Source organism: Haloferax sp. ATB1, from assembly GCF_000730175.1.
Genome location: NZ_JPES01000083.1, coordinates 1 through 57,671 on the forward strand (window position 1 = coordinate 1; position 57,671 = coordinate 57,671).

49 protein-coding genes and 8 pseudogenes (1 of these 57 running past the window's edge) are annotated in these 57,671 nt (G+C 56.3%); 34 read left to right on the forward strand and 23 right to left on the reverse strand.

Annotation, left to right across the window (positions count from 1 at the left end; all coding sequences use genetic code 11):
- Positions 1-324 (forward strand): annotated as a pseudogene (locus ATB1_RS20855) (integrase core domain-containing protein); the annotation flags it as partial.
- A gap of 64 nt (positions 325-388) precedes the next feature.
- On the opposite strand, the gene ATB1_RS21670 reads toward ATB1_RS20855, so the two are convergent.
- A complete protein-coding gene (locus ATB1_RS21670) occupies positions 389-1,657 on the reverse strand; it encodes a hypothetical protein (protein ID WP_128081474.1) in 1,269 nt (422 codons plus the stop codon).
- Between the two features lie 964 nt (positions 1,658-2,621).
- Positions 2,622-3,983 (reverse strand): sulfatase, encoded by a 1,362-nt coding sequence (locus tag ATB1_RS20860; RefSeq protein ID WP_241768239.1) that lies wholly within the window; start codon positions 3,981-3,983, stop codon positions 2,622-2,624.
- A 263-nt stretch (positions 3,984-4,246) separates the two neighbouring features.
- Here ATB1_RS20860 and ATB1_RS20865 point away from each other — a divergent pair, with 263 nt between their 5' ends.
- Positions 4,247-5,305: a glycosyltransferase family 1 protein gene (locus tag ATB1_RS20865; protein ID WP_082256415.1), complete on the forward strand. Its 1,059-nt coding sequence runs from the start codon at positions 4,247-4,249 to the stop codon at positions 5,303-5,305.
- 4 nt (positions 5,306-5,309) lie between these two features.
- Here ATB1_RS20865 and ATB1_RS13720 read toward each other — a convergent pair whose 3' ends face one another.
- On the reverse strand, positions 5,310-6,191 hold the full coding sequence (locus ATB1_RS13720) for a glycosyltransferase family 2 protein (protein ID WP_042664556.1): 882 nt from the start codon (positions 6,189-6,191) through the stop codon (positions 5,310-5,312).
- 216 nt (positions 6,192-6,407) lie between these two features.
- Positions 6,408-6,644, reverse strand: a complete 237-nt coding sequence (locus tag ATB1_RS20870; protein WP_082256416.1) for a MarR family transcriptional regulator — start codon at positions 6,642-6,644, stop codon at positions 6,408-6,410.
- 278 nt (positions 6,645-6,922) lie between these two features.
- On the opposite strand from ATB1_RS20870, the gene ATB1_RS13725 reads away from it, so the two are divergent.
- Positions 6,923-7,888 carry an endonuclease I-EndH gene (locus tag ATB1_RS13725; RefSeq protein ID WP_042664559.1) on the forward strand — a complete coding sequence of 322 codons (966 nt, stop codon included), beginning with the start codon at positions 6,923-6,925 and terminating at the stop codon, positions 7,886-7,888.
- A 555-nt stretch (positions 7,889-8,443) separates the two neighbouring features.
- A pseudogene (locus ATB1_RS13730) lies at positions 8,444-9,636 on the forward strand (orc1/cdc6 family replication initiation protein).
- A gap of 1,470 nt (positions 9,637-11,106) precedes the next feature.
- Here the strand turns inward: ATB1_RS13730 and ATB1_RS13735 are convergent.
- Entirely contained in the window at positions 11,107-11,301 is a 195-nt protein-coding gene (locus ATB1_RS13735) for a hypothetical protein (protein WP_042664563.1), read from the reverse strand.
- Between the two features lie 475 nt (positions 11,302-11,776).
- On the opposite strand from ATB1_RS13735, the gene ATB1_RS20885 reads away from it, so the two are divergent.
- On the forward strand, positions 11,777-12,010 hold the full coding sequence (locus tag ATB1_RS20885) for an HTH domain-containing protein (protein ID WP_082256417.1): 234 nt from the start codon (positions 11,777-11,779) through the stop codon (positions 12,008-12,010).
- On the opposite strand, the gene ATB1_RS20890 is transcribed toward ATB1_RS20885, so the two are convergent.
- Positions 12,011-12,262, reverse strand: a complete 252-nt coding sequence (locus ATB1_RS20890; RefSeq protein ID WP_082256418.1) for a winged-helix domain-containing protein — start codon at positions 12,260-12,262, stop codon at positions 12,011-12,013.
- A 296-nt stretch (positions 12,263-12,558) separates the two neighbouring features.
- Between ATB1_RS20890 and ATB1_RS13740 the strand changes: the two genes are divergently transcribed.
- Both ATB1_RS13740 and ATB1_RS21680 read left to right on the forward strand, forming a co-directional pair.
- Entirely contained in the window at positions 12,559-13,200 is a 642-nt protein-coding gene (locus ATB1_RS13740; protein WP_042664565.1) for a hypothetical protein, read from the forward strand.
- Between the two features lie 349 nt (positions 13,201-13,549).
- Positions 13,550-13,738 carry a hypothetical protein gene (locus tag ATB1_RS21680; RefSeq protein ID WP_128081475.1) on the forward strand — a complete coding sequence of 63 codons (189 nt, stop codon included), beginning with the start codon at positions 13,550-13,552 and terminating at the stop codon, positions 13,736-13,738.
- A 214-nt stretch (positions 13,739-13,952) separates the two neighbouring features.
- Here ATB1_RS21680 and ATB1_RS13745 read toward each other — a convergent pair whose 3' ends face one another.
- Positions 13,953-15,350, reverse strand: a complete 1,398-nt coding sequence (locus tag ATB1_RS13745; RefSeq protein WP_042664568.1) for an FAD-binding oxidoreductase — start codon at positions 15,348-15,350, stop codon at positions 13,953-13,955.
- Between the two features lie 134 nt (positions 15,351-15,484).
- Positions 15,485-15,700: pseudogene (locus ATB1_RS20895) on the reverse strand (zinc ribbon domain-containing protein); the annotation flags it as partial.
- Between ATB1_RS20895 and ATB1_RS22060 the strand changes: the two are divergent.
- From ATB1_RS22060 to ATB1_RS20900, 3 genes are all read left to right on the forward strand, one after another.
- Entirely contained in the window at positions 15,635-15,787 is a 153-nt protein-coding gene (locus ATB1_RS22060) for a hypothetical protein (protein ID WP_157837748.1), read from the forward strand. The pseudogene ATB1_RS20895 and the gene ATB1_RS22060 sit on opposite strands and share 66 nt — an antisense overlap.
- A 54-nt stretch (positions 15,788-15,841) precedes the next feature.
- Positions 15,842-16,303, forward strand: a complete 462-nt coding sequence (locus tag ATB1_RS13750; protein ID WP_241768240.1) for a hypothetical protein — start codon at positions 15,842-15,844, stop codon at positions 16,301-16,303.
- 125 nt (positions 16,304-16,428) lie between these two features.
- Complete coding sequence (locus ATB1_RS20900; RefSeq protein ID WP_241768241.1) at positions 16,429-16,686, forward strand: antitoxin VapB family protein; 258 nt, start codon at positions 16,429-16,431, stop codon at positions 16,684-16,686.
- Between the two features lie 223 nt (positions 16,687-16,909).
- Here ATB1_RS20900 and ATB1_RS13760 read toward each other — a convergent pair whose 3' ends face one another.
- Positions 16,910-17,827, reverse strand: a complete 918-nt coding sequence (locus tag ATB1_RS13760) for an NAD-dependent epimerase/dehydratase family protein (RefSeq protein ID WP_042664571.1) — start codon at positions 17,825-17,827, stop codon at positions 16,910-16,912.
- A gap of 146 nt (positions 17,828-17,973) precedes the next feature.
- On the opposite strand from ATB1_RS13760, the gene ATB1_RS13765 reads away from it, so the two are divergent.
- The 3 genes from ATB1_RS13765 (at position 17,974) to ATB1_RS13775 (ending at position 19,167) form a co-directional block, all read left to right on the forward strand.
- A complete protein-coding gene (locus ATB1_RS13765; protein WP_042664573.1) occupies positions 17,974-18,510 on the forward strand; it encodes a hypothetical protein in 537 nt (178 codons plus the stop codon).
- A 64-nt stretch (positions 18,511-18,574) separates the two neighbouring features.
- Complete coding sequence (locus ATB1_RS13770; protein ID WP_008096053.1) at positions 18,575-18,775, forward strand: antitoxin VapB family protein; 201 nt, start codon at positions 18,575-18,577, stop codon at positions 18,773-18,775.
- Complete coding sequence (locus ATB1_RS13775) at positions 18,772-19,167, forward strand: type II toxin-antitoxin system VapC family toxin (RefSeq protein ID WP_008096052.1); 396 nt, start codon at positions 18,772-18,774, stop codon at positions 19,165-19,167. The genes ATB1_RS13770 and ATB1_RS13775 overlap by 4 nt, the downstream gene beginning before the upstream one ends.
- Positions 19,168-19,389: 222 nt before the next feature.
- Here the strand turns inward: ATB1_RS13775 and ATB1_RS13780 are convergent, their stop codons facing one another.
- Positions 19,390-19,668, reverse strand: coding sequence for a hypothetical protein (locus ATB1_RS13780; RefSeq protein ID WP_042664580.1), 279 nt, complete (start codon positions 19,666-19,668; stop codon positions 19,390-19,392).
- Positions 19,669-19,818: 150 nt separating this feature from the next.
- On the opposite strand from ATB1_RS13780, the gene ATB1_RS13785 reads away from it, so the two are divergent.
- The 4 genes and pseudogenes from ATB1_RS13785 (at position 19,819) to ATB1_RS23415 (ending at position 22,510) form a co-directional block, all read left to right on the forward strand.
- Positions 19,819-20,361, forward strand: coding sequence for a hypothetical protein (locus ATB1_RS13785; RefSeq protein WP_241768242.1), 543 nt, complete (start codon positions 19,819-19,821; stop codon positions 20,359-20,361).
- Between the two features lie 2 nt (positions 20,362-20,363).
- Positions 20,364-20,852, forward strand: coding sequence for a hypothetical protein (locus tag ATB1_RS13790; protein ID WP_042664583.1), 489 nt, complete (start codon positions 20,364-20,366; stop codon positions 20,850-20,852).
- 229 nt (positions 20,853-21,081) lie between these two features.
- A complete protein-coding gene (locus ATB1_RS13795) occupies positions 21,082-21,276 on the forward strand; it encodes a hypothetical protein (RefSeq protein WP_241768243.1) in 195 nt (64 codons plus the stop codon).
- Between the two features lie 78 nt (positions 21,277-21,354).
- Positions 21,355-22,510: pseudogene (locus ATB1_RS23415) on the forward strand (Fic family protein).
- Between the two features lie 53 nt (positions 22,511-22,563).
- Here ATB1_RS23415 and ATB1_RS13805 read toward each other — a convergent pair.
- A complete protein-coding gene (locus ATB1_RS13805) occupies positions 22,564-23,922 on the reverse strand; it encodes a Cdc6/Cdc18 family protein (protein WP_042664586.1) in 1,359 nt (452 codons plus the stop codon).
- A gap of 141 nt (positions 23,923-24,063) precedes the next feature.
- Here ATB1_RS13805 and ATB1_RS13810 point away from each other — a divergent pair, with 141 nt between their 5' ends.
- The 3 genes and pseudogenes from ATB1_RS13810 (at position 24,064) to ATB1_RS13820 (ending at position 27,727) form a co-directional block, all read left to right on the forward strand.
- Positions 24,064-25,302 carry an RNA-guided endonuclease TnpB family protein gene (locus tag ATB1_RS13810; RefSeq protein WP_042664589.1) on the forward strand — a complete coding sequence of 413 codons (1,239 nt, stop codon included), beginning with the start codon at positions 24,064-24,066 and terminating at the stop codon, positions 25,300-25,302.
- 666 nt (positions 25,303-25,968) lie between these two features.
- A pseudogene (locus tag ATB1_RS13815) lies at positions 25,969-27,371 on the forward strand (ATP-binding protein).
- 98 nt (positions 27,372-27,469) lie between these two features.
- Positions 27,470-27,727, forward strand: coding sequence for a hypothetical protein (locus ATB1_RS13820; RefSeq protein ID WP_042664591.1), 258 nt, complete (start codon positions 27,470-27,472; stop codon positions 27,725-27,727).
- Between the two features lie 68 nt (positions 27,728-27,795).
- On the opposite strand, the gene ATB1_RS13825 is transcribed toward ATB1_RS13820, so the two are convergent.
- Complete coding sequence (locus ATB1_RS13825; protein WP_042664593.1) at positions 27,796-28,047, reverse strand: AbrB/MazE/SpoVT family DNA-binding domain-containing protein; 252 nt, start codon at positions 28,045-28,047, stop codon at positions 27,796-27,798.
- Between the two features lie 311 nt (positions 28,048-28,358).
- Between ATB1_RS13825 and ATB1_RS20905 the strand changes: the two genes are divergently transcribed.
- Positions 28,359-29,549, forward strand: coding sequence for a GAF domain-containing sensor histidine kinase (locus ATB1_RS20905; protein ID WP_157837749.1), 1,191 nt, complete (start codon positions 28,359-28,361; stop codon positions 29,547-29,549).
- Between the two features lie 6 nt (positions 29,550-29,555).
- On the opposite strand, the gene ATB1_RS13840 is transcribed toward ATB1_RS20905, so the two are convergent.
- Positions 29,556-30,689: a PAS domain-containing sensor histidine kinase gene (locus ATB1_RS13840; RefSeq protein ID WP_052367998.1), complete on the reverse strand. Its 1,134-nt coding sequence runs from the start codon at positions 30,687-30,689 to the stop codon at positions 29,556-29,558.
- 351 nt (positions 30,690-31,040) lie between these two features.
- On the opposite strand from ATB1_RS13840, the gene ATB1_RS23425 reads away from it, so the two are divergent.
- The 3 genes from ATB1_RS23425 to ATB1_RS13860 all read left to right on the forward strand — a co-directional run bounded on the left by ATB1_RS23425 (position 31,041) and on the right by ATB1_RS13860 (position 36,733).
- A complete protein-coding gene (locus tag ATB1_RS23425) occupies positions 31,041-34,367 on the forward strand; it encodes a dockerin type I domain-containing protein (protein ID WP_241768246.1) in 3,327 nt (1,108 codons plus the stop codon).
- Between the two features lie 156 nt (positions 34,368-34,523).
- Positions 34,524-36,029 carry a PAS domain-containing sensor histidine kinase gene (locus ATB1_RS13855; protein ID WP_241768247.1) on the forward strand — a complete coding sequence of 502 codons (1,506 nt, stop codon included), beginning with the start codon at positions 34,524-34,526 and terminating at the stop codon, positions 36,027-36,029.
- 188 nt (positions 36,030-36,217) lie between these two features.
- Positions 36,218-36,733, forward strand: a complete 516-nt coding sequence (locus ATB1_RS13860) for a DUF21 domain-containing protein (protein WP_052368002.1) — start codon at positions 36,218-36,220, stop codon at positions 36,731-36,733.
- 23 nt (positions 36,734-36,756) lie between these two features.
- On the opposite strand, the gene ATB1_RS19930 is transcribed toward ATB1_RS13860, so the two are convergent.
- From ATB1_RS19930 to ATB1_RS23920, 4 genes and pseudogenes are all read right to left on the reverse strand, one after another.
- Complete coding sequence (locus ATB1_RS19930; RefSeq protein WP_082256420.1) at positions 36,757-43,686, reverse strand: PQQ-binding-like beta-propeller repeat protein; 6,930 nt, start codon at positions 43,684-43,686, stop codon at positions 36,757-36,759.
- Between the two features lie 379 nt (positions 43,687-44,065).
- Positions 44,066-44,369: pseudogene (locus ATB1_RS13870) on the reverse strand (PIN domain-containing protein); the annotation flags it as partial.
- A 12-nt stretch (positions 44,370-44,381) separates the two neighbouring features.
- Positions 44,382-45,605, reverse strand: a complete 1,224-nt coding sequence (locus ATB1_RS13875) for an RNA-guided endonuclease TnpB family protein (RefSeq protein ID WP_042664602.1) — start codon at positions 45,603-45,605, stop codon at positions 44,382-44,384.
- Positions 45,606-45,728: a hypothetical protein gene (locus ATB1_RS23920; RefSeq protein ID WP_256477161.1), complete on the reverse strand. Its 123-nt coding sequence runs from the start codon at positions 45,726-45,728 to the stop codon at positions 45,606-45,608.
- Positions 45,729-46,124: 396 nt separating this feature from the next.
- Here ATB1_RS23920 and ATB1_RS13880 point away from each other — a divergent pair, with 396 nt between their 5' ends.
- The 4 genes and pseudogenes from ATB1_RS13880 (at position 46,125) to ATB1_RS13890 (ending at position 47,816) form a co-directional block, all read left to right on the forward strand.
- Positions 46,125-46,643: a PQQ-binding-like beta-propeller repeat protein gene (locus ATB1_RS13880; protein ID WP_042664605.1), complete on the forward strand. Its 519-nt coding sequence runs from the start codon at positions 46,125-46,127 to the stop codon at positions 46,641-46,643.
- A gap of 76 nt (positions 46,644-46,719) precedes the next feature.
- Positions 46,720-47,070 (forward strand): annotated as a pseudogene (locus ATB1_RS24160) (PQQ-binding-like beta-propeller repeat protein); the annotation flags it as partial.
- Between the two features lie 33 nt (positions 47,071-47,103).
- Positions 47,104-47,376 (forward strand): PQQ-binding-like beta-propeller repeat protein, encoded by a 273-nt coding sequence (locus ATB1_RS24165; protein WP_343122545.1) that lies wholly within the window; start codon positions 47,104-47,106, stop codon positions 47,374-47,376.
- Complete coding sequence (locus ATB1_RS13890) at positions 47,373-47,816, forward strand: hypothetical protein (RefSeq protein ID WP_042664611.1); 444 nt, start codon at positions 47,373-47,375, stop codon at positions 47,814-47,816. The genes ATB1_RS24165 and ATB1_RS13890 overlap by 4 nt, the downstream gene beginning before the upstream one ends.
- Positions 47,817-47,857: 41 nt before the next feature.
- Here the strand turns inward: ATB1_RS13890 and ATB1_RS13895 are convergent.
- Together ATB1_RS13895 and ATB1_RS22475 are read right to left on the reverse strand one after the other, a co-directional pair.
- Positions 47,858-48,559 (reverse strand): annotated as a pseudogene (locus ATB1_RS13895) (ATP-binding protein); the annotation flags it as partial.
- Positions 48,560-48,619: 60 nt separating this feature from the next.
- Positions 48,620-48,757 (reverse strand): hypothetical protein, encoded by a 138-nt coding sequence (locus ATB1_RS22475; RefSeq protein WP_008096044.1) that lies wholly within the window; start codon positions 48,755-48,757, stop codon positions 48,620-48,622.
- A gap of 54 nt (positions 48,758-48,811) precedes the next feature.
- Between ATB1_RS22475 and ATB1_RS13900 the strand changes: the two genes are divergently transcribed.
- Positions 48,812-50,047 carry an RNA-guided endonuclease TnpB family protein gene (locus ATB1_RS13900; RefSeq protein ID WP_042664614.1) on the forward strand — a complete coding sequence of 412 codons (1,236 nt, stop codon included), beginning with the start codon at positions 48,812-48,814 and terminating at the stop codon, positions 50,045-50,047.
- 239 nt (positions 50,048-50,286) lie between these two features.
- Complete coding sequence (locus ATB1_RS22480) at positions 50,287-50,463, forward strand: hypothetical protein (RefSeq protein WP_198526108.1); 177 nt, start codon at positions 50,287-50,289, stop codon at positions 50,461-50,463.
- A 134-nt stretch (positions 50,464-50,597) separates the two neighbouring features.
- On the opposite strand, the gene ATB1_RS20920 is transcribed toward ATB1_RS22480, so the two are convergent.
- Entirely contained in the window at positions 50,598-51,863 is a 1,266-nt protein-coding gene (locus ATB1_RS20920) for a Fic family protein (RefSeq protein WP_198526109.1), read from the reverse strand.
- Positions 51,864-52,253: 390 nt separating this feature from the next.
- Here ATB1_RS20920 and ATB1_RS13910 point away from each other — a divergent pair, with 390 nt between their 5' ends.
- The gene (locus ATB1_RS13910) at positions 52,254-52,556 is read left to right on the forward strand and encodes a ribbon-helix-helix domain-containing protein (RefSeq protein ID WP_042664617.1); all 303 of its coding nucleotides are present in this window, start codon (positions 52,254-52,256) and stop codon (positions 52,554-52,556) included.
- A gap of 117 nt (positions 52,557-52,673) precedes the next feature.
- Here ATB1_RS13910 and ATB1_RS13915 read toward each other — a convergent pair whose 3' ends face one another.
- Positions 52,674-53,333, reverse strand: coding sequence for a helix-turn-helix domain-containing protein (locus ATB1_RS13915; RefSeq protein ID WP_042664620.1), 660 nt, complete (start codon positions 53,331-53,333; stop codon positions 52,674-52,676).
- A gap of 484 nt (positions 53,334-53,817) precedes the next feature.
- A complete protein-coding gene (locus ATB1_RS13920; protein WP_042664622.1) occupies positions 53,818-54,006 on the reverse strand; it encodes a hypothetical protein in 189 nt (62 codons plus the stop codon).
- Positions 54,007-54,212: 206 nt separating this feature from the next.
- Here ATB1_RS13920 and ATB1_RS13925 point away from each other — a divergent pair, with 206 nt between their 5' ends.
- The 3 genes from ATB1_RS13925 (at position 54,213) to ATB1_RS13935 (ending at position 56,787) form a co-directional block, all read left to right on the forward strand.
- A complete protein-coding gene (locus tag ATB1_RS13925) occupies positions 54,213-54,449 on the forward strand; it encodes a hypothetical protein (RefSeq protein WP_042664623.1) in 237 nt (78 codons plus the stop codon).
- Positions 54,446-54,799 (forward strand): type II toxin-antitoxin system PemK/MazF family toxin, encoded by a 354-nt coding sequence (locus tag ATB1_RS13930; protein WP_042664624.1) that lies wholly within the window; start codon positions 54,446-54,448, stop codon positions 54,797-54,799. The genes ATB1_RS13925 and ATB1_RS13930 overlap by 4 nt, the downstream gene beginning before the upstream one ends.
- A gap of 602 nt (positions 54,800-55,401) precedes the next feature.
- Entirely contained in the window at positions 55,402-56,787 is a 1,386-nt protein-coding gene (locus ATB1_RS13935) for an ATP-binding protein (RefSeq protein ID WP_082256424.1), read from the forward strand.
- Between the two features lie 194 nt (positions 56,788-56,981).
- Here the strand turns inward: ATB1_RS13935 and ATB1_RS13940 are convergent, their stop codons facing one another.
- A protein-coding gene (locus ATB1_RS13940) for a choice-of-anchor I family protein (RefSeq protein WP_241768248.1) crosses the window boundary here: on the reverse strand, positions 56,982-57,671 show its end. The gene runs 1,113 nt beyond the window's last position; the window shows 690 of its 1,803 coding nt (coding positions 1,114-1,803); the start codon falls outside the window, past its right edge; its stop codon occupies positions 56,982-56,984.

Below are 57,671 nucleotides of genomic sequence, written 5' to 3' on the forward strand. Positions count from 1 at the left end.
ATGGTACCGACCCGGCTGCTGCATTTCTCCATCGACTTTCCGAGAAACACGATCTCTCAGATACTGTGTTTCTCGTTGATGGCTACGGCTATCAGACTGCCTCTCTCGATTAGGATTGAGCGGTCGGCTGGACTACGTTGAGCGAAACCTCATCGAAAAGTGGTTCACACCCTCAAAATGCGAGTCGACCGCTTCCATAATTCGTGGGTGGGCAGTTACGGAAGCGTCCGCGAGTGGTTCATACAATTTGTGCAATACTATAATTTTCAGAGACCGCATCAAGCGCTCGATGGACGAACGCCAGTCCAGGAGGTTACTAACTAGACAGTGCCAGTCATAACAAAATCTCAAGTGAATTATATCACACCCGGCAATTTTCATCTACCAACTAGACGGGCCCTATAGAGTTGAGATCACTAGTGATTTTAGCGGCCAGATATTCTCGTGGTGTGTTGAATTTTGATGATTCATCTAGGGAAGGCACGTAACAGAAGCGTTGAAGGTAGTCAACTTGTGTCGTCTCAGAAAGTTTCGAAGCTTGTTGTTCAAGATCGACGAAATCACTATCGATAGACAACACATGATCGTGAGTGAATGGGGAAAAGGTGTTTTGTTCCCATGGTAAATCAATGACCCCCGGCACCTTACCCCTGAGAACTGCACGTAACAGAGCAGTTGAATCAACAGTCAATACGATATCGTGATTTTCAATATCACTCTCTAGTCCAGCGCCACGGGATAGTTGAAAATCATTAAAGAATCTTGAAATTTTTTCTTCAGAGTCTTTTGGATGGGGTCTAACCCTAAGATTCAGGTTATTTTTTCTTTGGAATGTCCGAAGGATGTCCGCCAGTTGTTTCTGTTGTTGTTCTGTCCATGACCCTGCCTCATATTGCCACTGAGAGAGGAATAACGCGGATTCGGCATTTGTCTCAACAGGTTTGATGGAGCCTGGATTGAATTCCGAGTATCCTACCGTAGTGACTGTTCCAGCCCCATTACATGGATATTGTTCTCTAAGTTTCCGAATCCGTTCTGTGAAGAAATCACCCATTGTTAATACTTCGTCGGCGTACGGACTACAAAAGAGAAAGGCCCCGTAATTGAAACCGAATCTACGTTTGAACTTTTCAATGGCCCATGATTGGGGTTCAATTGATGGTCTAAAGAGCCCCTGCCGGTTTACAGGTTGTCCATTTCGAAATTCCAGATCCGGGCGATTGATGCCATGTTGAATAACGATACTCTTGAAATCTGCGGTTTCTGAAAACTTCATTACATGCTTGATAAACGGGAGTCGATCATGGCCACTAACGAAAACATCCATAGATGTATCTTTAATATACGAGTGAATGTCATAGATTAGTTGCGGTGAGATGTTGTCTTCAATGATACGTTGAACAGCGACTTTCTTTTTCGATCTCGGCGTTTCATGAAATTTGGTAGCTACTTTTGACCGAATATACTCATCTGCGAAGCGATGGGGTTTCAGTTCGTCCGCTGGTAGAGCTGAGCTCTTACTCGGATCAGCGCTTTGAAGAAGTTCATCAAAAAGAAGATACTCAACTTCGTAGTCTTCCGAGAGTTCTTCTGCGATAGGAACTAAATTTCGATATGTTGTCGTATCGTATATTGAGAACACTATTTTTCTAACCATGTTTTAATGAATTTGCACCGTTTTCAAGTAAGATATTTATTATATTTATGCCTTTTCATGAAGATTCTATGCAATCTTGGAAAACTGTTAATTAATTATGAATTTCGGATATTAATTACTATCGGATCTTTCGTAGTTACTGGGCAGCGGTAAAGAAGTGACGTGCCACTCCATGAGAAGCATAATTCCTCTCAATACATTCGTCTTGTGGCGTTGAGCCTCGAACTTGTGCAATCGATTTGCTGGTGTGACTGCAACTACTGTCCAGTCTGCCGATCCAAATCGATAATTCGGTACGACAACTATCAATTGCTTAAACGGTATCTGTGTAATAGTTGTGACTGAACATTTAATGACCAAATCGCCATCATCTTCACTCACCTCACATCTTATCGGTTTCAACACGAGTCTGAGGCAACTGGACGTAGAAATTGGGAAATCGTACAGGCGATCACCAGCACGCCCAGTACTTTTCGAGAGCGTTAGACGTACCTCTCCTCCATCTCAAATGTCCAATCGAAATAGGCGAGTGTATCTGTGAGAGATACAGTTTTCCGAGGGTAGCGTTTCTCGGTGATATCGTGAAAAGACGTAGCTGCTGGATAGGTGCCGTTACGATTGAATAGAACGACATCAAGAATCAGCACTTTGTCGAGTATATCACCACATATAACTACGATTGATTACCGTTGATCTTGGAGCCGTTTCATTGACTGTGGCCCGCCTCGGCTAAGTAATCACTTCTGTATTAGGAACATAAACAACCACTTCTACTTTGCGAGAATAACGACCGCCAGCATGAAATCGGGCGGTGAACACCCAGCGGACATCGTGATCCTCTGCCAGGACCAATATCCAAGCGTAGTGGTCTTAACTCTCGCCGGACAGGTCGGGTGCTGGTATGATTCACCTACTTTTCGACCTATTCATTCATTAATCATATATTATAATTTAGCTGTTATATCTATAAATATCCAAGATCTTCCAATCTGTCTTGAACATCTCCTCCCACTTCGTCTTCAAGTCGGCGTGTATTCACATCAAGATTAGAAAGACGATTCAACACGACTTGCTGTATGTCTTCTGAGCCTGGCGCGTCTTTTTGACAATTTTCGACAAATTCGCCATTTTTAATGCTGGATAATCGGTCCTCGTTTCTTATTTTATCTACCTCAAACAACAAATCTTTTGATCGAGCAGCAACGATGACCTCGCCATCCATTTCATGTTCAGCAATAATAAAGTCTCTTTTAGTATCAGTAATTCCCTGTCCTTCATACTTGTGCGGAGGCTCTACTCCGAGTACGTTATGAAATAGGGGTGGCAAGTCCAACAAACTAACTAATTCACCAGAGTGCTCTGAAAGACCTTCCGGTCCGTTTGTTATGATTAGGGGAATATGTAGAAGTTCGTCATACATACGTCGTGGTTTACCGTATGCACCATGTTCACCAAATAGTTCACCGTGGTCAGATGTGTATACGATTAAGGTATCTTCATATCTGTTCATTTCACTCAACTTGTCAAGGAGTCGATTAATCTGATCATCTGTATAAAGGACAGCAGCATCATAGAGCCGACGAAGTGAATCAATCTCATCTTTTGACAAAGTCTCGGGCTGGGTAAGTAACTGAGAGTACCATTCAGAAACATCTGTCTGCGAGATATCTGCAACATCGAATTGAGCACGATATTGTTCTGGAGGATAACACGGATGATGAACGTCCATATAATGGACCCACCCAAAGAATGAATCATCTACGTTGTCAAGCCAGTTGATCGCATCTGTTGTGATAGTTTCTGCATTAACGTATGGTCGTGGCTTACCTTTCACCAACTCATAGGTCTTCTTTATGATATCGGTGAGATGGAACACCTCATCGATCTTCTTCATCTGAGGGTTAGACAATTCAATACCCCGTGGGAAGATCTTGGTTGCAATTCCCATTAGTGGGTTTTGGTAGTCCTCAAATATGTCAAATCCAACATTATAGTTGAAGTGACGTGAAAGGAACGGATTACTCTGGAAGCCACCAGTAGTGAGCCCAGCATCTCGAAGATTAGATGCAACTCTCGGCCGCTCATCAGTTAGTGGACCTAACCCCCCATATGATAACGGTAGTGTTCCTGTAAGCATCGCAGGGAACGAAGGCGTTGTCCCTGGGCCTGTAGCATACGCATGCTCAAAGGAAACACCATCCTCAGATAACCTCTCAATCGCTGAGAGTTGTGGACTACTGGTTAAAGTTAAATCATATCGTAGTGAGTCTACCGTGATTAAAAGAATATTCTCAACGTTTTCCAGCCGTTTGCTCCGCGCTCTCACTCATATGCTCGCCTCCAAGTTAGCTCACCTGTCATTTCATCTTTCCTTCTGAGATGGAGTTGCTCTCCCAAATAAACACCGACTGTCTCAAGAGAACACAAATTCCCTTAGTTCATATGCCGCGATTGCTTCACCTCTCTATTCACTTTCTGAAATTGTACTGAGCAAGTAGGATAGTAATAGAGAACCGATACTATAACTAACATTGGCTAACTGATGGAGAAATACGTGCTTCGAGGACCCTGGGAGAAAATGATAGAAAGATGAATATCGGAATTAACGCAAGAGTATTTAGTCTTGAGACTCCAGCAGGAGCCGCTCAAGTTGGAATACAACACGCAAAGAACCTAATAGATCGGTCAGCTTCATCTACATTATATGGACACGAGGAGGGCTATCGGTGGTTCAATAATACACCCTCGTATAGAGATGCTCTCTTCCCGTGGAACTCGCAAGCTTTTGGTGTCATCTGGGAACGTAGTGTTCTTCCTTTCCTTGCAGCGAATGATGATTTAGACATTCTATTTTGTCCAAATGCAAATGCTCCGCCCATCACTTGGGGAGATTACAAAACAGTAGTGCTTGTTCACCACGTCGGTTCCGAACATGGGCACAGTAGTCTTCAACGGTTCTATCGAAAAGCGACGATTCCGTTTGGTGTTCGAAATGCCGACGTTGTAGTAACCGTTTCAGAATTTTCGAAGAACAGAATCGTTGAGAATCTCCCGGTCAAGCAAGATGATGTTCATGTAGTCTACAATGGTATCGACGACCTCTTTTTTGAGAAAAATGCTGGAAAGCCGATCGAAGTTCCTGACGAATATATTCTGTTTGTAGGCTCCGCGGATGAGCGCAAAAACCTCTCACGCCTCATACAGGCATATAACAAACTAGATACAGACTGTGAGCTTGTTGTAGTTGGTCCAAGTGATACCGCTGCTTTCGGCAACGAGAAGGTTAACCGAGATGATATTATGAACTTAGGATATGTCTCACGGGAGGAATTGATATATGTTTATGAAAATGCAACTCTATTCGCGTATCCTTCTCTCTATGAAGGATTTGGTCTTCCGCCGCTTGAGGCAGCTGCTCGTGGAACACCGGTCGTCACATCAAACGTAACGGCAATACCTGAAGTGATGGGAGAGGCAGCTGAGTTCGTTGATCCATACGACATTGATTCGATCAAACAGGGGCTAGAAATTGTTCATAACTCTAATCGGCTTGAAGAACTCTCTCAGAAGGGACGAACTCGATCAGAGCAGTTTACTTGGGACAAGGCAACAAATAGGTTACTTGGTGTGTTTGAAGAGCTATTTTAGTGACTTAGTCGTTGACGCTTGTTGGCAGATATTCGTAGTTCTTCCCTAATGTGAACGAGATAAAGTACACGAAGTCATACAAAAGTGCGTACGGGATCCAGTAGGCTGCACCGGAGTTGATCAAGTAAGCGTATTCGTTCCAGACATACCGTACTCCAGAGAATACGAAGTCATCAGAATCAGTCGCGGCGATCTCGGAAAATGCTTTCCCGTCTTTGTATCGTCGGGTGAATAGTGACCGAAGCGTATAGTCGTGTGAGTGATAGACTTTTGACTCTGGGCAGTAGTGAATTTCGTAACCTGCAGATGCGACTCGGTATGCAAAGTCCTTATCTTCAGACATAGGGACAGAATCGAGGAACTGGAATTGATTCCAAACGTGGCGAGAAACTGCTGAGTTTGCATCAGATAAAAATATATTGTCCATATAAAACTCTCCCTTTTTGCTCGCATCGGATTTTGTAAGGGTGATTGATGTATCTGGGTAGAAATATTTGTAAAAGAATTTGTCTGAAGGTTTAGCATCAGGGTACGCTATTTGATTGCCGTAACACACATCGGCATTACCATCATTTATTGGGCTGGTGAGTTGGCTTAACCACTCATCATCAATTGGAACTGCATCTTGAACGGTAAAGACGATTATATCCCCTTCAGCTTGGTCCGCTGCTTGGTTGCGAGTTTGCCCGTGGTGGAACTCATCAGGCGGGATCTCAATGATAGTATCGGCATACTGTTCTGCGAGTTCAACTGTACCGTCGGTAGAGCCAGAGTCAATTACGATGAGTTCGATATCATCGACATCTTGACTTTGAATTGATATTAATGTATCCTCAAACTCCTGGCCTGCATTTTTAGTGGGAATGATAACGGAAATTCTGGCCATGTATAAATCCTGTACTGAAATATAAATGAAGGTACTGGAATGACTTCACTTGGCATGAATAGAACAATAATGGTTACCAGACGCTTGGCACCAAAGATGATTGATTTGGACTATCTAGGTGAGGTATCCGAAACTGCCGGTATTTTGGTCATTTAGCTAATCTGTGTCTTGTAATGGCCTCTGGTGAATTTAGAGATCAAATATGTCAAACACTTATCAATCTCGTGGATCTTCCACCAACTCATACAACCCACCTCGATTCAACTGCGTAATCCAGCCAGCATTCGTCAGATTTCGAAGCGCGTACTCGACCTGGCCTTTCTCCAGATCCGAATGCTCACGCAGATACAGCGGATTAACACGACCCCACGGTGAACCAGAACGCCGCCCTTGCTTGAATAACTCGAGGACGACTTCCTCCCGTTCGTTCGGTTCGTAGCGTTCGTTGACCATGTATGGCGCGCAGTTCTGACTCCGTATGCATAATACTCAGCAATTTACCAAGCATGTAACCGAACTGTTTGCCAAGCATTTTGCTAAGCAAAACTCCTAAATAGCCACCGTCCGTAGCAGCTATCGAGAAGCACGGGTCGCCTCAACGGAGAGGACGGTGCTGGAGACACCGCCCCGTGCTTCGCCCAAGACGAAGCATGAGCAACTCAGATCGAGATAGACAAGAGTCTGTTGAACAGTATCACGACTACCAAACGTCCCCGATGGGGGTCTGACGGATGCAGCGATACGAATGGCTCGACGAGCGAGTCGATGAGATTATCGAACGCTACGAGTCAGGGCAGTCGCTCCGTGAGATTGCGGACGTGTTCGATGTGTCCACGAGACCAATTCAGAGTCGGCTGCACGACTCCGATGTCGCAATGCGAAATGGTGGTCCGGCGTACACGCAGTTAGCGAACCGAAGGGATGAGATGGTTGAAGCGTACGAACGTCGGAGTTCCCTCCAGTCGCTTGCGGACCAGTACGACACGTCCCCGGTCGCGATTCGGTTCCATCTTGAAGAGGCAGGTGCCGACCCTATCTCGCTCCCGAAGACGACTGACCACGGACTGAGTCCATCTCAGGTGTCGGTTATCCAGGGAGAATTACTCGGTGACGGGTGCTTACACTCTCGATACGATGGGTCGTGTTTCTTCCAACTCTCAACGACGACGGAAGGACACGCACGTCGGCTGATTGAGAAGCTTCCCGATGGGTTCTTCCCGGAATCACAGCCGAACTCGTTCACCCGGCTGAATCAGTTTACCGACGAAGACTACACTTCGTGGATAGTCACGTCACGACCACAACCACGACTCCAACGAATGTATGAGGAGTGGTACGAAATCAGAGACGAGAAGAACAACCGAAAAATCGTCCCGGAGGACTTCCACCTCGACAAGACAGCACTCCTGCATTGGTACTGGGGTGACGGGAACTGTTCAATCCGTGACAGCGGCGCACCGCGCGTTTCCTTTGCGACCCACGGCTTTCCTGAGTCGTGCGTCGAACATCTCCAGTCAGAAGTCAACCGCCTTGGGTACGACAACTACGCAGTCAGACAGAAGGGCATTGAGGACGGCTCCGGGTTGTATATTCGGCTTCGTGACTATGATGCACGGACGTTCCTCGACGACTTACGGCGTTCAAATACGCTCATGGCGTACGACTACAAATTCCCGGTTCCTGTGAAGAACGAATGACTGAGTAGTCCATAGTACACCTCGACCTCTTTCTTCACCACCCCTGACTCAGTCGCAGAGTCGTTAGCCCAAGCACTCGCAGGCGAGACACCGCCGACCGAACCAACGAAACGCGCCGAGAAGTATGATTGGGACAGCGTCGCCGACCAGGCCGAAGCGGCCTACGAGCGTGCCATCGACGGTCGCTGGTAACTGTTCGACTGCGTCGTTGGTTTGCGCCTGCTGATGCTCTTTTTAGCCAGTATCGATATCTCAGTACGCAGATATCACACGACCCCATCGAGTGTGAGAGTACATTTCGTATGCTTTCTCTAGAATAAGACACCCCGATGGTAGACCGGAAGGGAGTCCACACACCATCGCTCGGTTCCAGTCACAGCACACGGAGATGTCTCCGCACTTAGTGAGAGAGTACATTTCGTATGCTCTGTCTCGCGAAAACGCCTCAAAACGCCAGAATCGTCAGATTGAACCAATCTGTGTTCGAGCAAGAAAGCATACGAAACAGACGAAGTGCGGTTTTATATAGTAAACACTCATCGATTCGGTAAGGACATGGCAGGACCGTTCAGCGACATGACGGAGACAATCTTCGCTGACAAGAGTGTACTCAGCGAAGAGTACCAGCCGAAGAGATTCTCGAGCGTGACCAAGAAATCGAAGAATACCGATATGCACTCCAAGACGTCCTCTTTGGCCGGGATCCGAAAAACGTCATGCTGTACGGAAAGGCAGGACTTGGGAAGACAGCAGTCACGACCTACATGCTGGATGCATTGGCAACAGAGGTCGAGACGCGAGAGCAAGCTGATGACCTGCACGTCCACGAGGTAAACTGTAATGGCAAGACGCTATTCATGGTCGTTCGTCGCTTAGTGAACGAACTGCTCCCTGCACACGCCAGCGACTTTCCCAAACGCGGATTGGGAACAGGAGATGCCTTTGACGAACTCTACACACAACTCGATCGAATTGGTGGGACGCACATCTTCGCGTTCGACGAAATCGACCACCTCTCAGGTGCGAACTCCCTCCTGTACGAACTCCCACGCGCGCGGTCGAACGGACACATCGACGAGGCTCGAATTGGGATTATCGGCATCAGCAACAACTACACGTTCAGAGATGACCTCTCACCGAAGGTCAAAGACACGCTGATGGAGACAGAAATCTCGTTTTCCCCGTACGATGCGACCGAACTGAAGACGATTCTCCTTGACAGGGCAGAGCGTGCGTTCATCGAGGATGGCTACGACATGTCGGCGATAACGATGACAGCCGCGATTGCGGCCCGAGACATGGGCAATGCACGTCAAGCGATCGACCTACTTCGTGTCGGCGCGGAGGTGGCTGAAAAACGAGGCGAGTACTGCGTGACTGACGAGCATGTGGAGGAGGCTCGACGGCTTGTCCAACGTGGTCGATTGAGCAACCGAATCCGCGACCAAACCGAACAGGCACAACTCGTCTTGGAGACGATTGCTCGACTCGAAGAACAGGGGCACTGCCCCGTGCGCTCGAAGGAAATTCAATCCCACTACAAAACAGTCGCACGGTCCTGGGGCGTTGAACCGTTGACGACGCTCAAGAGTATTCAGGACCATCTCTCGGATCTCCACATGCTCGGCTTCGCCAAGCGATACGATCGAAACGAGGGATTGAGTGGTGGACAGTACTACGAGTACGAACTCGACCTCGATTCAGACCTCGTCTTGGAGACTCGCGAGCAAATCGAACACGACGAGTGACCTGAGAACGGGGGTCGAAGCATACGAAACGTACTCTCGTTTGTATCGGAATGGAGTCACCGGCCCTCGCCTTCGTCATCCCCAAGTTGTGTCTGCGTGCTCAGTGGTGAGATTGAGGGGCGACGCTGTATGGCGAAAAGCATACGAAATGTACTGTCTCACAACGACCGCAAACTGAACACGACTTCACCAGTACAGTTCGTCTGCTACTACTGTACGCGAAAAACACACGACGTATCCACGAAAAGCATACGAAATGTACTCTCTCATTCAGAAGATGATGTCCGAAGTCAACTGAGATAGAGTACGTTTCGTATGCTTTCTTTCTTGGTTGAAACCGCAAGACAGTACAGACGATAGCATACGAAATACACTCTCTTACTCGGGTTCCAATTCGACGACAGACAAAATCCAGACGTAGCCGTCATCACGAGAAGCGCAGAGTCCATTTCGTATGCTCGAATTTGCATCCAAAAACGGCAGGAACCGACGTGAAAAGCATACGAAATGTACTCTCTCACTCAGAACGCGATGGCCGAAGTGGGACCGGATAGAGTGCATTTCGCATGCTTTCGTTCGCCGTTGAAAGCGCAAGACAGCAGAGAGGAGAGCATACGAACTGTACTCTCTGACTCGGCCGTCAGCTCAACGTGAGTATTGTTCGTCGAGAGGGTGCAACGCAGTCCGTAGCTGTGTCTACCGAAGAAACTGACGCCAACGAGTGTACAGATACATCCCGCCGAAGATGAGGCCGATGAGCATCACGAGCCCGGTCACATGCGTTTCACGCACACCGACGGGAAAGGGAGGTGTTTGGAGGGGCACGCCGGACCACAGTCGAGGGACTGAGAACACTACTAGCGGTGTCGAACGTCCATTTAGTTAGAGATTGTGTCCGTCGCATCGGTGTGGCCACGTCGTCGAACGGGTTACGCCGAGCAGTAACGAGGCAGCGTGGACGGCAGTCGGGGCCGAGTGGTATAACATACATATGTTCGGTACACCTGCACGCAGTTTCCGACACGCAATGGGACACCACGAGCCAGACACAGCCTAGGGGTCTTGTTCAAAGTCTCACCGCCTACAGCGTCGCTTGTGGAACACTGGTAGCCAGAATAGCGTGTTTGTGGATCTTCGGTTCGGTCCAAAAAATGAGTGATAGCTATCTAAAAATCGTAACAATCAGTTTGATACTATTTTTGTCTGTTGACTGAATATACTATTCAGGGTTTGGGACGCACTCCACGGAGAACCCTTCCGGTTGTTTGTGGTCCCAATTAACGCGTCACAGACGGCTGCAATGCCGATTCGTGCATTCGCAGAAGTCGACTGATCGGCTGTTTATCGAGGCTCGTCTGAGGAACGCGATCTCAACAGAGCTAATTTAAATACCATATTCACAGAATACTCAAAACAGTGGTATCTCAGCGTTACAATATAGTTTTGCGCTGAGAGTATTTGAGACTCGATTTACCGACGCCGACAGTCGTGAATCTCAATCCGCTCTGGGAGGCCCACCGCACCACACGCAGAACACGCCACGAGCGTCGTCGGCAACTCCTGACAAGACTCTAACGCGGCGTGCAGATGCGCCTGCACCTCCGGCTCAGTCGTTCGCGTCAGCGCCTGGGCGAGGTGCATCTCCAACTCTTCGTGGGCACTCATGCGTGGGGACCCTCCTTGCGCTCGGTATCCACTCGGAGCCCGATGGGTGCAAGTTGGCCCATCGAAGCCCACCCACGCTTCTGGGAGACGAACGCCTTCCACTCGCGAAGCGGCCGGCCATCAAGTGGCTGGTAGCGATCGAGGACACGGCCAGCAAAGACGACGACGGCGTCGGCAGGACGGAAGTAGTGATGTGTGAACCTTCGGCGTCAATCCCAAGCGTAAACGAGCGTGTGAGGGCGTTGGTAAGTTGTTCGGCTAGCGATACGGTACACTCTTGTGTCGCGGTGTGCGTAGTTGACATTGGTCTTCTAGGATCATTCGGAAGACCGGTCCCGCGTGTTCCAGCACGCGGGCATTCTCATACCTCATTGGGACCTGTCTTCCTTACCAATTGCTACGTGACAATAGGTCATAAACCTTCCCACTTGCCACCTAGCAATAGGGTTATCAGCTGTGAATAAAACAGACCGACATGGACCGTGAACGGGATGACCACGGGCGATACTCGACACAAATCACCCCAGAAAGGGTGCTCACGATTCTGTCTGAGGCAGACACGCCAGTATTGACCGCGAAACAAGTTGCAGAAGCACTCGAATGCTCTAGTGAGGCAGCCCGGCAGAAGCTACAGGCCCTGCACGAAGCTGGCGACGTAGGAAAGATGAACGTTGGTGCCCGTGCAGTTGTGTGGTGGAAAGCGGAGTAGCTAGTCCTCGAGATCTTCTAACGCTACTTCACCCTGCAAGTACCGTTGGCCAATCTCAGAGATCTCGTAATAGCCACCACTACCGACTTCGCTCACTAACCCATGTTTCTCGAGTTCACTCAATCGAAGGCGTACTGTCGAATACCCTATCTCGTGTCCATGCCGATTGAGATTTCGGTAGAGCGGCTTGGGTGGGAGTTCCAGATTATGCTCCGCAAGAAACTCAAGTAGTAGCCCATCTTTCAGTGACATCCATTCTGGGCGTGGTCGCATTTTCTCTAGCAGATTGTTCTGCTACAATAGTACGGCCGATGAGTGTTCAGCTTAGCGTATTTGAGATACAATAGGAGCAGAAATATGCTAAGCATTATGGTACCCTAGCGTCTATTCGCGGATAACAATCGCTCTCGGGCTCTTGTCCTTGTAGAAAGGACCCGTGCTGAAGACACGGACCCCAAGCGGTTGGTTGGACCAAACCGCATGTCTCCGAACACACCACCCACGCAAAAAGGTCTCGTCGCACAGCCGCCCCGCACGGAGGGCCACAAATGACCAAGCCCTCCATCGAAGACCTCGCCGCCCGAATCGACGAACTCGAAGACCGCGTTGACGAACTCGAAGCCGACACCGAACAACTCGAAGCGACCGTCGATGCCCAAGCACAGACAATCGCGTCCCAACGCGACCAACTCTCCCACTACGAAACCCGAACCCAAGCCCTCGAAGCCGAACTCGACGCCGCAACGGACCACCGCAAGCATCTCCAACAGCGACTCTACGCTGTGGAATCCGAAGACACCCCCAACGACGAACCCAACACACAGCTCTCGCCACTCCAACAACTCATCCGACTTCCCTCGAAGGCGCTGTCGAACCTCACCGCCAATCAAGAGCGCGCTCGCTTCATCGCCAAGGACATCAAAGAGTACGCCACGAACGTCCCTGCGGGCTTCGCACTCGACTCGAGTACCATTCGCACCGTCCTCCACGCAAAGGAAGGCCGAACGCCACACACCCAAACCGTCAGTCGCGTCATGGACTTCCTCGATGACCTCGGCAAAGCAGGCGTGAAGATCGTGAAACGCCGCGGAACCAAACGCGTCATCTTCTCCGACCACGTTGTCTCGGAACTCGCAGAGACACCAACGGCCTCGAGCAGCATCACAGACGTTGTGATGGGGTGGCGATAGTGACGGTGTGATAGACGACGAATAGTCGTACACTTCCCCGAAAGCCGTCGACAACCAGCGCGGTTGAAGACACCAAATTGAGCAGCAGCACTGGAGAGAGCCTCTCGTATACAAGAGTAGTGAGAAAGAAAGAAACGACTTAGAGGCTCCAACTCAACCGAGACAGATCACAACGGGTGTGATCTGTTTCGGGTGGCTCGGCTCTGTGAAATCCTTCGAATCTGACAGAGACCGCGCACCACAGCCAACGTGCGGTGTGAATACACGTCCTTAGATGATTGATGACAGCAATTCATGTGAGTGAAAAACTCCGGGATTAACCTCTCTTTAGAACATCAGATACACACCTATGAGTGAGAAATCGAGAGATGTGCCCCGTGATGACCCGCCCTCTGTTGACGAAGACACAGCCAAACTCCGGCTTCGGTTAAACCACCTCTCCCTGCTGGAATTAGAAGACAGAGGATTGGTCAAATGGGACAGGGATAAAGACGTTGTAAGAAAAGCTCCGAACTTCGATGAAAATCAACGGCGATGAGGGTGACACGAGCCAATCACTTCGCCTCACTGACCGAGACCTGATCGATTGGTAAATCCACTCTCGGTATCAGTCACAGACTATCTAACGGAATATCGTCAAATCGGCTTGGAGGGGCAAGATGAGTGGAGCGCCTTCCAACGACTGGTGCCACCGATGCCGTGGCTCCGGATACAAGCATGCCGAATCAGGGCCGTTCCGAGACCTGCCATGGTCACGCAGTCGGCTCGACGTTGTGGTTCAGTTGGAATCGGTTCTCGGGGTCCCAGGCGTTCTTCACTTCGACGAGGCGGTCGTAGTTCCCGCGGTAGGCCGCCCGCTTGTCACCGATCTCCTCGGGGACGAAGTTGGCGTAGACGCCGCCGGTCGCGTGGGGCGTCATCGCCTCGTGGAGGTCGCGCGTCCACGCGATGCACTCCTCGTCCCGTTTGGGGTCCACCCACTGAGTGTGGATGCTCATCATGTACTCGGTGTCGCGGTGGGGGTACGCCGTCGCATCGACGGGTCGCTCGTTGATGGCGCCGCCGAGATTCGGAATGGCGATCTCGGTCTCTTGGGTGGGGATGGTTTCTCCGTACTCCACAAACGTGTCTATCATCCCGTTGGTCATCGCCTCGAAGTTCTGGGCCTTCCAGTAGTGGCGGTTCCCGGCGGGGGCCAGCCCGTCGAACGCCTGCTGCCAGCCGGTGTAGGGATGGGGCCCGACCGCATCGGCGATGGGGTCGCCGATGTCGCGTACGGGCTGGAGCACCCGTTTTCCCTCGTCCATGTCCCCGGCATAGCACGTCGCCACGATGAGGACCGTCCGGCCGTGCCACTCCTTGGGGATGAACGGCAGCGGTGGCGCATGTCGGATGACACACCAGACCGTCGCGTCGTTGGGCGCACCGTCGTTGAACTCCCGGATCCCTTCGAGGACCGTTTTGGCGTCGTCGAACGGGTGGACGATCGGCCCGGACAGTACTGTTGGGCCGACCTCGTGCAACTGGAACTCGAAGGAGGTGACGACGCCGAAGTTGCCGCCGCCGCCCCGAAGCCCCCAAAAGAGGTCCTCGTTCTCGTCCTCGCTGGCGTGGACCAATTCGCCCGCTGCGGTGACGACGTCGGCCGACAGGAGGTTATCGACGGTGAGTCCGTACTTCCGGGAGAGCCAGCCCCAGCCGCCGCCCAGCGTCAGCCCGGCGATACCGGTCGTCGAGTTGTACCCGGCGGGCGTGGCGAGGCCGAATACCTGGGTCTCGTGGTCCAGTTCGTTGAGCACGACACCGGGTTCCACGCGAGCGGTCTTCGAGGCCGGGTCGACCCTGACCGCGTCCATCGCCGAGAGGTCGACCATCAGGGCGTCGTCCGCGACGGCCCTCCCGGCGATGTTGTGTCCACCACCTTTCACCGAGATGGGGTAATCGTTCTCTCTGGCGAAGTCAACGGCGCCGATGACGTCTGCCGTGCCAGCACACTGGACGATCAACGTCGGGTGCTTGTCGATCATCCCGTTCCAGACAGTCCGGGCCTCGTCGTAGCCCTCGTCGTCCGGCCGGAGGAGGGAGCCGCGAAGCGTCCCCGCGAACTTGTCGATCGCCTCGTCGGTCGGTGGCTGCGTTTCTAAGGACATATTGAATCCCGAGTACACAGGCTACGCCCCGGCGTCACGTGAACTAATAGCATTTTCACGGGCTGGCACTGTGAGGAGTATCAGGGTCAACTGCCTCAGGGTCAGGCCCCGAGGCTTGTCAGTGGACTCCCGCTCTAACTGCGAAGGGAAGTCGGTCGGAATCGACCATTCGCATTCAACAGTCCTGACTTCAGAGCCAGTTGACTCGTGGCACGTCCAGCACCAGACGTGAGCCAATGCTGGACTAAACGTCACCCGATGTTTCGAGCGGCGTTATAATCGCTATGCAACTCCTTTCCGCACTTCAGACACTCGAACTCGTCACCGTCACGGTTATCGTCGTGCGTGAATCGCGGAACGCTATCGGAGATTTGGTGGATGCAGCCGCATCTAACGTTGTCGAGCAGCTCGAAGCACCCGTGGTGAACTCACGTTGAGGAACACCCCCTGCCGTAATAGCCAACTATGCGCCGCGAGTGGATTCGCTCACGATGTCGGTCGAATCGTACGGTCCCACTCGTCCCGACCCGCTGACTCGATTTATGGCCGCCTGCCAGGGCGCTGGGATTGCCTCCATCGCATCTCCAACGGTCGGGAGCGCGTCGATCCTCGTCGTGAGTGCCGTCACCCACTGGACACCGAGTGAGCTACTGGGTGGGAATGCGCAAGCCCTGTTGTTGCTGTTCGTGTGTGCAATTGCGGTCGGCTTCATCGCAGGGTCGTACTGGCCGGTGGTCGATGGTCTCCCACAGAAACGCGAACACGAACTGTACTGGGTTCGAAAACGCTTCACCATGTGTCTCTTTGGCGGCCTCGGGTGTTACGGCGTGTTCTCGCTCATGTTCGTCGTGACGGTCACAGACCTACTCCAGAATATGGTCGGCCTTGGCGCGGCGATTCTCGTGTGTACCTATCTGTATGCGTACTCCGCGGACCGACGCGGGGTGAGGTGAGCAGTCGAAGCACGGGTCAAGACACCACATCTGGACTCCCTTCTGCCCGTCTGAATCGTTCATTATGACCAAATACAGTGGCGACTCCCTCAAACTACTTTCACCCGCATACACAACGTATGCACATGAGCACATCAATCCGCGTCTCTGACGAGACAAAAGAGAAACTAGCGAGGCTGAAGCGTGAAGATGAGAGTTGGGATGAGTTCCTCAACCGATTGGCGAACCAGGGTTCGGGAATGACGGCTGGTGCGTGGAAAGGAACTGGCAAAGCCGAACAGGCGCGCGAGGCAATCAAGCGTTCCCGAGAGCTTCCAGCAGTAACCGTTCTCGACCGAAGAGGTCGCGTTCGAGGCTGCACGGATGCAGAACCTCCTTCTTGAATCTAGCAATGTAACATGGACGAGATTAACCAATTCGTACACGATGCCCGAACTGACAACTGAAGGCCGTCCTCGATACGAACGTTCTGGAAGACTCGGCACGCAGACCGCCAGCGATTGCGCGTGAACGAGTGCTTCGAATTCGAAGGCGCGCCGAACGGAGTGCTCTGACCACCTCGAAAATCAAACGCAAAACCCCCCAGCCGAACCACGAACCCCTTCGTCAGTCGAGATACGGCTCACAAACCCGCTCGACACCTTCTTCGAACGACACCTGGGGTTCCCACCCGGTCGCCTCGTGGATCTTCGAGTAGTCGGCTTTCGTGTCGTGGACGTACACCTCGAACGGATTCTCGACGTACTCAGGCTCCACATCTGTCCCGAGCACCTCGTTGATCATCTCGACCATCTCGTTGAACGAGTAACTCTCGGCAGTCCCGAGGTTGTAGATGCCCTGGAGTCGCTCCTCAGCCGCGAGTTCGATCCCCCGAACGATATCATCGACGTGCGTGAAGTCACGCGTTTGGGACCCATCACCGAACAGCTCCGGCGACTCACCATTCGCAATCTTGTCGGTGAACTGCGCGACCGTATTCGCGAACTCGCCTTTGTGTTCTTCTGCACCGCCGAAGCCCTGGTACACCGAGAAGAGACGCATGCCAGCCAACTGCATGTCGTAGTGGTGGTGGAAGTACTCGGCGTAGCGCTCACGGCCGAGCTTCGACGCTTCGTAGCCCGTCCGAGACTCGACGGGCATGTCTTCCGGCGAGGGTTCGGTTCGTGAGCCATAGATCGAGGAGGTCGTCGCGTACACGACCGTGTCACAGCCGTCTTTCCGGGCCTGTTCGACCGTGTTGACGAAGCCTTCGATGTTGACACGGGCACCCTTCGTCGGGTTTTCCTCGTGCATCTTGTACGACGACAGCGCCGCCAGGTGGAACACCACGTCGACGCCCTCGGTCGGGAGGTCGTCGTCGAGGACCGTCATGTCGTGGAACTCCACGGCATCATCCAGATTCTCGGGCGTGCCAAGGTAGAGGTCGTCGATTGCGATGACGTCGTTGTCTTCTGCGAGAGAGTTGGCGAGATTCGAGCCGATGAATCCGGCACCGCCAGTAACGAGGACTCGTTTGCCGTCCATACGTGGTGGCTCTCACCGAGTGTCAAGAACCTATCGCGTGCGTGTTCGTCCACCAGACGAGAGACGACCTCGGTTCACCTGCGGGAACCAACCGAATCTAGTTATTTCAAGAACATATTTTCAGTCCCGCCGACTAACTCGATTCCATGCAACAGTACACCCGCCGGAACGCCCTCCGTGCGTGCGGCATTGCCGCCCTCAGTTCGTTCGCTGGGTGTTCGGCCCTCCCACCGGACGATTCAGACACTGAGAAGCCAACCTACGAGCGGCTCGACGTAACGCCGGTGTACGTCGCCGAAGAAGTCGACCTCGCGATGCCTGCAACAATCGAGACGGTGAACGCACCGCACAACGCCGATCTGCTCGTCCTCCCCGCTGACACAACCACCGACGCCGAGCAGGCGGTCGAGTGGCTGACCGACGACCGAGTGCTTGCACTCCTCGGAGAGACTGCTGAAACAACGTGGCTGTCGTGGGTTCGAAGCGACGCGTTCAGAGACGCGTTCGACACGCAGGGATACTCCGAGAGCGAACCAAGCCCAACACTCGTCGTCGGTGCAAAAGTCGGCCTCAATACGACGACCTCTCGGTACTCGTGGGGCGATGAACCATCTCATCGCGACGTACTCCAGGCGCTCGACGAGTCGCTCGTTGCGATTGAAAAGCGGACGCCGACAGGATAACTGTCGCAATCCAACAGTGGTGGCTTCCTCAAAGTACTTCTGCCTGCATACACAACGTATGCATATGAGCACATCAATCCGCGTCTCAGATGAGACGAAGGCGAAACTGGCGCGGCTGAAGCGTGAAGACGAGAGTTGGGATGAGTTCCTCGATCGACTGGCGAATGAGGGATCGGGAATGAACGCCGGTGCGTGGAAAGGAACTGACAAAGCCGAGAAGGCGCGCGAAGCAATCAAGCGTTCCCGAGAGAGCTTTCAGCAGTGACCTTTCTCGATTCGTCGGTTATCATCGACTACCTCGATGGTGTTGCGGAAGTCGTTGAGTTCGTCGATGAACAACCGACGTTGGTCACATCCAGCATCTGTATCTATGAAGTTCTCGCTGGTGAAGTGTTTTCAGCGGGTGAGACGGACCTCATCGGGGCGCGTGAGAACTTCGGGCGAATCACCGCTCTTGACTTCTCCGAAGAGGTCGCGTTTGAAGCTGCCCGGATGCAGAACCGCCTTCTCGAATCTGGCACCCCCATGTCGCCACGTGACCTCATGATTGCGGCTACGGCTCGGTCTGAAGGAAAGGAACTGGTCGTCTCAGATGCTGACTTCGATACAGAAGGTCTCCGTGAGATCCACTCTGTCCGGCGATTTGGGCCGTATTAGTCTCTCTGGACAGTGCTTGCGCGCTGTATTTCGCCCGCAACTCTCCCGTTGTCAGGTTCGAGGTTCGTCGTAGAAATTCACAGAGAGCCTGAAAAACCCGGTGTAGGTGACTGTGTATTCGATGTAGCGTTTGTCATGGACCGCCGCTGTTCTGTGGGCTAACACGTCGGCTAACGTCAAAGTCACCTGTTCGCCGGCTGTCGATGTGACTCGAATCCCGTATCACGCGTTCTCGTCCATCCACGGTCCTTCAATCACCGTGGAGGAGTCGCCGTCGTCAGCGCCGAGTGCACTGAGCAAAACCTGCGTTTCGTATATCGGGTCAGTTCCATCCAGTACCTCTACTGTGAACTCGATTGCTTCGTCGACGGCGTTGTCTGTGAAGATCCCGTCGAGTTGGTATGTGACGAAGGGTTCTTCGACCTTCTCGAGAGTGCCACACCCGGAAAGAGCTGGGATTCCGACTGCGGAAGCAGCCCCAAGGAAGGCGCGGCGGTTCATACTGTCCGATCATGTCTACTGGTTGTGAATTTTTCTATCGTCTGGACCAAGCCGCGACCTGTATGCAGCACGATGCGCACAAAACAACGGATATCGCTCAGATATACAAGCACCCACAAAGTAATATTGGCGGACCACCTAGCACCGGTCATGACCGACGAGACGCCGACGCCCCCGGACGTGAACCTCACCGAGGAGTGGGAACGCGCCGTTACACAGCGGACTGTGAAAGACCGTGTGTACGAAGCGGCCACGACGCTCACCACACCAACGACTGTCGCGGATATCGCGGCTCGCGCTGATTGCACGAAAGAGGGTGCTCGCCCCCACTTGGAGTGGTTCGTCGATCTCGGCGTCCTCGAGAAGGTCGCTGACAACCCTGCATTGTTCGTTCGGAACGAGGCGTACTTCGAGTTTCGTCGGGTCACCGAACTGATTCGCGAGTTCGAGACGTCCGCGGCGGTCGCTGAGGCGATTGACGAGTACCGAGCCCGCGAGCGCGAACTCGCAGCGCATTTCGACGAACCGTCACCGGACGCGGTCGCGTACGCTGGGGTTGCTGCTCGCGACGACGACGCGGCAGAGCGCCTGCGTGAGTGGCGAACGGTCACCCGTCGGCTCCGAGAACTTCGAGAGGCAAAACTCCGACTCGACTCCGATGGTGGTCACAGCGCTGCATCGCCGTTCCCCTAGCGATGGGTCGGCGTGATGACCTCAACGAAGAACGAATGCGGCTGCTTGGCTCTCGTCTCGCAGCGCTTTCGATGGTTGAGTCGGTCCACTATTTCCCCCTCGAAAAACCAGACCGTGTTGTTGCATCGTTCGAGGAGACGTACTATCCAGACGTGGTTGACGCTGCGGCGCTTGAACTTCGACTGCGGTTGAATGGCGAGTTCAATCTACTCTACCGCGAACGATGGGCGGGTGACCGCTGGGTCTGTCGATGGGACCGTCATCCGAATACACACAACACGGACGACCACTTCCACGTCCCACCACGTCCCAGCGAAACGACCGCACTTGACGCGGAATACCCTGCCGACATGAACGACGTACTCCGACTCGTCTTCGAGACGATCGAAGCGCGAGTTAACGAGGTATGGGCGGAGACGACAGCACCGGTATACCCCACCGAATATGGATTTGAACGACAGTACGAGCTGCCGTACCTCACAAACCCGTAAGCAACAATTTCGACGTACCAACGTACTCCAGAACGACAACTCAGATTTGACTGAAGAGACGTGGTCAGTCCACTATTCAAATTACCTTACCGGCGATGTGATACGTGTGGTGTGACCATACAGCGAACTCCTTCTTCACCGTGGGTTTGAGTCTGCCACTAGGGTAGTCTGTTATGCCACGGATGGCTGGTCACAACAGATATGTCCGTGGAACGATTGGCTTGGGGAAGTGCTCTCGAATAAAGACCGAGTCGAGTTGCACCAACAGTACCTCGACGGAGAACTGGACGAAGGCGTTGCAAAGGTTCTCATTGGCGATCTACTCGAGGATATTGAGCGTGAGCGCGAGGCAGTCGAGAAGGCAGAGTCGCTCGGTACCGATGGCGTCTTCCAGAACAAGGACACTCGCTCAAAATTTGACTAAGTAGTCCAGATCGAGCCACTATCCAAATTACCTTAAAACCAATATGATTAAGCCGACACAAATACTGTCTTAGTCAAAATGAGGACTCGAAATCTGCCACCAGACGCACCCGGTCGCTATCTTGAGTCCCATCCGAACCCCTACTACATTCCGGACAAGTTACCGCTGTCGTCGAAAATCGAGATGGACGACGAGCTTGCATCGTCGGTTGCGGATGCGATGTTCCAACTCGGACGGATCGATGGTATCAGTCCCACCGTCGACTTCTCCCCGGTTCTGTACACCTCGCTGCTCCGACTCGAGGCAGTCGAAACAGCCGAAATCGAAGGCGCAGATGTCGATGTCGACGAGGTGTACGCGTATCACACGCGCAGTCGGTCCCAAGAGACAGTCGACGTCAGTCGCGACCTCCAAGAAGTACTCAACGCCGAACGAGCACTCAACGAGGGATTCGACGCGATGAGAGATGGCGAATCGATTACGCTCAGTCTGCTACAGTCGCTCCACGAGACACTCCTCGAAGGCGTTCGGAACGAGGGGGACGTCGTCGGTACATGGCGGGAAAGCGACGTCCACATCCCGTCACCACGTGGCAGCCAGCCACCGTTTGTGCCACCGCCACACGGCAACGTGCCTGAGCTGATGGACTCGCTCGAAGCCTACATCCAGATGGGAGGTCAGCACCACCCCCTCATCGACCTCGCTATCGCACACTACCAGTTCGAGACGATTCACCCCTGTTCTGATGGGAACGGCAGACTCGGACGGATCCTCATCGTCCTCCAACTGCACGACGCGGGGTATCTCTCGGACCCCTATCTCTACCCGAGTGCCTACTTCAATCGGAACAAACAGGCGTACGTCGAGAAGATGCGCGCAGTCAGCGAAGCGGGGAACTGGACGTGACTGGATTCTGTTCTTCCTCGACGGAATCGAAGCCCAGGCGAGAGACTCCTACGAGCGGACGTTCGAACTCATCGAGCTTCGCCGGGACTACGAGACGCGCTATCCGCACTCGAAAACGAGCCACAAACTCGCCCGGAGTCTGTTCGACCTTCCGTACTTCACCGCGAACGAGGTCCAATCGCGCTTCGACGTCAGCCGACAGACGGCGTACAATGCAATCAAGGAACTGGAAGCAGACGGTCTCATCGTCGAAACAACCGGGAAACAGCGCAACCAGGAGTACAAAGCAGTCGACGTCTTCGATATCCTCGAACGCCCGACGGTGTGAGGGCCTCCACACGACTGCAGTCGTGGGCTCTCCTCGAATCGCTGTTCCCCCACTCACCGAGACGAGTTCGCGAGAAACCGCTTGGCTGCCGACCGGAGTTTCGAGGAGTCAAGTCCGGCAAATGGAGTGTCTTCCTCTAAGGTATCGAGGACTGCGTCAACAGGCTCGGAGAACGCAAATTGCAGATAGACGCCGCGTTTGAACCCACCACTCGTGCGATTGCTTTCGAGGACACCATACGTGCCTGCTTTGTTGAGGTGGCTGTTGACGGTCTCTTGGGTGTAGATATCTCGCGACGAGCGGTTACAGAGCATCTGATAAATGCTGTAGACTGCTGGACTCGGTGCAACGCCGCCGTTGACGTCCGCGACAATCGCTGCGGCGTACAGAGACAGCTTCTTTTGGACGGTCATTCCGTCGACGATCTCGAGGACGCGATTCTTCAACACAGAGTCGTTAGCACGGTGGACGTGCTCGGCGGTGACGACCGAATCGCCGTTTTGATTCGCAAGCTCACCTGCGTCTCGAAGCAGGTCGATTGAACGACGTGCGTCACCCTCGTTTTTCGCACCATAGGCAGCAACGAGTTCGATCACGCCCTCGTCGAGTGCGTTTTCTTTGAAGGCGTCACGTCGCCGATTGAGGATCTCAATGAGTTCGTCTGCGTCGTAATCAGAGAAATGGATCCCGTTCGGGTTGTACGAACTGTCCGTTCGGCTGTCGACGTTTTCGCGGAACTTCGGATGATTCGTGATGACGACCGTCGAGATAAGCGTCTCAACGTGCTGTTCGGCCATGACACGACTCAGGCTATACAGGAGTCGAGAGTACGCCGGTTCCGGCTCGGTAGAACGTCCGGTAAGTGCGTCGATTTCATCGAGAATGAACACGAGCGAATCGAAGTGTTCATCGACGATTTCGTAGAGGCGCACGTATTTCGCATCCGTCGAAACACCCTTGCGCGGTATTTCCCACGCAACACCCGCTTTCGTTGCGGTCTGGTGGCCAAGTTTCCAGACCGCGCGGTCAAGGGTGTGTGACTCCATCGTTTTGAAATTCACCGAGACGAAGTCGAAGTCGATACTGTTCTGTTTTGCTCTGTCTTTGACCTTCTCCGCGACAGCCTTTACTGTCAGGCTCTTTCCGGTCCCACTTGGCCCATACAGAAGTAGGTCCGGTGGACGCTCACCATCGAGGGTGTCGCGGAACGCACGGGCCTCGGCCGCTAACTGTTCGTCACGGCCGTAGATGCGGTCGTGGTCGACGATGGTATTCGGGTCGACCAACTGCTTGTTCCGAAAGACCGTCGTGCTCTCGCCGTCAAGAATATCGTCGACAATCGACGTCTCGGAGTCTTGACCGTGGTCCCCATCACCTCCATCCCCGGTCGTATCGCCGTCGTCCGTTTTCATAATGGCTGCAAGGCGGAAACCCGCAGCGTTAGGTGTGGGAGAAAGCCGACAACCCGTTACACCAACTTCCTCGATGGCAGTCAGACTCCCCAACACCAACCCGAATACTTATAAATACAACCTACTTCATATGAAGTACAGATGGTGGAGGACTCAAGCACTCGAACCGTTCCCATCAAACTTGATGTGGACGAGAGTGCCGCGGACCTCCTTCACCAGACAACCGACAACTTCCTCGACGCCGCCAACTATGTCGTAGACGTCGCGTGGGAACCAGACTGGAAACTCACCAGCAAACAGAAACTCCACGACCTCACGTACTACGACGTTCGAGACGACTCTCCACTCCCAGCCAACCTCGTGCAAGCCGCACGGAACCGAGCCGCAGAAGCCGTCAAAGGAGTCATCGAGCGCTGGAAGAACGGCAAGAACGCGTCGAAACCACACTTCACGTCACGGTTCGCCAGCTATGACGCCCGAACTGTCACCATCAACGACGACCACTGCACACTCGCCACCATCGACGGGCGAGTCACCGCAGAGTTTGTCCTTCCAGATGAACAGCGTGAGACGCCTCACTCGGCGTACCTGTTCAACGATGACTACGACGTGAAAGGTGCCACACTCCATTACGACGAGGTTGAGGACTGTTTCTACCTTCACGTGCGGACACAGCCCGCCGTGGAGAACGATGATGCCGAACAAGGTGATACCAAGCACGTCTCCGTCCTTGGTGTTGACCTCGGCATCACAAACATCGCAACTACCTCAACCGGACGATTCTGGAGCGGTGGCAAACTCAACCACTGGCACCGCGAATACGAAAAGCGTCGTGGCTCGCTTCAACAGACCGGGACTCGGTGGGCACACGAAACCGTCCAACGAGTCGGTCGCAAGCAAACTGGGCGTTTCGAGCAGATGCTTCACACTATCTCGAACGAACTGGTCGACGAAGCTCTTGAGAACGACTGTACGCATATCGTGTTCGAGCAACTCAAGGGTATCCGCGAGCGTCTGTCGCACGCGAAAGCGGTGCACAGGTGGGCGTTCCACCGCTTGTTCGAGTACGTCACGTACAAAGCCGAGTCTGCAGGACTTGTGGTGAAGCAGATTAATCCAGCGTACACGAGCCAACGTTGCTCAAAGTGTGGATTCACCCACGAGGATAATCGGCCACACACCAACGGTCAAGACGAATTTGGTTGTCTGAAGTGTGGATACGATGTTCACGCAGATTACAACGCGGCGAAGAATATCGGCTTGAAGTATCTCCGCGACCAGCAAAAGTCTGGTCGTGGAGGCGCACCCGTAGGCGTGCGCTTGAACAGCGGGATGTTGAACGTGAATGGTGGGTATTCACCTACTGTCTTGAGCAGTTAGAACGGGAGTCCACGCTGAATGCCACGCTCTTCGGGGCGTGGGAGCTTACTTCGATCACGGTGTGGGCAGACACCTTCGTAGTGGAACGCCTTCGACTTCCCAGGACGTAACGAAAACACTCGCAAAACGGTGTGTGGCACCATATAAAGAAACAGAACACTCGGAACACATTGGAGGGTGATCGTTTTCGTTTCTACCTCGTCAGGGGCTGCGGCCTCACAGTCGTTCTTGCGTGGCCGGCGATGCGGTCCTCGTTGGCCCGCGTTGTGTGTGCAGTTCTGTGACTGCGGGCGTCACAACGCTGTCGCTCGCCAGTCTGTCACTCGGTGCGAGGTGTGTGGACCTCCCACGGTTGCAGACGGTATCCTCGTGTCGACAATCGAGTGCGGTACCGAGTCTATGACCGACTAGAACGCCACCCTCACCCAGATCGAAATGAAATCTACCGAGACGCGCCACCCTCTCAATATCGGCTCAGACGCCCATCAAACCGAGTTTTAAGCGGTGGATTCAATTCGAGCACGGTGTGTGACGAAACCCCGGTCGTGGGGGTTCGCCATTGCGATTGACCCATGAAGTTGGAGGTTGAACTATTATAGCTCAAACTATTATAGTTCAATTACTAACTTCGGAGCACATATGTACCATCCGCCACGACATGGTGGTATGGACCAGTTCGTCAATCGTCTCGAGGAACTCGATCGGTTGCAAGCCCTCTATGAGAGTGGTGCTGCAGAGCTTGCAATCATCTATGGTCGCCGCCAGATCGGCAAGAGCGAACTCGTCCGCCAATCGATTGCCGACCGCAACGATGCTGTGTACTATCAGGCAGTCCAAGGAACAGCGACGACACAGCTCAGGCGATTCGTCGAGGCAGCAGCGCCGACCTACCCAGACATCACGGCCGTCAAAGAGGAATGGGAACCGCTCATAACATACCTCACCGACAAAGACGCAGTCATCGTCATCGACGAATTCCCGTACCTCATCGAATCGAACGAGGGGCTTCCCTCGGTCATTCAACACCTGTGGGATACAGCTGTCGGTGAGAGTCAGGCAACACTCGTACTCACAGGCTCTGCAATCGGAATGATTCACACCCACGTCCTCGATGGTGGTGCGCCACTCTACGGTCGGGTCTCTCAGACACCGAATGGCCGCCTCGAACTCACCCAGCTGCCGTTTCGCTCCATCCAAGAGTTCGTGCCGACGTACGATCCGAAGCACGGGTGTTCGTCTATGGCGTCTTCGGCGGCACACCCCGATATCTCAGCCCGCTCGATCCATCACAGAGCCTCGGAGAGAACATCACGCGGCTGCTGTGCGACCCGGATGGTCCACTCCACGACGAACCCGAAACCGTCCTCCAGATGGAGCTCAACGATGTGAACACGTATTTCTCGGTTCTGGAGTCGATGGCCAGCGGGAACCGCAGTCGAAACGAGATCGCTCAGGGTGCCGGTATCGAGAGCACCAACACGTCGTACTACTTCGACCGGCTGGAAACCCTCCAGATCATCGAGAAACATCATCCGGCACTCGCCGATCCGGCGCGCAGCAAGCGGACTCGGTACCGGCTTCGAGATCCCGTATTTCGGTTTTACTTTCGGTATCTCTACGGCCGCGAGGGACAGTACGAACTCTACGGCGAGAACGCCTACGCGGATCTCATCGAACCGGAATTACCCGATTTCGTCAGCGAAACGTTTGAATCACTCTGTCACCAGGCAGTACCGGCGCTCTATGCAGACTACCAGCTCACACGAGTGCCAAGCCAGTGGTGGTACAAGGGCCAAGAGATAGATGTCGTTGCACCAACCGACGAGTCAACGCTGATCGCTGGCGAAGCGAAATTCACCAACGCTCCCCTCGGCTATGACGTGCTCGCGGACCTCGAAGACGACGTGGAGCAAATCGATTGGACACCCACCGGCGGTGGTGAGCCGACGTATGAATTCGCCTTGTTCAGTCGTTCTGGGTTCAAACGCTCCGTCGAGGAAGCAGCAGCCGAGCGTGATGACCTCCGCCTCTTCGATCTCTCTGACGTCGTTGCTGCTCTCGAGAGTTGAACAGTCACGCCTGCCCCTGGGAACGGGATTGAGGAAGGGTCTGCACGGGTCTCTTCACCGTCCGAACGCTTATCCTCTGAGATCGATTCGAGTTCAGTATGGCAAGTGCGACCCGGGACGGCGACCCCAACGGAGTTGAGTTCGTCCGCGAAGATGATGGGAGCATCACCGCCCACGACACCGAGACCGATCTCGCACGTGGTGGCGACACCCGGGCGGAAGCACTCTCGCAACTTGCGGAGGTTCTTGTTCTCTACGAGGGAGCTGGTGAACCCCTCACCGACGATGACCTCGAAGAACTTGGCCTCAACCCCGATGAGTTCGAGAACCGCGACCTGCCCGATTTCACGCACTAACTGCGACGACTGGGTTGGGGAAATACAGCCACCGAGTCAGTGTCCCACGACTTCAGTCGTGGGAGAAGTCAGTCTGTCTTGACACCCCACCCGTCATGGTCCGTGTCGGCGTCCGTTTCTTCGTCACCGTCATAGCCATCGAAGTCCGCAAACGTTCCACTCCGTTGTTGGACAACCCGGACTCGAATACTTCCGTCTTCTTCGAGATGCCAACGGAGTTGATCCCCATCGTCGATCCCCAGTTCTCGACGAATCCGTGCTGGAATCGTCGCTTGGTTCCCAGACACCGTGCTTTCAGCGTCCACCGGGTCACTACTCATGACTGACCACCAGAACCACTTGGTGAAAAGCCTAGTGTGTCGCCACACTACCAAAACGACGGTTGGGTCAATATGAAACACACCCCGCGCCCAGCCCCGTCTCGAGCGCCACGCCGGTTGCGATGCCCACTACAAGCGTGTCCAGCACCAAGCCGAGTGCGACGCCGAATCCGACCCCAATCGCCGCTGGGTCAATGCCTCCGTTCGTCCTGTCGCTAACCGCAGCAGCGCTGCGTTCGTCCCAAACGGTGGAGACGGAACCAGCCTTATGTGTTAGCACACCACTAGTACTGGTAGCAGGAAATTCGTTAGTGACACGTACTGAGAGATCCCCTTCCCTGTCCGGTGAGGAAGCACGAAGCCAGCTCTATTCGCTCTTACATCGCAGTATTCCAAGCAAGAAGGCCATCGATGAGGTAATCGAGATTGGAGCGAACTACCTCGGCGTCAACCATGGCCACATCACCGAAATCGATGAAGACGAAAACCGGTGGGAAGTAATTGGATCAACGGATGCTCCCGAAGGTCCGTATCCTGCCGGCCTCACGTCGAAGCTGAGTGATTCATACTGCCGGCGCACAATTCACCAGTCGACGCCGCTTGCGTTACACGACGCCGGCAACCAAGGCAGAGCAGACGACCACGCGTACCAACTCCACCAGCTAGATACGTATCTGGGGATACGCATCCAAGTGTTCGGTGAGCCGTACGGAACGGTTTGTTTCGTTGGATCGGAGCCGCGAGAGAGCTCGTTCTCCGAGGCCGAACAGTTTTTCATCGAGTTAGCTGGAGAGGTACTGCAGAAACGACTCGAAGGAGCCCATCACGAGAAGGATCTCACCAATCGAGACCGCCTGATTTCAGTACTCAACCGCATCCTGCGCCACAATCTCCGGAACGACTTGAACGTGGTTCAGGGAACTGCACGGCTGCTGGAAGAACGAACGTCCGGAGAGACGGCGCAGTTAGCCTCGACCATCGATTCGACGACCGCCGAACTGCTTTCAGTTGCCGAGAAAGCTCGAGAATTGGAAACGCTGACGCGATCCGTTCCAGTCGCACGGCCGATAGATATCGTCCCGAAAGTGGAGGACGCGGTACGCGATGTCCGTGAGAGACACCACTCAGTGGACATCTCGCTTAGTGTACCCGACCGAGCGATGTCGTTCGCAGACTCACAACTATCTGATGCGGTCTCAGAGCTTCTCACGAACGCGGCCGAACACGCTGGAGAAGATCCGACAATCGCTGTGGAGGTCAATCGCGGGACAGATCGAACGACGATAGAGATTCGTGACGATGGGCCGGGCCTGCCGTCAGGTGAACGCCGAGTACTGACTGGGGCTACTGAGACCGCACTCGACCACGGAAGTGGTATCGGACTCGTCCTTGTGTATTGGATACTCACCAACCTCGATGGTGAGATCGAGGTACCACCGACCTCGTCCGGAACGACGGTCGAACTCCAGCTTCAGCAGGCGGCGTCGATCGCTCCTGAATGAACCATGTCAGCGCTCCGGCGCGCGTTCAAGGCGGATCGTGAATACCGTTCCCTTTGGCTCGTTGTCAGCTGCCGATATCTCTCCCCCGTAGATGTCGACGAGCGTGCCCACTAGATACAGCCCAAGCCCCGTTCCATCGCTGTTGAGACCCTTCGTCTCTTGCTCGAAAATCCGGTCTCGCTGTTCGTCCGGTATCCCCGGGCCGTTGTCCGCAATGGTCACGATAACCGACTCATCTTGAACGACGGTGTCGATCGTGATTTTTGGCGCGCTCTCGTCGTTGTGTTGGACCGCATTGCTCAAGAGATTTCCAATAAGCGATGACAACATCGCGTTCGCCCGGACGTCGACACTCGACTGTTCGCTTCGGATCTGAACCTCGGCGTCGTCGAAGGTCTGGCGGACTCGCTCGGCTTCGTCCTCAATAACACGGACTACGTCGACTGGCTGTAACTCGACAGTCGTCCCCTCCTCACCGAGTACGGTCATCAGGTCACGGACGTCCTCCGTGAGCCCGGTCGTGTGTCGGCTGGCCCGTTGTATCCGGGCAAGTATGTCTCTGTTTTCGGGAGACAGTTCGTCCTGAAGTACGTCCGCCCACCCTTGGATGACGCTCATGTCGTTACGGATGTCGTGGCGGACAATGCGGTTGAGGAGCGACAGTTGTTCGTTCCGCTCACGGAGGTTCTGTTCGACTGTCTTCCGGCGAGTGATGTCGATGACAACCCCGGTGACTTTCCTCGGGCTTCCATTGTCACGTCGTTCGGTAATTCCGCCGACGTCGTGGAACCAGCGGTACTCCCCGGACGCGGTTTGAATCCGATACTCGGTGTCGTATCTTTCAGCCCGACCTTCGAGATGATCCCGCATTGCATCCATCGCCCCCTCGTAGTCGTCGGGATGGACGAGTTCAGTGAAGTCCTCGTAGTGGTCGAACTCCGCGGGTGAGTATCCGAGCATGTCTGCCTTGTTCTCGTGGAAGGTAACCGCCCCCGTCTCGACATCCATCTCCCACCAAGCCAGATCACCCGCGAACATCGCGCCATCCAAGCGGCGTCGATACTGTTCGAGGTTCTGTATGTACTGATCTTGCTCGGATTCGACCGAGTGCTCTTCGCTCGACCGGCGGCCCTCAGTCATTGTTGGTACATAACTGTTGACTCACTCAGATATATGTTCGGCCGATCCAATAACGGCCGAAACTCGTCTTCGAACGCGGCGACGTCGTTTACCGAGATCGGCGTTCGTGGCAGCGCACTGGAAACACCGGAGACAACCCGCTCGACCAACTGAAGGTCTCACAGCCCTACAACTGCCACACCACGCAACAACCACCCAGACCCTGTGGTGTCCCACAACTTTACATATACAAAACGTATCAACAACCGGTGAGGTCGGGGCAGCCGGTTCACAGCGAGTACGAACGCGTACGGTGCCGCGACGAAGGGAGTTGTCGAACACGGGACCAACAGACACGACGCTAATCCGATAATGGGACACAAACTCACACAGAGTACGATTGTACTCTTGTTGTGCGGGCTCATGGCCACCGCACCGATTGCAGGCGCAACGACAGTTACCCACCAAGAACAGCCCACCGAACAATCGAGTCTCGACACAACAGGGACGACACTCGCAATACAGAGCGGAAACGGAACCGAAGTAAACCCGTACGTCATCACCAACGCCTCTGAACTGACCGCAGTTCGCGACGACCCCGATGCCCACTACGTGCTTGGGTCGGATATCGACGCGACCGAGACGGCGACGTGGAACAACGGCTCCGGATTCGAACCCATCGGGACGTTCGCGACGCCGTTCACGGGCACCATTGATGGGGCGAATCACACGATCGAGGGGCTGACGATCGACCGGCCGTCGACGAGTGGCGTCGCGCTCGTCGGCTACGCCTCGGAGAGTTCGATAACGAATCTCCGACTGACCGACGCCACCATCACTGGCGACTTCACGACGGCCGCCCTCGTCGGGTCGGCAACAGACACCGTCATCCGCGAGGTGACTGTCAGCGGGTCGGTGACCGGAACCGGGACCGTCGCCGGCGTGGTAGCGTCCACCGACGGCGGTACGGTCGAACACGTCGATGCGACGGTCACAGTAGAGAGCCCCGGGAGCGCAGGCGGACTCGTTGGTGAAAACGAGGGAACCGTCAGCGATGTGGTCGTCTCAGGGCGTATCACCGGTGGGACGTACGTCGGTGGCATCGCCGCACAGAATCCCGGGACGATCGAACGCGCGGCGGTGAACGCGACCGTCGTCGGGACGGTCGACGACACGAGCGTCGCGACTGGCGGCCTCGTCGGGTATAACTCGGGGAACATCACCGCGACGCACGCTCACGGCCGCGTGTCCGGCACGAACTACGTCGGCGGGCTCGTTGGATCGAGCAACTACGAAAGCGGGGTTGTCGCGAACTCGTACGCGACGGCGAACGTTACTGGAGAGTCAACTGTCGGCGGGCTCGTCGGCGGCCTGTACTACGGCAGTTCGGTTACGGAGTCGTACTGGAACGAACAGACGTCCGGGCAAGCGACCTCTGCGGCGGCAGGCAACGGAAGCGTGGGACTTTCGACCGCAGCAATGACGGGCGAGGCGGCGACGTCGAACCTGACTGCGTTGGACTTCGCCGAGACGTGGCAGGTTGAGTCGGGTGCGTATCCGGACCTCGTCGGGGTGGGTGGCGACAGCTATCTTGCGTCTGTTGATGACAACGAAGGCGGCGACACTCAGACCGCCGCGATCAGTATTGCGGACCAGACGGTTCCGGCCGGGACCACGACGGTCACCGTCGAGTCCGCCACGTACGAAGTGACCGACGATGGGACGACAGTGGGCGACCCGTTCTACGTGGTCGTCCACGAGCGGACTGCCGATGGAACGCTTTCAGCACCGATCGGGAATTCCACGAGACTCTCGCCGGGTACCCACAGCGACGTTCCGGTGCGGTTGGGCGTGGACGCGTCGTCATCGGATTCACTCGATGCACTCACGACGAACACGACGCTCGTCGCGATGCTGCACCGAAGCGACGCCGACACCGCGACTGTCGGCACCCCCGTCGAAATCAATAACTCGACTGTCACCCAGACAGCGGCCATAACCGTCACGGATTCCGAACCAACGCTGGATGTTGTTCCGGGAGGAGCGACAGCTCCGCCTGGTGGGATCGCGGAACTCCCAACCGGGATCACAAACGAGGGCGACGAATCCGCGTCGGTTTCGCTTGCGTTCACCGACTTCCCCGGTGAGACGGTCACCGATACCGACGCCGCCGGTGGAACATGGAACACGAGCGACTACTCGTGGCAACTCGACGAACTCAGCCCGGGGTCGTATACCGATCCACGATTCGCGTTCCGAGTGCCGGAGAACGCGACCCCCGGCCGCTATACTGCGACTGCAACGGTCACCAGCAATGGGACGACACGAGAGGTGACCTATCCGGTCACCGTTGCGACCGCGTCTGACCTCCGACTCACCGTCGGGAACGCAACGGTACCGACGGGGACGGACGTGACTGTCCAAGCGCAGACGTCGCCCGCTTCGGGCGGCGTGTACTATGCAGGAAACGTGGCGTACGATCCGTCAGTCGTGGAATTGCAGCGTGTGACGGCCGAAGAGCATGCGGTCTTCTATGAAACCGACACCGAAAACGGGACGGCGTTTTTCAGCGTCCAGAACACGGGTGACGGCTATCTTCAGGACCCCGTGGTGAACCTCACGTTCGAAACAACCGGTGCGAACGGGTCGACAAGCCCGATAGAAGTCACAAACCCGGAACTGTTCACCAACGGTGAGAACTACGCGAACTACCCCGTCGACAACGGCTCGATACATATCGAGAGCTCCGAGACCGACGAACCGACGCCACTCGGGCTCAACGCGACGACCGAACTGGTCGATAGTGACCTCGTCCTCACGGTCACGGCGAATGAGTCACTCGACTCGCTCGAAGCCGTCCTCGCGAGCACCGAGACGGTATACCAAGAGACGATCACGCTCGATGCGTTCTCGGAGACACAAGACGGGTCGACGTACGTCTACACGACGCGATACGTCAACACGGACGACGGCGAGTACACACTGGATGTGTCGGCGAGTGACGACACGGGGGCGCAGACGGACCTGACCCAAACCCTCACCGTCGGCGACGAGCCGACTGCGCCGACAGTCGACCTCGCGATTTCCGCTGTCGATGCCCCCGTCGGACCGAACAGCACGACGACAGCCGAACTCGTTGCGCGAAACGTCTCGTCGGACATCGGTGCGTACGAGGCGACGATTTCGGTTCCCGAGGCGTCGGGGCTCTCGATAACGGCAGTCAACACCACCGGGTCGCCGGCGTTCGCTGACACCGTCTATAGTAACAACAACACGACAGCGCGGGTGAGCGTTGTCGGCCGGACATCGACCGACAGCGGGTCCTCGACGCTCGCAACGGTCACACTCGAAACCGGGGCGACCATCGATGAGGGTGAGGCAGTCGTCAGCGTCTCGGATGCGAACGTCTCGACCGAGGGAGGCGACGAAATCACCGTCTCCTCGACGACGGGCGATACTGTCTCACTCGCCGCACTCGACCCGGTCGGCGACTTCGAATCACCGCCGACCGACCCCGATGGTGACGGCGTGTACGAAGACGTCAACGGCGACGGTACCGTCACTGTCTCCGACGTCCAGGCGATTTTCACCCATCGAGATAGCGAGGTGGTCACCGAGCAACGCGAGCGGTTCGATGTCACCGGAAACGGGGTGTTCAACATCGTCGACGTCCAGCGATTGTTCTACACGACGACCTGAGATCGCTCGCGGCGCTCCGCCGTGAGCGTTCGTCGCTCTGTGTGTGAATGACCGGACCCGGTGGCTGGTTCTTGTCTCACCCGTCGTCCAACCGCCAGCGCGTGGCCGACATCATCTGGTGCCAGTTTCATTCCGCTCTGGTATTCTTGGATAATATTGAAGTGCTGTGCAGTCCACATAACCTTCATGACAGGTTTTGAGAGTGAATCGTCAACAAACGACAGACTGAGCGATAACTCGGCCTCGATTATGGCATATGCCCTCCAGGCTACAGATACCGTCATCTGGGACTGGGATATTTCTGCGGATGCTGTCTCGCTGTATCCTCCTTCGCAGACTGTGTTCGAAGATATCGCCGACCTTGATGACTTTTTGAGTCAGGTTCATCCGACAGACACACAGCGCATCGTTCACGCACTGGAGGTCGCAGTTGAAGAGACCGGGCACTACGTGACCGAGTTCCGCCTTGCCGATGACACAGAGCGATGGGTCGCTGCACAGGGGGAAGTGACCTACGATGAGGGAGACGACCCGGAGCGTCTGATTGGTGTTGGGCGAGACGTAACTGATAAAAAACACACAGCGCAGCAGCTCAGACGAGCGACAGAGCACCTTGCCGAGACAGAACTCGTATCCGACATTGGTGGGTGGGAACTGATACCCGAAACGAACGACCTGTGGTGGACACAGGGGACGAGACAAATCCACGATGTCTCGCCGGAGTACAACCCGACAGTAGAGGATGCCTTCAAGTTCATCCATCCAGCGGACAGACAAACAATCGAGAAGGTGGTCCAACAGTGCCTGACGTCCGGCGAACCGTATGGTGTTGAACTCCGGTTGATTACTGCCGAAGGACGTGAGCGATGGGTCTACTGTAAGGGCGATCGGGTACAACGTGGTGAGACCACCGTTCTCAGGGGCGTGATCCAGGATATCACTGACCGAAAAATCCGTGACCAACGGTTGATGGTGTTGAGTCGGGTTCTCAGGCACAATATTAGGAACACACTTGGCGTCGTCATTGGGAACGCAGAGTTACTGGCAGAAGAACTGGAAGCACTCGATCCACTTGAGACGTACCTCGCTGAAACGGCTTCGTTTCCACTTGATGATAGTCGTCGCATGCTTTCGAAGATTGCTGACAACGCGACGCAGTTGGTTGAGCTGGCTGAAAATGCCCGGCAGCTGAGTCGTGTGTTAGAACGTGGTCCGGTGCGGTACTACGTCGATGTCCCGACAGTTGTCGATCGACTCGTCTCGAAGTTCACCGACCAGTATCCCACTGCAAGTATTCACGTCGAAAAACAAGCAGTCGGCGTGAAGGGAAACGAAGAATCCCTCGAGATGGCGCTTACTGAACTCATAGAGAACGCAATTGTCCATACTCACGACGCGTCACCGACAGTCGAGGTTTCCATCTCCCGAGTCGACAACGAGCGAGTTCGTATTCAGGTCGCAGATACAGGCCCGGGCATTCCGGAGATGGAACAAGAGGTTCTCGAGATGGGTACGGAAGAACCCCTCCTGCATGGTCGGGGAACCGGGTTGTGGATGGTCAATTGGCTGATGACACAGTTAGGGGGCAGTATTTCAATCGACGAAAACGTCCCTCGAGGAACCGTTGTGTCGCTCACGTTGCCTGCCGCACTGAGTGAGTGACGGCTTTCGCGCCCCCTGGCGTGGAGGAGTCAACTCCTTAGTGAGCGGGAGTCCGCACTGACCGACACAGGAACAGGAACACACAGCGCTCAGGCTTGGTCGGTCTCGGTCGGGCCAGTCGACTCGGACACGAACGCGCCACCACTCAACCACCGATATTCATACTCCCACCAGCGTACGAATGTGGTATGAATACCTACTCGATTTTGGGACCGTCGCTCGTCGCTGTCGTGCTGCTGTTGTTGCTGAGTGCGTTCTTTTCCAGTAGTGAGTCAGCGATCTTTTCGCTCCCGGATGATATGCAGCCCGCGACCGAAGACAGTACGAAAGACAGCCGCACACTCCAGCAACTCCGCGCGAACCCGCACCGACTCCTCGTCACGCTGCTGGTCGGCAATAACCTTGTCAACATCGCGATCACTAGCATCGTCACACTGCTGGTTGCACGGTTCATTCCCCCCGGATACACCGTCGTGATCGCAACACTGTGTGTGAGTGTGCTCGTCCTCGTGTTCGGGGAAATCGTGCCGAAATCCTACGGGCTCGGCCACGCAGAGTCGTGGAGTCTCCGTGTCGCCCGCCCAATCTCGTACGTCGAACGCGTACTGAGGCCACTCGTTGCGTTGTTCGACATCGTCACGCGATGGCTGACGGCACTCATTGGTGGCGACCAACAGATCGAGAAACCATATCTCGACGAGTGAGCTGCCGTCCGATCTGCAAGTTCTCACTCGCGGGGTGAGGCCTCCTGCTTGGTCGCGTTGAAGAGTCGCTGGATATCGACGATGTTGAACATCCCGTTTCCGCTGAAGTCGAACTGGTGGGTGTTGTTCTCAATCGTAGCGTCGTTCCGGTCGACGAACAGCGCCTGCACATCGCTAACCGTCACAGTCCCGTCGCCGTTGACGTCTTCGTACAGCCCGTCGGCATCCGGATCGGTCGGCGCTCGTTGCCGATCGCCGATCGGTGGGAGCGGTCCACCGGTGACGGTGCCGTTCTGGGTTTCGGGTGTGTGTTCTCCGTCGTCCGTCCACACGGTTGCCGATCGAATTTTGACCGGACTCGTGGCTGCAGCGGTAAGCTCGAAGACGAGCGTCGCCTGTGGATCTTCCCCATCGTCGAGTGCCGCCCCGATCGAAACGGTGCCGGTCTCGTTGTTGATCGTGACTGCCGTATCCGTCCCCGTGAGCTGGACGTCCTCGATCGTTGCGACGGCGGGGTCGAACGTCAGGTTCGCGCTGTATGACTCCACGCCCGATGCGTTCTCGACAGTTACCGGGACGGCGACTGTCTCACCCGGGTCTACAGCGCGGTCTCCCACGACAAACCGGGACAACTCGGAGTCAGCGTCGGCATCTTCGGCCACGACAGTAGTGGTTGCCGTGTCGGTCACGGTGTCGCCCGCCGCGGTCTCGGCGACTGCTGTGACCGTCACCGTATACGTGCCGGGGCTTTCGTACACGGAAGTGTATGTTGCTCCCCGCGTCTCAGCCTCGGCGACGCCGTCGCCGTTGGTATCCCACGTGTATTCGAGGATATCGCCGGTCGTGTTGCTCGCATCGAAGGTGATGTTCTTGCCGACCGTGACGGTCGACGGGGCGTCGACTGCTGCGTCGAAGTCGGCCGTCTCACCTGAGGTAACTGTCAGTTCGACCGACGCAGTGTCGTTGCCGGCCGTGCCGACCGCAGTGACGGTCGCGGTGTACGTCCCGGGCTCGCCGTACGTGTAGACAACGGTTCCATTTGTCGTCGTTGACTCGTTGGTGCCGTCGGCGTCGACGTCCCACGCATACTGGTCGATCCCTTCGGTGGTGTTCGTGGCGTCGAAACGGACGGCCTGTCCGACAGATGGCTCACTGCGATTGACGGTGAGCGTCAACTCGGAAGCTGGTGGTTGGAGTTCAATTGTTCGGTTCGCCCAGGCGTGATGGTGGCCGAGCGCACCGAGCGTCACACGAGAACCCGCACTCGATCCGTTCACGTCAGTGCCGAGCGCGTACACGTCACCGTCGTTGTCACCGAAGAAGAGTCTACCATCGACCACCGTCGGCGACGACTCGACGGGCGTTCGGATGTTGGTCGGATACGTCCATCGCACTTCGCCCGACTCGGCATTGAGTGCAAACATACTGCTCGGTTCACTGTCGTCCGACGAACCCACAAAGACGGTGCCGTCGACCACCGTCGGTGAGGAGACGACTTGGTAATCTCCGGTCTCATATGTCCACACTTCGGTGCCGGAGTCGGCGTCTAGCGCATACACGTTGCCATCCTTACTGCCGACAAAGAGCGAACCGTTGGCGACCGTCGGCGATGATTCGACCTCCCACCCTGTTTCGAAAGCCCACTGTTGTGCACCCGACTCGGCATCCAACGCGTACACGTTATCATCGTTGCTCCCGACGTAAACCGTGCCGTTGGCAACTGTCGGCGAGGACTCGACCGCAGCGCCAGTTTCGAACGCCCACTGCTGGTCGCCCGACGTGGCGTCTAGTGCGTAGACGTGGTTGTCGTTACTCCCGATAAATACGGTCCCATCGGTGATGACCGGCGACGAATCGACTCGTCCGTCGGTCTCGAACGTCCAGCGGACTGCCCCTGTGGTGACGTTCAAGGCGTACACGTTGCCGTTTCTGTTCCCAACGAACACCGTCTCACCCGCGATGGTCGGTGAGGAGTGAATCGTACTGATCGTCTCGAACTCCCACTGTTTCTCGCCCGACTCGGCATCCAAGGCATATACGTCTCCACCGCTCGCGACGGCAACTGTGCCGTTGACTACTGATGGTGAGGAATACACGTCGACCTCAGTCATGTACTCCCATTTTTTGTCACCCGAGTCGGCATCCAGCGCGTACACAGAACGATCGTGACTGCCGACGAACACGGTTCCGTTGACCACCGTCGGCGACGACGTGACCGCGTCGCTGGCAGCGTACGTCCACGCCGCTTGCCCGGCCGGAACGCCGTCAACCGTGATCGTTGCGGTCGTCGTCGCCGTGTGGCCGTCATCGTCGACAACTATGAGTTCGACCGTGTACGTGCCGCCGCGATCGAACACGTGGGTGATCGTTTCACCCTGCTTCGACTGGCCGTCGACCGACCAGCGGTACTCCTCAATCGACCCGATCGAATCGTTTGCCTCGAATCTGACCGAGTCACCCACGTCAACCGATCGCGACGGGACCGTGAGGGTGGCCTCGAGCGGGTCGCCGATGAGTAGCGTCTCCGTCGTTGTGCGCTGCTGGCCGTCGTTGTTGGTGACCGTCAACGACACGTCGTATTCACCGGGGGTATCATACGCGTACTCGACGTGTTCGCCGGTGGCGTCGGTCCTCCCGTCCCCTGTAAGATCCCATGCATAGGTGGAGATCTCGCCAGTACTGTTGGACGCGTCGAACTCGACCGGCGTGTCGATGTCTTCCGTCCGGGATGCGGTCAGCGCCGCCGATAACGGCTTTGCGACCGTTAGTGTCCGTTCCGTCCGATTTGATTGGCCGTTCTCGTCGACGACCGTCAGCGTCACCGTGTAGTTTCCAGCCGAGTCGTACGTGTGCTCAGTCCACGCGGACCCGGCCGCGTTCGTCGAACCATCGCCGAAGCTCCAGTTGTAGGTTGCAATTCCGACGACCGAACGTGAGTTGGATGCATCGAACTGGACTGTGTCCCCCGCGATGAGGTCGGTTCGATTCGGGATGAACGCCGGGATGGGTTCGTCAGGATCGATGTCGACGTGGTGTTTGTCGGCCCACCGGTCTGTATGTCCGAGCGTGCCGAGTCCAACCCGTGACCCGACACTATCGCCGGCTTCAACATCCGCAACGGCTGTTGGAGACGATCGGATCGCACTACCTGTCTCGATCGCCCACGTCGAGTCACCGGCCGATGCGTCAATCGCGTACAACGTCCCCGCCTCCGACCCGATGTAGACCGTTCCATTACTGACCGTCGGAGACGCGGTCACTGGCCCATCTGCCGTATACGTCCACGTTAGATCACCTGTTGCGGCATCAACCGCGTACAGAGAATCGCCTTCGGAGCCCACGTAGACGGTGCCATTCGCGACTGTCGGCGAGGAGGAAACCGCACCTCCCGTCTCGACGTTCCACTCCGCTTGTCCAGTCGCTGCGTCGACTGCGTACAGGGAGTTGTTATTCGTGCCGACGTACACCGTGCCGTCAACGACCGTCGGTGAGGATTCGACATCACCGCGAAGACTGGTCTCGAACGACCAGCGGATGGCACCCGTTTCCGCGTCGATCGCGGTGAGCGTATTGTCGATCGTGCCGACGTAGACTGTCTCGCCTGCTAGTGTTGGTGATGAACTGACAGGGCTTCCAACGTCGGTTGCCCAGTGCGTCTCACCGGTCGTCGCATTGACCGCAGCCACTGACTGGTCTCCTGTCTCGGCGTACAGCACGTCATCGGCTACCGTCGGGGAGCCATCGATCGGGCCGATATCCCGTGCCCACCGCTCTGCACCGGTCGCGGCGTCCAGCGCGTGAAGGCCAGGCCCCCACAACGATTGGGACCCAACATAGACCGTCCCGTTGACAATCGTCGGCGATGAGACGACTCCATCATTGTCGGTGCTGAAGGTCCACTGCGTGGAACCGGTCTCCGCGTCGAGGGCGTACAGCGAGTCATCAAAGCTAATCGACGCCCGTGAGCCAACGTAGACCGTTCCGTTTGCGACCGTCGGCGAGGACACAACGGCATCGTCCGTCTCAACCGACCAGCGTTCCTCACCCGTGGCCGCGTCCACAGCGAGAACCGAACCGGATGTCAACCCAACATACACCGCGGTCGGCGACTGCGAGAACTGTGGGTCACCAACCGAAATCGTCGCGTCCGTGGTCGCTGTGCGTCCCTCCGAGTCCGTCACCTGCAATTCGACGGTATACTCGCCAGCTTCGAACTCACGGGTGACCGTCTCACCGGTGGCTGTCTCTCCATTCGAGAACGCCCACTCGTAAGATTGGATCGCCGTTGCGGCTGTCGACCCGCTCGCGTCAAGCGTGAGCGTCTCACCCGCTACTGGTGCTGTGGGTGAGATATCGATCACCGGGGTCGGCGAATCCGAACGCGTATTGACGGTGACGGTCCGTCGTACCGTCGTGACGTTGCCCGCGCTCCCGGTGGCCCGAACACCGAGTTCGTGCTCCCCACTCGTCGTCAACGCGTACTCGAACATCCCGTCGGATGCAGTCGCTACTAGCGACCCATCCACGAGCAACTCGAATTCACTGATCTCTCGATCGGGGTGTGGGTGCGTCGACTCGGCCGCGTCGATCGTGATCGGTTCGTCAGGATCCGCACTCGACGGCGCGGACACCGACACCGACGGTTCGGCCACGCGCTCCTCACGGGTCGCAACGTCGACAACGCGCGTCACGGAGACAGAGCGGCCGTCGATTACTCCTGACAGCGTCACTTCGTAGACACCCGCCTCGTCGAGCGTGGTTGCGAACGTTCCGCCACTTCCAGCGTCGACCGCGGTGTCCCCGCGGATGACCGACCACGAGGGATCTGAAACGTCTGCGGGCGCGTCGAACGTCAGCGAGTCGCCCGGTTCGGGGTACGTCCGGTCCACAGCAACCCCGATGTCTGTCGTCCGCGCTGCCACCGTCGCGTTGGCGACGTCGACGGCCGTCGACGATGTGGCGGTCCGGCCTGCGGCGTCCCTGACAGTCAGTTCGACCTGCGCCGTGCCTGCGGCGTCGAACGTAACACTCGACGTCACACCTGTCGTCGTCGTTTCGGTCGTCCCGTCACCGTCGGTGTCGATCGCCCACTCGTACGATTCAATCGAATCGTCCGCGGTCGTCCCACTCGCGTTGAGTTCGACGGGTTCGCCTGTCAGTACATTGGACGAGACGTCGATTACTGGCAGCGGCGGTTCGACCGATCCGTTCGTCGAGAGCGTGCGAACCGGCCAGTCCTGCTGGTCCGTGGGGCCCGAGGTCGGCATACGAGCGTACGCAGCCTGCGCTTCGGCATTAGAGAGGCCCTCCTCGACGAGGAACGGCTGGAACGCGGCGCGGTAGGACAGCCATCCAGTCCCGTTGTCCGTCTTCTCGACGGTCACACGGAACGTGCGCTCGTCGCCGGGTTTGTACTGACTTCGGATGTCGATGAGATGGTGATCAAGCGTTATCGTCTCGCCGCTGGCGTTGACCGCTTCGCTGCCCGGGCTGGTCCGTTGAACTGAGACGTTCGCGCCAGCGTCGGTTAGGGGCGTCACGTCCGCTACGGAGATGTTCTCACCGTGAGATAGCGAGAGGTAGCTCCGCTCTCCGGAGACGCCAGCACCGCGCGCATTCGAAACTACGAACGTCACAGTTGTCGTTTCATCGACCTTCAGTTCGCCCAGCCGCTCTTCGATCGTCGCCGGATCCTCGGTGAGGCGGACGCTTGGGTTTGGTTCCTTAATCAGATCGAGTCGACGATCCGCTCGTTCGTATTCTTCATAGGAGAAGCGTTCCAATGAACCGAAGTACTGTGCCATCGCACCGTTCGAGTCACCAAATTCGGTGCTCGACAGGCTAGCAGTCCGCTGTTCGTCACTCTCGACAGCAAGGCACGTGTCGTAACTGCCCGCATATGGATTGCTTGATACTCGGCTGAGACACGCGTCCACGAGAACTGCCCGCTGACGGAGGATGACCTCCCTGAGCCGCTCGCGATCTTGCTCCTCCCAAGCGACCTGTTCCTGTTCGTACAACCGTTCGAGTTCGGCCAGTAACGCAGAGCTGTTGCCCGCACGACGGACGTCATCGCGGGTCATTCGCGCATCAAGGTCGTTCTTCAGTTTCTGGTTGACAGCGGCAATTTGGCCGGCAGTTCCACCGTCATAGTTGCCAGTCGCGACTTGATATGCATCTCTCGCCTGCAAGGCGGTGCCGACTCCCGGTACCGATCCGAGAACCGCTCCTTTTGTCTCTTCGGTGATGACTGTACTGAAGCCGTCGCGCATCGATGTTTGGACGGTTTCGTTCCACGGTTCGCTGTAGAGGAGGCGGTCGTAACTCGCTTGGTACGAGGATGCGAGCGTGGCCCGAGCGTTGGCCGACCCATTCATCGCGTCCCACGTACTCGCTTGGCTGGTAACGTTGTAGGTCGCCGTGGTCGAACTCACCGCTCCGCCGCCATCGCCGGGTTCTGCAGTCACCGATACTGAGCCGCCGTCGGCCGATTCGGGAACCTCGACGAGGACAACAGCAGTTTGGGAAGTTGCGGTTCGGAAGAAATCCGTGGCCGACAGTGAAGCGGTTGTCTCGCTTTCGTCGGTAATCGTATCGTACTCTGTTGGTTGGATGCTCTCGATGGTGGCGTCGCCCTCGACAGTCAGATCAAGCGTTGGGTCCTCGACGTGGTTCGAGCTGAGAAATGACCCAGAACCGATATCGATGGTCACGACGACCGGATACACACCGCCGGGTGCGAACGTCTGGCTTTGGGGGGGAGAGATATCTGCAGTTTGTGCGATCCCGGTGGTAGTCTGGCCGACCGTGTCCGTCGTGCCGAGGTCGGTTGCCGCCCGCGTTGGTGCTGCGTCCACAACAGAGGCTGCGGTGAGCGGGGCAGCGACCGTCGAAACGATTACGAGTGTTACCAATGCAACGACACCGAACTGCGAGAGTGCTGATCGAGTCATATGAGTCAGGTTGGATTTGCTTGCCGCAAGGGAGGTTCAACTCGAACGCACGAGTCGCCGCCTCGAAACTGATTCCGCTGGTAGGTGATTCGTATTAGTGGCTTGAGATAAACCTGTGGTGTCCAGGGGGGTTCCTCACTCCACTCGCTCACTGCTGATGGGGGTCGCTCCTTGAGAGTGTCTCGTGAGCGACTCCGCGTCGTCGAGGTGCTGCTCACGCGTCCGAGAGCGTAAGAACGGAGCGATTTCCAACAGTCACGCCACCGAGGAGGGAATCAACGGCTCACGGCTGCAACGACGTCGTCGATGGTGAACAGTTGCACACCAACGGCGTCCTGTAACCTATCAGCGGCTGAGGATTCCAACAGCGCTCAAGTAGTCAGTCCGGGGAGTGTGGGTCTGTCGCCGTCTCGAGTCGGTAGACACCGTCTAGAGCGTCAAAATCATCGTCAAACGCGTAGAGATATCCCAAGCCTCGGGTCTGCATATACGCAACAATACACGCATCGACGAACGAGAGTTGACGGTGGCGTCTGAAGAGCGCTTTTGCGGTCGCAGTCGCATCGGAGTTCACCGACGCAATATGGAACCGTGCGTTTTCTTCGAGTCGATCTAAGTAAATCGACGGCCGCATCGTGTCCGGCGTGTGTCGTCAATCCATTGAGTGTCTCCGCTAGAACGTGAACTACCCCACCCTACCGCTCGCCTGACGGCTCGCGCTTGAGGGTGGGGCTTCCTGCTTCTACGACGCGCTTTGCAGACACCGAATCGGTGTCCACAGGAAGCGCAGTCTCCACAGGCGTTGATTCGGAGCGTCCCTCTCCTACATCTTCAAGACCGCGAGAAAGGATATTCCACGCCGCGTTCGCGTCCCTGTCCGCCTCAAATCCACACGCTGGACACGAGTGTTCGCGCACCCACAGCGGTTTCTCGGTCGAACCGCCGCACGACGCACACTCCTTGGTCGTCCCGCTCGGGTCTACGGCAACGAAATGTGTGCCTTCGCGTGCACACTTGTATTCGAGCATCCGCAGGAACGTTCCCCACGCCGCGCCTGCTCGGTTCCGTGAGTTGCCCGGCAGTTCCACCAACCCCTGTGCGTCCAAGTCCTCCACGGCTACCAAATCGTACTCGGTGGCGTAGTAGTTCGACAACTTGTGGAGGAAATCCCGCCGCTTTCGCTTGAGGTCGGCGTGACGCTCGGCTACGACCCGGCGTTGTTTCTCCCAATTTGCAGAGCCGTGTTCCTTCCGTGAGAGGGCACGTTGTGCCCGTTCCAAGCGTTCGCGCTCGTCGGAAAGGTCGGGGGATTCGACCGCCGTTCCGTCCGTGTCGTGAGCATACTTGCAAATTCCAACGTCGATCCCGACGCACTTCTCGGGGTTTTCAGGCTTCGCTGGTGGGGACTCAGGCGTTTCGACACCAAGAATGGCGTACCACTTCCCGGTTGGTTCCTGCTTGATTGTGACCGTCTTGATTTCGGCGTCGTCGGGCAGGTCGCGGTGGAAGGTGAGCGGGATTTCCCCGAGTTTCGAGAGCCACAGTTTGGTCCGACCGCTCGTGTTTTTGAGCTTGAAGCCGGATTGACTGTAGGTGAAACTGCGGTACTCGCCCGGTGCCTTCCAGTTGAGAGTGCCGACGTGGTAGCCGTTCTCTTTGCGACCGCGAAGTGTTGAGAGGTTGTCGTACAATCGCTGAACGACTTTCTGGAGAACCTTCGAGTGAACTTGTTTCAGGTCGTTCCACCACTTCTTAAGATTCGGAAGGAGCTTCTGTTCGCTGTATGCCGAAGTGTTGTCGGTTCGGTTGAGTCGGTGGAGGAAGTGGTTGTAGACCTGCCTACAGGTATCGACAGTCCACGCTAACTGTTCTTCGAGAGCGTCGGACGGTCGCAGCCGATACCTGTAGTTGTAGTTCATCTACGAGCGTTCTTCGATGAGTTCGTCAAGTTTCTCTTGGACGAACGACGAGAGGTTAAGATGGTTCTCCTCAATCCACTCGGCTTGGTCGTCACGGATAGAGATGTTCTTGCGTGTTGCCACGCCACAATATACACAAAGTACACAAATAAGCGTTGCGATTGCGTGGGCCTGTGGGCCTGCCACCGAATCGTGTATGAGAACTGTGCGGCGCTGTATCCCCTCCCTACTCGCTCCCTTCGGTTGCTCCTTGAGGAAGGGGCCTTAGCGCCTCAATTCAGGTAAATTTGACTCTTGTTCGACGACCGACAGCACGAGTGTGGTCCCCCTCAGGTGGTCGGTATCGCAGTCCCGGGGTGGCTGAGCGACCGCCACGAGAACCGAATCGGTATCACACCCATACAACTGCCACACCTGTCTGAACAGCACCGCACGGACTCCGAGCGAACACCATGATGAGCTGCAGTCATGTCAACAACAGCGACAGACACTATATCCCGAGCGACAAAACCGACGAGTATGCCCTCCGAATCGCTCGTCTCACGCCGCGGCCTGCTGGCCATACTGGGCGGGGCTGCCTCGATCGGCCTCGGGGCGGTGTTCGGGACGGGTGCCGTTCGTCCCCCGCTCAGTCTCGAACACCGAGTCCCCGCAGGCGAGTGGCCGATGGCGAAGCGGACGCCCCGGCGCACCGGCTTTCAACCACAGCCCGGCCCCCAAGACGGTCTCGTCGAGGCGTGGCGACAGCCCGTCGAGTCCGCGAACGTCGTCTCTCCCGGACTCGTGGCGACGAACGACCGAGTGTACATCGTCGGTCGCTATGCGGTGCGGGCGCTCGCGAGTACGGACGGCCGACCCGACTGGGTGCGTCCCCGTGAGAACGCGCCGAGCGTCCTCACCAGCCGCGCCCCGTTCGAGTTCCTCCAGACGGGACCGACCGTCAGTGGCGACCACCTGTACGTCGTCGGTGGGGTGACACTATACGGACTCGACGCCACAAGCGGGCAGTCGACGTGGGCGTTTTCGGACGACGAGTAGTTTCGAGCACGTCCTCCCGGTCGGCAACCTCGTCGTCGTCGGTGTCTCTCGCGGGTCCGAGGACCACCTCGTCGCCCTCGATCAGTCGACGAGTTTCGAGCGCTGGGCACGGCCGACCGCCGAGGTCCCACTCGCGTTCGCGTCGGGCACGGAGGGCCACGTGGACGCCCCGCTGTTACTCACCGGAACCACAGCACAGGGCGACAACCGGCAGTTGGTCGGCCGCGACCCGGTCGATGGCTCCGTCGACTGGCGAACGACCGCCGACGCACCGACGTTCGAGGCGTTCGCGCTTCCCGCGATTAGCCGGGGGCGCGTCTACGCCGGTGGGTCGCGGCTGACTGCGTTCGCGGCCACCGACGGGAGCGTCGAGTGGCAGACGCCGATCGTGGACCGTGCCGAATCGATCTCGCCGGTCACCGACGGCGAGCGGGTGTACGGCGTCGGTGGCGGCGTCGCCATGGCAGTTGACGCGGCGACCGGCACGCGACAGTGGTCGGTGTCGGTCGGCGACGTCACCCCGTTCGTCCCGCCGGTCATCGCTGGTGAGACGCTGTACGTCCCCGGCGACGACGCCATCATCGCGCTCGACACGACCGACGGCTCGACGCGGTTTCGGCACGCGCTCCCGGCGTCGACGCCCGACGGCATGGCGAGCGCCGACGGCAACCTCTACGTCAGAACCCATCAGTCGGTCCGTGGCTACGTCGCCCCCGAGGAGGGAGACTCGTGAGCGACGCCGCGTCGCCCGCCGAGACTGCGGTGTCGACGTACGCCCAGCAAGTGGGACGCGGCGTCGTCTTCCTGCTTATCCTTCAGTACTCGCTCGGCATCGGTGTGAGTGCGACGGTCCAGCACGCGTTCGGTCCGACCCCGATTGTGCGCCCCACAATCGTCTCGACTGTCGTCGTGGCGCTCGTCGTTGCAGTCCTCGTCAACAGCGCCCACCAACCCAGCTACCGACAGCTGACGGGCTTCACCGTGGTTGCGTTTGTGATCGGGACCGCAGTCACCACCCTCGTTGGGGGTGGAGACGGACACGTCGGTGCGCTGTATCCGACGCTGCAGACCGGGCTCTCCTGGCTGGGCGCGTTCTGCATTGCGTACGCCGTCGCGTTCGAAGTCGAGTGGAGCCGCGTCGTCGAGGTGCTGCTCACGCGTCCGAGAGAGTAAGAACGGTGCGATTCCCAACAGTCACGCCACCGAAGAGGGAATCAACGGCCCACGGCTGCAACGACGTCGTCAATGGTGAACAGTTGCACATCGTCACGCTCTGCAGCTACTTCCAGCACCGACTGTGTGAATCCACTCCGGGAAAACAGCGCATAGGATTCTGTACGAGAGCCACCGTCATCCGGTGTCCATCGGAGCTCTGCCGTATGTTGCTGGAGGCTGGAGAAGGCGTCGTATCCGAGTGGTGACTGTTGGAACTTACACTCACCGACGATCAACGTTCCATCGGTCGCGAATCCGACAACATCAATTTCGTGTTCGCCGTACCACCACTGACCGGTCTTCGTAATCGTCTGGTCTGGATACAGCTCTCGGAGGGCACGACAGCATAGTGCCTCAAACGAACTCGAAGCGAAGTCCGGGAGTGCTGGTTCGATAAGCGTCTCGAATGCATCTTCACCAAGCGCATCATACTGTCCATCCGAGCCATAGACGAAGTGGAACCAGAACCGGAAGAACGGGTCGCGGATACGGTACCGGCTGCGCTTACTGCGGGTTTTCTGTTCGGTGATTGGGACGTGCTGGTCAATGAGACGAAGCCGCGACAGACGATTCAGATACTTCGAGAGTTGATTATACGCAATTCCAGTCGTTCCCGCAATCTCGTTTCGGCTCGTGTTTCCTCCAGCAATCGCTTCGAGAATTGAGAAATATCGCGTCGGTTCTGTGAGTTCCATCTTAATTCAAGCAGGGAATCCCGGCCTTTAGGTCGGGAGGGAATGCGACACGGTGTTGACCACCCGCTACTCGGTGGTCGGGCCGGAATCCAACTCCCGCTGTGCGTGGAGTAGCATCCCTTTCCACGTTAGACCGTGGCGTTTCTTCGTCTCTTTCAGCGACTCGTACTGTTCCTCGTCTACCTCGAAGTTAATGTGTGGCATGAGTAATTCATGTTCTCCGACACACTTAACTTTGTCTAAGGTTTATCTACGGGTGTGTCTGAGACGGTGACAAAGACGCTACAAGCCACGCTCGCAACGCCCACCACGGGCAAAGAGCAACGCCTACAGCGGCTCTTGGACACCTACCGCGAAGCACTCCACGACGCCTTCGACAACAGGGCGGATACAATGTCTGCCGTCAACGACGTTGTAACGCCCTACGAACTTCCGTACCAAGCCAAAGACGCGCTTAAATCCTACGTCCCGAAACTCCGTTCGACGTACAACGCCGAGGAGTTGGACGACGAGCATCCGCTTCGACTCGTCAATCGGGCCGCGAAGTTCGACTACTCCGACGAGCGCGAACACGGCTTCGTGTGGCAGGTTCCGCAACCCGGACGCGGGACGAATTTCTGGATTCCGCTTCGGGTTAACCCCGAACAGGAATCTCTGTGGTTCGACCTGCTCTCCGAAGACGCGAAGGCGGGCGAGTTGCGGCTACAGCGCCACCGCACGTCGTGGGAGTTGCACGTCACCGTCGAATACCCGGTCGAAGAATCGACCGACCCGGACAACCCGACGTATATTGGCTTCGACGTAGGCGAGAGCGCGTTGATAACGGGCTGTGCCCTCAAACGCGACGTACCACGGAAGCCAATGCTCGTCAGCGGCAGTCGAGCGCGACATCTTCGCAAAGAGATGTTCACCACACTCCGGCGGCTACAGTCGAGAGACGCCACCGAGTGGCGCGTGGACGAACGGTTCGACCACTACCAAAACGCTCTGACGGATATTGTCGAGAAAGCGTCTCGGCAGGCCGTCGAGTATGCCCAACAGTTCGAGAACCCCGTTATCGTTCTCGAAGACCTGTCGTACATCCGTGAGCGGTTGGACTACGGGAAGTTCATGAACCGCCGCCTTCACGCATGGGCGTTCGCCCGGTTACAGGGCCGACTCGAAGACAAAGCGACCGAGGCAGGGATTCGCGTTGAGTACGTCAACGCGGCGTACACCTCGCAGACGTGCCACGCTTGCGGTCGTCTCGGTCGGCGGAGTCAGCAAGCGGAGTTTGTGTGTCCGCACGACGACTGCCACGTATCGGAGTTCCAAGCAGATATTAACGCGGCGGCGAACATCGCCGGTCGCGCTAACCCGTGGGGAGAGAGCGTCCGTTGGGAACCCGGACGCGATGACTCGCCACAGGATGGGAGCGCCTGTGACAGCGCCACAGTCCACCAAGAGACGAGTCCGAGAACCGGACAGATGACGCTCTCGGTGTACTCGGACTGAAACCTACCAAGCCGGATTCCCCTCGTAGGGGAAGCCCCGCCGTTTACGGCGGGGAGGATGTCACCCGGAGCACGTAGTCTGGTTCGTTGTGGAGCGTTCCATCGGTAATCGTACTTTGAAGTATGATACTCTGAAGTATGATACTCTGAAGTATCATCTAAGGCCGCACCCCTCACCAGGAGCGAACTGTGAGGAGTCGAACACACCACACTAACAGAAGGCCCGCCCCAAGCCAACTCATGGACCGGACGGACTTCTTCCTCGGCTTGATCGCCGTGCTGTTGGCCGCACAGGTATACGAGACCGGAGATGGTCACACACCACTATTCATCGTGCTTCCCGTGATGGCGATTCTGTATCTGGGACCGGTGTACCTCGTTGGGGCAGTTCTCATCGAGAACGTTGTCGACAGCTGATCGACAGACAACGCACAACGGCGGCGAAGACGCGAGACGCCACGGAAACGGCGCACAAAACTCAGCGACTGTGTGTCATCGAGAGCACCATCGATACGCCGACGCAATTTCCAAATCACGTTGGGGGACGTAGCTCAGCGGTTAGGGAGCTTCCAGGCGTGCTCAATATCGACGAGGTCAGTTGCATCGGGCAACTTTCTCGCTGGCTGTTCGACGATGTTCATTATTTCATCAGCTCTGAAGACACGGTTTTTGTCGTTACCAGTAATTTCAGAGACAACGCCGTCCGATTCTAATCGTTTCACGGCATTGTTCGCAGTCTGATAGACGACGCCAATTCGGTCACTCGCTTCTGCAACCGTGAAATACGGGTCTTCGAATATGTCTAGTGCAAGATTTCGGACAGACTTTGCAGCATCTGCGTATCGATTTTCGTATGTCCGTCGTGTGTCAATCAGAAGTTTTGCACGAACAAATGCTTCTGCCGCCTGCTCACGAATCCCTCGAAGAAAGAACTGAAGCCATGCGTCCCACTCACCGTCTTCACTCACAGCCAAGAGACGATCTGCATACTCTGTGCGATGCTGTTCAATATACGAACTCAAATACAGAAGTGGGTAGTGCAGTAGTCCATCAGCAATAAGCATTAGTACAACGAGTAATCGGCCAACTCGCCCGTTACCATCTTTAAACGGGTGAATGGTCTCGAATTGATAATGCGCAACCGCGATATCAATAAGCGTTGGCCACGTGCGGTCAGTCTGGATAAACTGTTCGAGGTCGGTCATCAACCGCGAGACCATATCCGGCTTTGGGGGAATAAACCGAACACGGTTTCCAAACCCATGGGGGTTTGACTCTTCGATGACTGTAAACCCAGGGCGAAACTCACCGGGGAGTGGATCATCTCCATCACTCCGTCCGCGTTCTAGTAATTGCTCATGAAGTGATTTCACAAGCTCTGTCGTGAGACTCGTGCGTTCGAATCCAGCAGTCCGAAGATACGAGACAGCACGATCCAATGCTCGGATATAATTTCGTGCTTCTCGGACATCCGCTTCGTGTGAACGGTTTTGGCCACTCTGTATCGTGAGCTGGTTGATATCGTACCGATAGATGTCAGAAACGGTCACGTTTGTTCCTTCGACACGAGAGGACTGCTCAGCTTCTTTGTATACAAATGAACTGAATACTGCTCCGGGGTTGTCAATCTCGCTTCCAAGTCCTTCTAGTCGACCGAGGGCCCACATCGCATTCCCATGTTCTTGAATGACCTCCTCGGAGAGTTCAAACCGTGGAGGGAGCTTGTCTGGGAAATATGCCTTTGGGAGTGCCTGATCTGTCCGGAGGGGCATATATTGTCCTGGTGCATTTGCAGGAAGGTCGTACCCATCTTTCATTGTGGAATGAATGCATCCACGAGGTAAAAAAATTTCGTTAAAATTAAAATATGGTCAATATAGAACACCGCCAATTTTAATTTTCACCGATTATTTTGAATTACTCGGCCATGACGAACTCGAGGGCTTCGTCAACGAGCTCAAATTGATCTCCTCCGCGACTTTAGGCGCGGGAGGAGGCCAAGGCGATTCTGTATCTGGGGCCGGTGTACCTCGTTGGGGCAGTTCTCATCGAGAACGTTGTCGACAGCTGATCCGGAGCACACGGTCCGTCTCGTAGATGCGAGACGCCACGGAAACGGCGTACAAAACTGGAGCAGCGACTGTGTGACGTCGAGAACGCCATCGACATGCCGACACAGGCTTGTCTTTTCCTGTCCACCGATAGATATGACGAAAAAACGGGTCACCATCGAGCTTCCAGAAGCCTTGGTGGCACGCGCGGACGTCGCGGCCGAAGTGACGCACACAAACCGAACGGAGATTCTCATCGAAGCGCTCCGGCAGTATCTCGAACAAAAAGCGTCTGACGAGCAGTTTCGTGAAGCTGTCGTTGAACGCTATCTGGATGGTCAGATTCAGTTTGAGAAGCTTGCCGAAATTATCGGGCGACAGGATGCCGAAGCCGTCCGCGCCTCGAAGGAAGTCCTCGACCGTGGTGAAGCACTCGCAGACAAATTCACAGAGCATTGACAACCTCCGCACCCAGAAGGGTGGGGCTTTCTCCTTGACTATTCGCAACTGATGCATACTGAACAAGTCGTGCGCGAGCAACGATGGGTCCCGTGAATCACAGCCGACGCCCACGACCTACCCCTGCGCAGACGCCGACTCGTTAACGACCGTCTGCTGGATGAGTTGCTTTACGCCTCTGCGAAACCGTTCGGACGCGGAACTGTCTGAGATGTCAAGCTGCTCTCCCAGTTCGGCCAGCGAACACGTCCGCGGAATTTCCAGATACCCACACTCAGATGCAACAACCAACATCTCCCGTTGGGCGTCCGTCAGCGACACGCTGGCTCCGTCTTGGTACGTCTCCTCGTAGAGTCGCTTGACCGAGACGGTGATATCGTGGTCACGACAGAACTCCATGATGTGTCTGAAGGCGTCTCGACTCGGGAACTGGGCGTGACACCGCCAGCCGTTGTTGGTCCCGACCGCACGCTGGAGGACGCCCCCGACCGAGATGAACTCGGGCATGAGACTCGTCTCGTCTCCGATCGGAGTGAAGTCCACTCGGTAGAATCGGCGGTCGCCCGTATTGTCCAAGAGGGTTGGGTTCGTCACTGCGGGGTCGTCAGCCAGCGCCCGCTCGACCGCCGCGAAGTCGTCGCTCCGCACCGAAAAGAGCATCTGCGTCCGGTCGTCTGCACCACGATACGTCTCTTCCCATTCGACCTCAATGTCGGGTATCTCTCGTAACGGCGTGAGCAAGACCGGATGGTCGATCGTGAATTCTGCTATGAGCATTGGTAGCATCCCCCACTAGATGATAAAATGTGATGGTCATAGATAAACACCCGGGAGGCTCAGGCAGGAGAGTGATTGTCTGCTCGCGAGAACAACCAGTCGATGTCAACCTTCGGCGTGCCGTCGTCGCAGCAGGAACCTGATCGCCTCGGGGAGCTGTGCGAGGTTTTAGCAAACGAGCGTCGTCGCCACGTCCTGTACGCTCTCCGTGACGCGGACGACGCGACAGTCGCTGTCGAGCGGCTCGTCCAGTCGCTCGTCGAGCGGACGGGTGACGACGATCGGCACGAGTTGAACTGCATCTACACCACGTTTCGCTGCCGAAACTCGTCAACGCGGGCGTCATCGAACACGACCGCCGGAGTGGGTGTGTCCGGTATCGGCCATCCCCACAGCTCGACCAACTGCTGGAACAGGTGTCGACACTCGAAGAGCGCGACTAGTCGCACTCCAACCCAACAGCCTATCCGAGAACGTCGCCATCCTACTCGTGGGACTGCCGACGGACCTCGTTGATCAACGTCGGGAGAACGATGCTCACACCGAACAGCGCGACGAGTTCGACAAGCCCGTTCCCCAGATACTCTTGTGCTAGGTACCAGGCGGGAAGCCCGAGAACCATGAACACGAGCGCCGTCTTCGTCTCGGTACTCAAGAGTCGATTGCCGGCCATAGTCGTTGTTCAGCGCCCGTGATGGTAAATACGCCCCACGAGTTCTCGATGGGCCGTTCCAACAGCGCTGGCACAGAGAACAAACACGTGCTGACGCAGGCAATTTACGTCACTCACGACCGACGTCATGGGGGGTACTGACTAGATCTACGCCGTGGGCAATAGTGGGTAAGGTATTTCTTGTAGTGGGTTATAGTGGGTACACGATGGAAATCGACGCCCGTGACCTGCGAACCAACGACACCGACGACCGAGGTCGAATTTATCTCGGGACGGAGTACGCGAACAAGCGCGTGACCGTCGCTGTCGTGGAAGTCGAAAACAGCCACCCTGACGAAGACGAACTCGCCGCTGCCTATCAAGAGGCCTCTGAGAGTGCGGTATCGTTGGCCGAAGCGTGGGACGACACGTCGGACGAAGCGTGGCAGGGGCTGGATGAATGAGCGAGGAGACGGACGTTCAACGCGGTGACGTCGTCATCGTCCGATTGGATCCTGCTGAAGGCCACGAGATGAAGAAGACCCGGCCGGCAGTTGTCATCCAGAACGATGTCGGGAACGCAAATTCGAGTACGACTATTGTCGCACCTGCGACAGGCACGTACCGTGGCTACCCGTTCGAAGTACTGGTCGAAGCGGACAACTCACCATTCGAGAAGGATTCGTCAGTCCGGCTTGACCAGATTCGTGTCGTCTCTATCGAAACACGGATTCACTCGGTCGTCGGGAACCTGGCTACTGGAACGATGGAACAAGTTGACGATGCACTCAAACTGAGCCTCGGACTCAATTGAACGGGTGTCCGCTTCGGGCGTTTAATACCTCAACGCTCGGGGTTCCAGCGTTGACGAGACCAGCGGTCTCGTTCGCACACCAGAACGCGCTGCGTTCTGGGGACGCCTTTAGCTGCTTCTCGTGGCTTCTCCCTCCGATTTCCGATACGCACTGCCCATCGGAAGCGAAGGGTTCGTTCGTGACCCAGTCACTGCCGAAGACGCGAACGTCCCGCAAGAACAGATGAAGTCGTGGGGGGAGCGAGCAAACTGTATTGAACAGTCCACACCGAGGATTCGGGGACACGACGAAATTCGTGCTGGCGATGTGAAGCAGTACCGTACCCCACGACTTCATCTGTTTCAGCGCGCTTCAAGCGCTAACACGCCTGCAATCGACGCTTCAGTCTCGATAGGAAGGGACGGCTCTGTTGAACTCCCCTGGGCCTGACAGAATGTGCGTGCTGCATACAGCGGGTCGGATTCCTCCCACGGCTTCAGCCGTGGGCTTCCTCCTCGTAATCATGTGAGTCTCCGTACTCGAAAATAGCCTATTTCAGAATAGCCTATTTTGAATTTGGTTATTCGGCATAGTTAACTGCGTGCGAGGAGAGGTGAGGATCATGGAACGGTTCGTGGATCGGGAAATCGAACTATCTCAGCTGCGAGAGTGCTACGCGTCCGACAGCCCAGAGATGATTGTCATCTTTGGACGGCGTCGTCTCGGAAAGACGCAGCTCGTTCAACACTCACTCAAGGAGAGGGATGATGCCGTCGTATACCAAGCGACGCAGACGACACCACAGGTGCAACTCGACGAATTCGTTGACGCCGCCTCAGGTTCCTTCCCTGGAATTGAACACATCAAACAGAATTGGGAGTCACTACTCGGGTACCTCGTCGAACAGGGAGGAATTGTCGTACTCGACGAATTTCCATATCTCATCGACGCCGACAAGAGCATCCCTTCGGTGATTCAGCGATTGTGGGACCAACGCCTCCAGAACACGAGTGGAACACTCATCCTCGTTGGATCATCGATTAGCATGATGGAGGAAGCAACCCTGTTAGGAAACAGCCCGCTTTACGGGCGATTCACCGAGAAAATCGATCTCCGACAACTCGGATTTGCTGCTGCCCAGGAGTTCTTCCCGGAACACTACACGCCTGAAGACCGGATTTTTGCATGGGGTGTCTTCGGTGGTGTTCCATACTATCTCGATGGCATCGACCTTGAGCACGACCTTGGAACTGTGATTTCTGACTCCCTCCTCTCACAGCAGGGATATCTCCACAACGAACCGGAGTACGTCCTCCGAACTGAGTTAACTGAGCCGAATCGATACTTTGCGATTCTCAAGGCCATCGCTGCAGGGAATACCACGTCAAATGAGATTGCACAGATGGTTGGAATCGACGGAAAGCAGATTTCGACCTACACCCAGAAACTAGAACGCCTTCGGCTCATCGAACGCGAAGTTCCACTCACAGAAGAGAAAGCTCGCTCCCGCCGTGGCCGCTACCGGATTCTCGACCCACTGTTTCGGTTCTGGTTCCGATTTGTCTACGGGAACGAAGACCGATACGAGCGATTGGGCGACGAAGCGTATGAGGCAGTCATCGAGCCCGAACTCCCTGACTTCGTGAGTTCACAGTTTGAAGTCCTCTGCCAGGATGCGCTTCCTGGACTGTATCCGGATAAAACGTTCTTAGATATCGGCCGGTGGTGGTACAAAGAACACGAAGTCGACATCGTCGGTTTCACTACGGAGGGTACGATGGTCGTCGGCGAGTGTAAATTCACGAATGCCCCGCTCGACTACAGTGCGCTTGCGTCACTCGAAGAACACACAGAAGAAATCAGATGGACCCCTGACAGTGGCGGAGAAGTCGACAGAGCGTATGCACTGTTTACTCGGAGCGGGGCGACCCAAACTGTCCGAAAAGCGGTTGCAAAGCGAGATGACGTGCGGCTGTTTGGGTTAACTGACATAACAAACAACGTGTAGTCCGAAAGCCTGCAAGCTAACCACCGTGGGCTCACGGAGAGGAGCACCGCCCGAGTGGGCCACCTCGGGGCCACATGATTCGCGACGCGGAGTCGCTCGTCACCACGGACAGCGTCGAGTGCCGTCCACCCCCGAGGTGCTCGCCGTGTGTATCTGCCGTCGCCCGCTACGGACCCGCAGTTGACACCGTTAGCTCACGAGCCGCGGCCGTTGCCACGGCCCTTTCCACGGCCGTTCTTACGCCCGTTCCCACGCGAGTCGGCACACGACCCCACAGCAACGTCCTCGCTCTCGTCGCTCGTCACGCGGAATATCGCCGTCGTGCCACTGATTTCGTGGCCGACGAAGACGAGCGGGTCGTCAATCGGGCTCTCTTCGGCGGTCGCGAAGTCCAGTCCCTCCGGGCCGAGGTCGCCAGCAGCGCCGGCGGGCGCGTCACCGTCTTCGATGGCCGCTTCGATATCGACCGAGAAGTCCCGGTTGTTGACGTACTCGACGAACGTGGCACACTCGGGGTCGGTGATGTCGTACACCATGACGCCGCCGATGCGTTCGAGGCCGATGAACGCGTAGTACCGGTCGCCGACCTGCCCGATTGTCAGCCCCTCGGGCTCGGGGCCTTTGTTGTCGCTACGACCGTCAGGGTCGTGTTCGTTGTTGTCGTTGTTGAACTGGTCGCCGAACCGCTCGGCGGTGATGTCTTCGAAGTCGCTCCCGCTGTCGAACACTCGCGTGCCATTCGTCGTGAAGATGCTGAACGACCGGCCACCGAAGACGTAGAGCTCCTCGTAGCGCCCGTCGCCGTCGACGTCGCCGAGCGTCGTTGTCACGCCTTTGGCACCGAGATGTTCGGGCTGTTGGAGTTCTGCGACGCTGTCGATCCC

Coding starts and splice junctions, on each gene's coding strand:
- ATB1_RS13925 (WP_042664623.1), top strand. CDS start 54,213: ATGGAAATCGACGCCCGTGACCTGCGAACCAACGACACCGACGACCGA.
- ATB1_RS20890 (WP_082256418.1), bottom strand. CDS start 12,262: ATGTCACTGAAAGATGGGCTACTACTTGAGTTTCTTGCGGAGCATAAT.
- ATB1_RS13765 (WP_042664573.1), top strand. CDS start 17,974: ATGCAACAGTACACCCGCCGGAACGCCCTCCGTGCGTGCGGCATTGCC.
- ATB1_RS21670 (WP_128081474.1), bottom strand. CDS start 1,657: ATGGTTAGAAAAATAGTGTTCTCAATATACGATACGACAACATATCGA.
- ATB1_RS13840 (WP_052367998.1), bottom strand. CDS start 30,689: ATGACTGAGGGCCGCCGGTCGAGCGAAGAGCACTCGGTCGAATCCGAG.
- ATB1_RS13740 (WP_042664565.1), top strand. CDS start 12,559: ATGACCAAGCCCTCCATCGAAGACCTCGCCGCCCGAATCGACGAACTC.
- ATB1_RS13910 (WP_042664617.1), top strand. CDS start 52,254: ATGACGAAAAAACGGGTCACCATCGAGCTTCCAGAAGCCTTGGTGGCA.
- ATB1_RS13805 (WP_042664586.1), bottom strand. CDS start 23,922: ATGAAAACGGACGACGGCGATACGACCGGGGATGGAGGTGATGGGGAC.
- ATB1_RS13780 (WP_042664580.1), bottom strand. CDS start 19,668: ATGAACCGCCGCGCCTTCCTTGGGGCTGCTTCCGCAGTCGGAATCCCA.
- ATB1_RS24165 (WP_343122545.1), top strand. CDS start 47,104: ATGGCAGTTGACGCGGCGACCGGCACGCGACAGTGGTCGGTGTCGGTC.
- ATB1_RS21680 (WP_128081475.1), top strand. CDS start 13,550: ATGAGTGAGAAATCGAGAGATGTGCCCCGTGATGACCCGCCCTCTGTT.
- ATB1_RS13915 (WP_042664620.1), bottom strand. CDS start 53,333: ATGCTCATAGCAGAATTCACGATCGACCATCCGGTCTTGCTCACGCCG.
- ATB1_RS13820 (WP_042664591.1), top strand. CDS start 27,470: ATGGCAAGTGCGACCCGGGACGGCGACCCCAACGGAGTTGAGTTCGTC.
- ATB1_RS13770 (WP_008096053.1), top strand. CDS start 18,575: ATGAGCACATCAATCCGCGTCTCAGATGAGACGAAGGCGAAACTGGCG.
- ATB1_RS13790 (WP_042664583.1), top strand. CDS start 20,364: ATGGGTCGGCGTGATGACCTCAACGAAGAACGAATGCGGCTGCTTGGC.
- ATB1_RS13750 (WP_241768240.1), top strand. CDS start 15,842: ATGTCGGTCGAATCGTACGGTCCCACTCGTCCCGACCCGCTGACTCGA.
- ATB1_RS13825 (WP_042664593.1), bottom strand. CDS start 28,047: ATGAGTAGTGACCCGGTGGACGCTGAAAGCACGGTGTCTGGGAACCAA.
- ATB1_RS13880 (WP_042664605.1), top strand. CDS start 46,125: ATGCCCTCCGAATCGCTCGTCTCACGCCGCGGCCTGCTGGCCATACTG.
- ATB1_RS20885 (WP_082256417.1), top strand. CDS start 11,777: ATGGACCGTGAACGGGATGACCACGGGCGATACTCGACACAAATCACC.
- ATB1_RS13875 (WP_042664602.1), bottom strand. CDS start 45,605: ATGAACTACAACTACAGGTATCGGCTGCGACCGTCCGACGCTCTCGAA.
- ATB1_RS20865 (WP_082256415.1), top strand. CDS start 4,247: ATGAATATCGGAATTAACGCAAGAGTATTTAGTCTTGAGACTCCAGCA.
- ATB1_RS20920 (WP_198526109.1), bottom strand. CDS start 51,863: ATGAAAGATGGGTACGACCTTCCTGCAAATGCACCAGGACAATATATG.
- ATB1_RS19930 (WP_082256420.1), bottom strand. CDS start 43,686: ATGACTCGATCAGCACTCTCGCAGTTCGGTGTCGTTGCATTGGTAACA.
- ATB1_RS13725 (WP_042664559.1), top strand. CDS start 6,923: ATGCAGCGATACGAATGGCTCGACGAGCGAGTCGATGAGATTATCGAA.
- ATB1_RS13860 (WP_052368002.1), top strand. CDS start 36,218: ATGAATACCTACTCGATTTTGGGACCGTCGCTCGTCGCTGTCGTGCTG.
- ATB1_RS13745 (WP_042664568.1), bottom strand. CDS start 15,350: ATGTCCTTAGAAACGCAGCCACCGACCGACGAGGCGATCGACAAGTTC.
- ATB1_RS13930 (WP_042664624.1), top strand. CDS start 54,446: ATGAGCGAGGAGACGGACGTTCAACGCGGTGACGTCGTCATCGTCCGA.
- ATB1_RS22475 (WP_008096044.1), bottom strand. CDS start 48,757: ATGCCACACATTAACTTCGAGGTAGACGAGGAACAGTACGAGTCGCTG.
- ATB1_RS22060 (WP_157837748.1), top strand. CDS start 15,635: ATGCAACTCCTTTCCGCACTTCAGACACTCGAACTCGTCACCGTCACG.
- ATB1_RS13810 (WP_042664589.1), top strand. CDS start 24,064: ATGGTGGAGGACTCAAGCACTCGAACCGTTCCCATCAAACTTGATGTG.
- ATB1_RS13735 (WP_042664563.1), bottom strand. CDS start 11,301: ATGAGTGCCCACGAAGAGTTGGAGATGCACCTCGCCCAGGCGCTGACG.
- ATB1_RS13720 (WP_042664556.1), bottom strand. CDS start 6,191: ATGGCCAGAATTTCCGTTATCATTCCCACTAAAAATGCAGGCCAGGAG.
- ATB1_RS13760 (WP_042664571.1), bottom strand. CDS start 17,827: ATGGACGGCAAACGAGTCCTCGTTACTGGCGGTGCCGGATTCATCGGC.
- ATB1_RS13920 (WP_042664622.1), bottom strand. CDS start 54,006: ATGGCCGGCAATCGACTCTTGAGTACCGAGACGAAGACGGCGCTCGTG.
- ATB1_RS13935 (WP_082256424.1), top strand. CDS start 55,402: ATGGAACGGTTCGTGGATCGGGAAATCGAACTATCTCAGCTGCGAGAG.
- ATB1_RS20870 (WP_082256416.1), bottom strand. CDS start 6,644: ATGGTCAACGAACGCTACGAACCGAACGAACGGGAGGAAGTCGTCCTC.
- ATB1_RS13785 (WP_241768242.1), top strand. CDS start 19,819: ATGACCGACGAGACGCCGACGCCCCCGGACGTGAACCTCACCGAGGAG.
- ATB1_RS22480 (WP_198526108.1), top strand. CDS start 50,287: ATGGACCGGACGGACTTCTTCCTCGGCTTGATCGCCGTGCTGTTGGCC.
- ATB1_RS23425 (WP_241768246.1), top strand. CDS start 31,041: ATGGGACACAAACTCACACAGAGTACGATTGTACTCTTGTTGTGCGGG.
- ATB1_RS20900 (WP_241768241.1), top strand. CDS start 16,429: ATGAGCACATCAATCCGCGTCTCTGACGAGACAAAAGAGAAACTAGCG.